General features: G+C 63.2%; 45 protein-coding genes, 1 tRNA gene and 13 pseudogenes (1 of these 59 running past the window's edge). 29 read left to right on the top strand and 30 right to left on the bottom strand.

Features of this window, described 5'->3' with window-relative positions; genetic code table 11:
* The 8 genes and pseudogenes from H9L14_RS07840 to H9L14_RS07810 all read left to right on the top strand — a co-directional run.
* A protein-coding gene (locus H9L14_RS07840; protein WP_343070166.1) for a TonB-dependent receptor crosses the window boundary here: on the top strand, window positions 1-561 show its final stretch. Its footprint begins 2,283 nt before the window's first position; 561 of the gene's 2,844 nt are visible here — the last part of the coding sequence; its start codon lies beyond the left edge, outside the window; its stop codon occupies window positions 559-561.
* Window positions 562-672: 111 nt separating this feature from the next.
* Window positions 673-1,014, top strand: coding sequence for a tryptophan 7-halogenase (locus tag H9L14_RS17005; protein WP_343070165.1), 342 nt, complete (start codon window positions 673-675; stop codon window positions 1,012-1,014).
* The gene (locus H9L14_RS07835; RefSeq protein WP_343070164.1) at window positions 1,011-2,234 is read left to right on the top strand and encodes a tryptophan 7-halogenase; all 1,224 of its coding nucleotides are present in this window, start codon (window positions 1,011-1,013) and stop codon (window positions 2,232-2,234) included. Before H9L14_RS17005 ends, H9L14_RS07835 begins: the two co-directional genes overlap by 4 nt.
* Window positions 2,231-2,947 (top strand): SapC family protein, encoded by a 717-nt coding sequence (locus tag H9L14_RS07830; protein ID WP_187707664.1) that lies wholly within the window; start codon window positions 2,231-2,233, stop codon window positions 2,945-2,947. The genes H9L14_RS07835 and H9L14_RS07830 overlap by 4 nt, the downstream gene beginning before the upstream one ends.
* Entirely contained in the window at window positions 2,940-3,971 is a 1,032-nt protein-coding gene (locus tag H9L14_RS07825) for a cupin-like domain-containing protein (protein WP_187707663.1), read from the top strand. Before H9L14_RS07830 ends, H9L14_RS07825 begins: the two co-directional genes overlap by 8 nt.
* Window positions 3,968-5,469, top strand: a pseudogene (locus H9L14_RS07820) (tryptophan halogenase family protein). The gene H9L14_RS07825 and the pseudogene H9L14_RS07820 overlap by 4 nt, the downstream one beginning before the upstream one ends.
* Before the next feature lie 77 nt (window positions 5,470-5,546).
* On the top strand, window positions 5,547-6,566 hold the full coding sequence (locus H9L14_RS07815) for a LacI family DNA-binding transcriptional regulator (protein ID WP_246443982.1): 1,020 nt from the start codon (window positions 5,547-5,549) through the stop codon (window positions 6,564-6,566).
* 13 nt (window positions 6,567-6,579) lie between these two features.
* Complete coding sequence (locus H9L14_RS07810) at window positions 6,580-7,749, top strand: MFS transporter (RefSeq protein WP_187707662.1); 1,170 nt, start codon at window positions 6,580-6,582, stop codon at window positions 7,747-7,749.
* 8 nt (window positions 7,750-7,757) lie between these two features.
* Here the strand turns inward: H9L14_RS07810 and H9L14_RS07805 are convergent, their stop codons facing one another.
* Entirely contained in the window at window positions 7,758-8,411 is a 654-nt protein-coding gene (locus H9L14_RS07805; RefSeq protein WP_425506876.1) for a helix-turn-helix domain-containing protein, read from the bottom strand.
* A gap of 121 nt (window positions 8,412-8,532) precedes the next feature.
* On the opposite strand from H9L14_RS07805, the gene H9L14_RS07800 reads away from it, so the two are divergent.
* The 11 genes and pseudogenes from H9L14_RS07800 to H9L14_RS15755 all read left to right on the top strand — a co-directional run bounded on the left by H9L14_RS07800 (window position 8,533) and on the right by H9L14_RS15755 (window position 20,281).
* A complete protein-coding gene (locus tag H9L14_RS07800) occupies window positions 8,533-10,551 on the top strand; it encodes a serine hydrolase domain-containing protein (protein ID WP_187707661.1) in 2,019 nt (672 codons plus the stop codon).
* On the top strand, window positions 10,551-11,327 hold the full coding sequence (locus H9L14_RS16630) for an enolase C-terminal domain-like protein (protein WP_281389359.1): 777 nt from the start codon (window positions 10,551-10,553) through the stop codon (window positions 11,325-11,327). Before H9L14_RS07800 ends, H9L14_RS16630 begins: the two co-directional genes overlap by 1 nt.
* Window positions 11,231-11,557 (top strand): enolase-like domain-containing protein, encoded by a 327-nt coding sequence (locus H9L14_RS16625; protein WP_281389358.1) that lies wholly within the window; start codon window positions 11,231-11,233, stop codon window positions 11,555-11,557. The genes H9L14_RS16630 and H9L14_RS16625 overlap by 97 nt, the downstream gene beginning before the upstream one ends.
* On the top strand, window positions 11,554-12,879 hold the full coding sequence (locus tag H9L14_RS07790) for a peptide MFS transporter (protein ID WP_187707660.1): 1,326 nt from the start codon (window positions 11,554-11,556) through the stop codon (window positions 12,877-12,879). Before H9L14_RS16625 ends, H9L14_RS07790 begins: the two co-directional genes overlap by 4 nt.
* A 165-nt stretch (window positions 12,880-13,044) precedes the next feature.
* Window positions 13,045-14,193: a TonB-dependent receptor gene (locus tag H9L14_RS07785; RefSeq protein WP_187707659.1), complete on the top strand. Its 1,149-nt coding sequence runs from the start codon at window positions 13,045-13,047 to the stop codon at window positions 14,191-14,193.
* An 8-nt stretch (window positions 14,194-14,201) separates the two neighbouring features.
* On the top strand, window positions 14,202-15,095 hold the full coding sequence (locus H9L14_RS07780) for a TonB-dependent receptor (RefSeq protein WP_187707658.1): 894 nt from the start codon (window positions 14,202-14,204) through the stop codon (window positions 15,093-15,095).
* A 102-nt stretch (window positions 15,096-15,197) separates the two neighbouring features.
* A complete protein-coding gene (locus H9L14_RS07775; protein WP_187707657.1) occupies window positions 15,198-16,265 on the top strand; it encodes an N-acetyltransferase DgcN family protein in 1,068 nt (355 codons plus the stop codon).
* 391 nt (window positions 16,266-16,656) lie between these two features.
* Window positions 16,657-17,394, top strand: coding sequence for a hypothetical protein (locus H9L14_RS07770; protein WP_343070163.1), 738 nt, complete (start codon window positions 16,657-16,659; stop codon window positions 17,392-17,394).
* 25 nt (window positions 17,395-17,419) lie between these two features.
* Window positions 17,420-17,773, top strand: a pseudogene (locus H9L14_RS16620) (serine hydrolase); the annotation flags it as partial.
* 71 nt (window positions 17,774-17,844) lie between these two features.
* The gene (locus H9L14_RS16615; RefSeq protein ID WP_281389357.1) at window positions 17,845-18,999 is read left to right on the top strand and encodes a serine hydrolase; all 1,155 of its coding nucleotides are present in this window, start codon (window positions 17,845-17,847) and stop codon (window positions 18,997-18,999) included.
* Between the two features lie 69 nt (window positions 19,000-19,068).
* Window positions 19,069-20,281 (top strand): annotated as a pseudogene (locus H9L14_RS15755) (NnrS family protein).
* On the opposite strand, the gene H9L14_RS07755 reads toward H9L14_RS15755, so the two are convergent.
* The 3 genes from H9L14_RS07755 to H9L14_RS07745 form a co-directional block, all read right to left on the bottom strand.
* On the bottom strand, window positions 20,278-21,024 hold the full coding sequence (locus H9L14_RS07755) for a molybdopterin-dependent oxidoreductase (protein WP_187707656.1): 747 nt from the start codon (window positions 21,022-21,024) through the stop codon (window positions 20,278-20,280). The pseudogene H9L14_RS15755 and the gene H9L14_RS07755 overlap by 4 nt on opposite strands.
* The gene (locus tag H9L14_RS07750) at window positions 21,021-21,764 is read right to left on the bottom strand and encodes a cytochrome b/b6 domain-containing protein (protein WP_187707655.1); all 744 of its coding nucleotides are present in this window, start codon (window positions 21,762-21,764) and stop codon (window positions 21,021-21,023) included. The genes H9L14_RS07755 and H9L14_RS07750 overlap by 4 nt, the downstream gene beginning before the upstream one ends.
* Window positions 21,765-21,829: 65 nt before the next feature.
* Complete coding sequence (locus H9L14_RS07745; RefSeq protein ID WP_187707654.1) at window positions 21,830-22,255, bottom strand: hypothetical protein; 426 nt, start codon at window positions 22,253-22,255, stop codon at window positions 21,830-21,832.
* 71 nt (window positions 22,256-22,326) lie between these two features.
* Here H9L14_RS07745 and H9L14_RS07740 point away from each other — a divergent pair, with 71 nt between their 5' ends.
* Together H9L14_RS07740 and H9L14_RS07735 are read left to right on the top strand one after the other, a co-directional pair.
* Window positions 22,327-23,100 carry a Crp/Fnr family transcriptional regulator gene (locus H9L14_RS07740; RefSeq protein WP_222949787.1) on the top strand — a complete coding sequence of 258 codons (774 nt, stop codon included), beginning with the start codon at window positions 22,327-22,329 and terminating at the stop codon, window positions 23,098-23,100.
* Window positions 23,101-23,255: 155 nt separating this feature from the next.
* The gene (locus H9L14_RS07735; protein ID WP_187707653.1) at window positions 23,256-25,955 is read left to right on the top strand and encodes a TonB-dependent receptor plug domain-containing protein; all 2,700 of its coding nucleotides are present in this window, start codon (window positions 23,256-23,258) and stop codon (window positions 25,953-25,955) included.
* Window positions 25,956-26,101: 146 nt separating this feature from the next.
* Here H9L14_RS07735 and H9L14_RS07730 read toward each other — a convergent pair.
* From H9L14_RS07730 to H9L14_RS15745, 3 genes are all read right to left on the bottom strand, one after another.
* Window positions 26,102-26,177: transfer RNA gene (locus H9L14_RS07730), tRNA-Lys, on the bottom strand.
* Window positions 26,133-26,606 (bottom strand): 2-amino-4-hydroxy-6-hydroxymethyldihydropteridine diphosphokinase, encoded by a 474-nt coding sequence (gene folK / locus H9L14_RS07725; protein ID WP_246444576.1) that lies wholly within the window; start codon window positions 26,604-26,606, stop codon window positions 26,133-26,135. Before folK ends, H9L14_RS07730 begins: the two co-directional genes overlap by 45 nt.
* A gap of 88 nt (window positions 26,607-26,694) precedes the next feature.
* Entirely contained in the window at window positions 26,695-26,880 is a 186-nt protein-coding gene (locus H9L14_RS15745; protein WP_246444766.1) for a hypothetical protein, read from the bottom strand.
* On the opposite strand from H9L14_RS15745, the pseudogene H9L14_RS07720 reads away from it, so the two are divergent.
* Window positions 26,792-27,375, top strand: a pseudogene (locus H9L14_RS07720) (uracil-DNA glycosylase). The gene H9L14_RS15745 and the pseudogene H9L14_RS07720 overlap by 89 nt on opposite strands.
* Here the strand turns inward: H9L14_RS07720 and H9L14_RS07715 are convergent.
* From H9L14_RS07715 to H9L14_RS07705, 3 genes and pseudogenes are all read right to left on the bottom strand, one after another.
* The gene (locus tag H9L14_RS07715) at window positions 27,365-27,802 is read right to left on the bottom strand and encodes a YybH family protein (RefSeq protein ID WP_187707652.1); all 438 of its coding nucleotides are present in this window, start codon (window positions 27,800-27,802) and stop codon (window positions 27,365-27,367) included. The pseudogene H9L14_RS07720 and the gene H9L14_RS07715 sit on opposite strands and share 11 nt — an antisense overlap.
* 106 nt (window positions 27,803-27,908) lie before the next feature.
* Window positions 27,909-28,759: pseudogene (aguB, locus tag H9L14_RS07710) on the bottom strand (N-carbamoylputrescine amidase).
* A pseudogene (locus H9L14_RS07705) lies at window positions 28,756-29,732 on the bottom strand (agmatine deiminase family protein). Before H9L14_RS07705 ends, aguB begins: the two co-directional pseudogenes overlap by 4 nt.
* A 121-nt stretch (window positions 29,733-29,853) precedes the next feature.
* Here H9L14_RS07705 and H9L14_RS07700 point away from each other — a divergent pair.
* Window positions 29,854-31,644, top strand: a complete 1,791-nt coding sequence (locus tag H9L14_RS07700) for a M61 family metallopeptidase (RefSeq protein ID WP_187707651.1) — start codon at window positions 29,854-29,856, stop codon at window positions 31,642-31,644.
* Between the two features lie 57 nt (window positions 31,645-31,701).
* Here the strand turns inward: H9L14_RS07700 and rpsD are convergent, their stop codons facing one another.
* The 9 genes and pseudogenes from rpsD to murI all read right to left on the bottom strand — a co-directional run bounded on the left by rpsD (window position 31,702) and on the right by murI (window position 38,774).
* Window positions 31,702-32,316, bottom strand: a complete 615-nt coding sequence (gene rpsD, locus H9L14_RS07695; RefSeq protein WP_187707650.1) for a 30S ribosomal protein S4 — start codon at window positions 32,314-32,316, stop codon at window positions 31,702-31,704.
* A gap of 133 nt (window positions 32,317-32,449) precedes the next feature.
* Window positions 32,450-33,105: pseudogene (locus H9L14_RS07690) on the bottom strand (RNA methyltransferase).
* Window positions 33,106-33,176: 71 nt separating this feature from the next.
* Window positions 33,177-33,656, bottom strand: coding sequence for a transcriptional regulator NrdR (gene nrdR, locus H9L14_RS07685; RefSeq protein ID WP_187707649.1), 480 nt, complete (start codon window positions 33,654-33,656; stop codon window positions 33,177-33,179).
* Window positions 33,656-34,959 (bottom strand): annotated as a pseudogene (glyA, locus tag H9L14_RS07680) (serine hydroxymethyltransferase). Before glyA ends, nrdR begins: the two are co-directional and overlap by 1 nt.
* Window positions 34,959-35,408, bottom strand: coding sequence for a ribose 5-phosphate isomerase B (gene rpiB, locus H9L14_RS07675; protein ID WP_187707648.1), 450 nt, complete (start codon window positions 35,406-35,408; stop codon window positions 34,959-34,961). Before rpiB ends, glyA begins: the two are co-directional and overlap by 1 nt.
* Before the next feature lie 168 nt (window positions 35,409-35,576).
* Complete coding sequence (locus H9L14_RS07670; RefSeq protein ID WP_187707647.1) at window positions 35,577-36,065, bottom strand: hypothetical protein; 489 nt, start codon at window positions 36,063-36,065, stop codon at window positions 35,577-35,579.
* Between the two features lie 200 nt (window positions 36,066-36,265).
* A complete protein-coding gene (locus H9L14_RS07665; RefSeq protein ID WP_246443980.1) occupies window positions 36,266-36,655 on the bottom strand; it encodes a GFA family protein in 390 nt (129 codons plus the stop codon).
* Window positions 36,652-37,866, bottom strand: coding sequence for a 5-aminolevulinate synthase (gene hemA / locus H9L14_RS07660; RefSeq protein WP_187707646.1), 1,215 nt, complete (start codon window positions 37,864-37,866; stop codon window positions 36,652-36,654). The genes H9L14_RS07665 and hemA overlap by 4 nt, the downstream gene beginning before the upstream one ends.
* Window positions 37,867-37,985: 119 nt before the next feature.
* A complete protein-coding gene (gene murI, locus H9L14_RS07655) occupies window positions 37,986-38,774 on the bottom strand; it encodes a glutamate racemase (protein ID WP_187707645.1) in 789 nt (262 codons plus the stop codon).
* A 74-nt stretch (window positions 38,775-38,848) separates the two neighbouring features.
* On the opposite strand from murI, the gene plsY reads away from it, so the two are divergent.
* The 3 genes and pseudogenes from plsY (at window position 38,849) to topA (ending at window position 42,624) form a co-directional block, all read left to right on the top strand.
* Entirely contained in the window at window positions 38,849-39,439 is a 591-nt protein-coding gene (gene plsY, locus H9L14_RS07650) for a glycerol-3-phosphate 1-O-acyltransferase PlsY (protein WP_187707644.1), read from the top strand.
* A 73-nt stretch (window positions 39,440-39,512) separates the two neighbouring features.
* A pseudogene (locus H9L14_RS07645) lies at window positions 39,513-40,098 on the top strand (DNA-processing protein DprA); the annotation flags it as partial.
* Window positions 40,099-40,149: 51 nt separating this feature from the next.
* Window positions 40,150-42,624 (top strand): type I DNA topoisomerase, encoded by a 2,475-nt coding sequence (gene topA, locus H9L14_RS07640; RefSeq protein ID WP_187707643.1) that lies wholly within the window; start codon window positions 40,150-40,152, stop codon window positions 42,622-42,624.
* Here the strand turns inward: topA and H9L14_RS07635 are convergent.
* The 7 genes and pseudogenes from H9L14_RS07635 to H9L14_RS07605 all read right to left on the bottom strand — a co-directional run bounded on the left by H9L14_RS07635 (window position 42,621) and on the right by H9L14_RS07605 (window position 50,206).
* A pseudogene (locus H9L14_RS07635) lies at window positions 42,621-43,378 on the bottom strand (HesA/MoeB/ThiF family protein). The gene topA and the pseudogene H9L14_RS07635 overlap by 4 nt on opposite strands.
* Window positions 43,375-43,811 (bottom strand): annotated as a pseudogene (gene dut, locus H9L14_RS07630) (dUTP diphosphatase). The pseudogenes H9L14_RS07635 and dut overlap by 4 nt, the downstream one beginning before the upstream one ends.
* Window positions 43,808-44,984 (bottom strand): annotated as a pseudogene (gene coaBC, locus H9L14_RS07625) (bifunctional phosphopantothenoylcysteine decarboxylase/phosphopantothenate--cysteine ligase CoaBC). Before coaBC ends, dut begins: the two co-directional pseudogenes overlap by 4 nt.
* A gap of 44 nt (window positions 44,985-45,028) precedes the next feature.
* Complete coding sequence (locus H9L14_RS07620; protein WP_187707642.1) at window positions 45,029-46,696, bottom strand: DUF885 family protein; 1,668 nt, start codon at window positions 46,694-46,696, stop codon at window positions 45,029-45,031.
* A gap of 117 nt (window positions 46,697-46,813) precedes the next feature.
* Window positions 46,814-47,767 (bottom strand): hypothetical protein, encoded by a 954-nt coding sequence (locus H9L14_RS07615; RefSeq protein WP_187707641.1) that lies wholly within the window; start codon window positions 47,765-47,767, stop codon window positions 46,814-46,816.
* Between the two features lie 170 nt (window positions 47,768-47,937).
* Window positions 47,938-49,469, bottom strand: a pseudogene (ubiB, locus tag H9L14_RS07610) (2-polyprenylphenol 6-hydroxylase).
* Window positions 49,466-50,206, bottom strand: a complete 741-nt coding sequence (locus tag H9L14_RS07605) for a class I SAM-dependent methyltransferase (RefSeq protein ID WP_187707640.1) — start codon at window positions 50,204-50,206, stop codon at window positions 49,466-49,468. Before H9L14_RS07605 ends, ubiB begins: the two are co-directional and overlap by 4 nt.
* 48 nt (window positions 50,207-50,254) lie before the next feature.
* Between H9L14_RS07605 and mutM the strand changes: the two genes are divergently transcribed.
* From mutM to dnaA, 3 genes are all read left to right on the top strand, one after another.
* Window positions 50,255-51,061: a bifunctional DNA-formamidopyrimidine glycosylase/DNA-(apurinic or apyrimidinic site) lyase gene (gene mutM, locus H9L14_RS07600; protein WP_187707639.1), complete on the top strand. Its 807-nt coding sequence runs from the start codon at window positions 50,255-50,257 to the stop codon at window positions 51,059-51,061.
* Window positions 51,062-51,168: 107 nt separating this feature from the next.
* Window positions 51,169-51,432 carry a 30S ribosomal protein S20 gene (rpsT, locus tag H9L14_RS07595; RefSeq protein WP_187707638.1) on the top strand — a complete coding sequence of 88 codons (264 nt, stop codon included), beginning with the start codon at window positions 51,169-51,171 and terminating at the stop codon, window positions 51,430-51,432.
* A 371-nt stretch (window positions 51,433-51,803) separates the two neighbouring features.
* Window positions 51,804-53,204: a chromosomal replication initiator protein DnaA gene (dnaA, locus tag H9L14_RS07590; RefSeq protein ID WP_187707637.1), complete on the top strand. Its 1,401-nt coding sequence runs from the start codon at window positions 51,804-51,806 to the stop codon at window positions 53,202-53,204.
* A 77-nt stretch (window positions 53,205-53,281) separates the two neighbouring features.
* Here dnaA and H9L14_RS07585 read toward each other — a convergent pair whose 3' ends face one another.
* From H9L14_RS07585 to secB, 4 genes are all read right to left on the bottom strand, one after another.
* A complete protein-coding gene (locus H9L14_RS07585; RefSeq protein ID WP_187707636.1) occupies window positions 53,282-54,004 on the bottom strand; it encodes a DUF4136 domain-containing protein in 723 nt (240 codons plus the stop codon).
* Window positions 54,005-54,086: 82 nt separating this feature from the next.
* The gene (gene trpS / locus H9L14_RS07580; RefSeq protein ID WP_187707635.1) at window positions 54,087-55,082 is read right to left on the bottom strand and encodes a tryptophan--tRNA ligase; all 996 of its coding nucleotides are present in this window, start codon (window positions 55,080-55,082) and stop codon (window positions 54,087-54,089) included.
* Between the two features lie 7 nt (window positions 55,083-55,089).
* Entirely contained in the window at window positions 55,090-56,649 is a 1,560-nt protein-coding gene (gene murJ, locus H9L14_RS07575; protein ID WP_187707634.1) for a murein biosynthesis integral membrane protein MurJ, read from the bottom strand.
* 29 nt (window positions 56,650-56,678) lie between these two features.
* Window positions 56,679-57,227 carry a protein-export chaperone SecB gene (gene secB, locus H9L14_RS07570; protein ID WP_187707633.1) on the bottom strand — a complete coding sequence of 183 codons (549 nt, stop codon included), beginning with the start codon at window positions 57,225-57,227 and terminating at the stop codon, window positions 56,679-56,681.
* Between the last annotated feature and the right edge of the window lie 66 nt (window positions 57,228-57,293).

The following is a 57,293-nucleotide window of genomic DNA, read 5'->3' as shown; positions in this document are numbered from 1 at the left end:
AATTACCCGGGCACGGTCCAGATTCAGCCCAACGGACAGATCTTCGTGCTGTCACTGCCGGAGGACCCGCTCCTCAACTTCCAGATCACGACGCCGTTCAACAGCGACCAGAAGGCACGGCTCTACGGGTTCGAGTTCGCCGTACAGCACAACTTTTGGGACACCGGCTTCGGCACGATCCTGAACTACACGATCGTCCGGGGCGACGCGGAGTACGACAATTCGCTTCCCTGGAACGTGTCGCAATTCGCGTTGACCGGGCTGAGCGACAGCGCGAACGCGGTATTGTTCTACGACAAGAACGGAATTCAGGCCCGCGTGGCCTACAACTGGCGTGACCAGTATCTCGCCGGAACGGGGCCGAACCCATATTACATCGAGGCCTATGGGCAGGTGGACGCCAGCGCGAGCTGGGAGTTCCGGAAGGGGTTCCAAGTCTTCGGCGAGGTGATCAACCTGACTGGCGAAAGCCGGCGGGGGCACCGCCGGTCGGACCGCAACGTGACCTTCGCGTCGCCGGGTTATGCAAGGTACGCGGCAGGCTTTAGGTTCACCTTCTGAACCTGACACGGCAGCGGTAGCGACCTTGCGGTCGAACCGACCGCCTGCAAGGATGGACCGGCCTCGGACTTGCGAGGCCGGGAAAGCTGGCCCAGCGACTGGATTGGAAGCTTGAGGACCTCAGTTGCCAGGATCGTTGTCGTCGGCGGCGGAACCGCCGGTTGGCTCGCAGCGTGCAGGCTCGCCGCGGCGTCCAATCCGGCCGCGGAGCACCCGGTCGAGGTTACCCTCATCGAATCTCCCGATATCCCGACGATCGGGGTCGGCGAAGGGACTTGGCCGACAATCCGCAAGACGCTCGAGCGCATCGGCATTTCGGAGAGCGACTTTCTCGTCAGCTGCGATGCCTCCTTCAAGCAAGGGTCGCGCTTCGACGGCTGGGCGACGGGTGAGGCGGGGACGGCTATTATCACCCCTTCGTCCCGCCGATCGGCGGCGATCCGCGGGAGATGATCGCTGCATGGCGTGCTTCCGGCATGTCGTTCGCCGAGGCCGTCTGCGCTCAACCCAAAGTCTGCGCTCTGGATCTCGCGCCGCGGCAAAAGGCGATGCCCGATTATGCTGGCGCCTTGAACTACGCCTACCATCTCGACGCGGCGAAGCTCGCCGCACTGCTGACCCGACACGCCACGCAGCGCCTTGGAGTCAGGCACGTTCGCGATCACGTTACCGCCGTAACGATGGCCGACAATGGAGACATCGCCTCGGTCACCGCGCGTGCCAATGGCGAGATCCAGGGTGATCTGTTCCTCGATTGCACGGGACACGCCGCTCTCCTGATCGGCGGACAGTATGGTGTTCCGTTTGTCGACCGGTCGGCCCAACTCTTCAACGATCGCGCGCTCGCCGTTCAGGTGCCGGTCGATGCGGAAAGCGCCATCGCTTCCCAGACTATCGGGACCGCGCACAGAGCGGGTTGGATGTGGGACATCGGCTTGCCGACCCGGCGCGGCGTGGGATGCGTCTATTCCTCCGCCCACTTGAGTGACGAGGAGGCGTCCGACGAGTTGGAGGCCTACCTCCGCCGAACGGCGCCGGAGGTTGCAGTTGCGGACCTTTCGCCGCGAAGGCTTACGTTCCGTTCCGGACATCGCGAAATTTTCTGGTCCCACAATTGCGTGGCGATCGGTTTGTCGGCCGGCTTCCTAGAGCCGCTGGAAGCGTCCGCGATTGTCTCGATCGAGCTGTCGCTTGATGCTCTGATCGACTACTTTCCGGCCTCTCGCGACGCGATGGAATTGCACGCGAGCAGGTTCAACCGACTTTTCTCGTATCGGTGGGACAGGGTCATCGACTTCCTGAAACTTCACTATGCGATCAGCCGGCGCGACGAGCCATACTGGAAGGAGCATCGGGAACCCGGTGCGACGCCGGATCGCCTGCGCGACCTGCTGCGGATCTGGAGGGACCAGCCGCCGTCCAGCTTCGACTTTCCTGAAGTCGACGAAGTATTCCCTGCCGCGAGCTATCAGTATGTCCTGTACGGCATGGGATTTTCCGCGCCTCGACAAGGCGCGCTCGGGCAAGCCCCCGCGGACCAAGCTGCGGCGGTACGGCAGGTTCGCGAACGCGCCAGGGCACTTGCTTCCGCGCTTCCAACCAATCGCGAATATCTGAACGCGCTTCGGTCCACAGCCGCGCTACCGATCGCAGAGGGGATCTCGGTTCAATGAGTTCGCACGAGATCCTCACTGCGGAAGCGCATCGCGACCTTCGCATTCGCACCGACCGGGGCGCGGAGCTTGGGGACGCGGTGATGTCCTGCGTCGTCGTTCCGAATGAATTCAGGCGGGTCCAGAACGAATATCCGATCCTTTTCCGGCTCAATCCTGAACGCGATAGCTTCACGGCGCTTGCGATCTTCGGATTTGAGGCAGGCGAGAACCTGTTTCTCGAGAACGGGGGATGGGACGCTCGCTATCGGCCTTTGGCGATGGACATTCAGCCGTTCCTGATCGGGGGCACGCCCGACGCGGACGGTGAAAAGCAGGTCCACGTCGATGTTTCGAGCAGCCGGATCGGCAAGGGTGAGGGCATCCGCGTGTTCGATGAGCACGGCAGTCCGACGCCGTTCCTCGAGACGATTGCGGAGCAGCTTGGTGAGCTCGATGCCGGGTATCGGTCGTCAGCGGATTTCTTTGCTGCATTGCGCAGGCACGACTTGCTCGAACCCATGTCCCTCGAGGTCACGCTCGACGATGGTTCGACGCATCGACTGGTCGAGTTTCACGTGATCAATGAGGGGCGGCTGGCCTCGCTCGACGAAGCATCGCTCGGCGAACTTCATTCGGACGGTCACTTGTTGCCGATCTTCATGGCGGTCGCATCGCTCGGCAATCTCACCGCGCTGATCGCGCGCAAGAACCAGCGGCTTCGGAATGGCTGAGGCGGATCCCGCATCGGTCGGCAAGCTGCGGCCCGTTGCGGAGGCGAAGGCCGCAACAACCGCCGAGCTCGACGCGCTGCTTCGGGAGAACAAGCAGCCGTTCGTGGTGCGTGGACTGGTTTCCGATTGGCCTTTGGTTGAGGCGGGACGCCGCTCGGGCCGTGAAGCCCGTGATTATCTGCTCCGCTTTCGGCGAAACGCGTTGTTCACGGCATCGATCGGGCAGGCGGGCGCGGGCGAACGCCTGTTCTACGACGAAGCCATGCAGATGAATTTCCGCACGGTGCGAGCGAAGCTTCCGGATTTGTTCGCGGCGATCGAAGCGGTTGAGTCGGACGCGAACGCGCCTGCGGTCTACCTCGCGTCGATCGACGTTCACGATTTCTTCGATGGCCTTCACGAGGCCAACCATGTCGACCTCGGCGACCGCTCATGCCTGGCCAGCATCTGGATGGGGACGAGAACGCGCATAGCGGCGCACAACGACTTTCCGGACAATCTGGCCTGTGTTGCAGTCGGACGCCGGCGGTTCACGCTCTTTCCGCCGGATCAGTTCAGGAACCTCTATCTCGGCCCGATCGACAACACGCCCGCAGGTCGAGCCGTCAGCATGGTCGATCTGCACGCGCCCGATTTCGCGGCGCATCCGCGTTTCCGTGAGGCGCTTCATCACGCCATGGTTGCCGATTTGGAGCCAGGCGACGCGATCCACATTCCATCGATGTGGTATCACCATGTCGAGGGCCTCGATCCCTTCAACGTGCTGGTGAATTACTGGTGGCGCGACACGCCGCGTTGGCTGGGCCAGCCGCAGGACGCGCTAAATCTTGCGATCATGGCGATCCGCGACCTGCCAGAGGATGAGAAGGCGCATTGGCGCGATCTCTTCGAGTATTACGTGTTCAGCAATGGCGACGAGGTCGTAGCGCATATCCCGGAAGAAGCGCGCAGCGTCCTTGCGCCGCTCACTCCGGAAAGCGCAGCGCGCATTCGCGCCTACCTCTTGCGGCAACTCAGCAGATGAACGGCGAAAAGCGGATGCGGCGGATCGTGATCGCGGGCGGCGGGACCGCAGGGTGGATGGCCGCGGCAGCAATCGCACGCACTCTCGGCAGGACCGTCGATGTGACCCTGGTTGAGTCCGATGCAATCGGAACGATTGGCGTGGGCGAATCCACCATTCCTCCGCTCGTCACATACAATCGCCTTCTCAACATCAATGAGGCCGAGTTCATGCGCGCCACGCAGGCGACATTTAAACTCGGCATCATGTTCGATAATTGGAAGGAGCAGGGTCACAACTACTTCCACTCATTTGGGCTGACCGGAAAGGATCATTGGTCCGCCGGCTTCTGGCATTTCTGGCTGTACGGACGCGAGAAGGGTCACGAGCAATCTTACGACGATTATTGCCTGGAGCTGATCGCGGCCCGCGAAGGCAAATTCGCGCACCTGCCCGACGACCGCATGAACTATGCGTACCAGCTCGACTCCGGGCTCTACGCGAAATTCCTGCGCGGCATGGCCGAGGGGATGGGACCAGACGCGTCGAGGGCAAGATCTCAACCGTCAATCTTGACGGGGAGACGGGCGAGATTGCCGCACTCGTTCTTGACAGCGGTGAGCGGATCGAGGGCGATCTCTTTCTCGACTGCACCGGATTTCGCGCAGTCCTGATCGGTCAGACGCTCGGCGTCGGACATGAGGACTGGACGCACTGGTTGCCGTGCGATTCTGCGATTGCGCTACAGACCGAAAGCGTCGGTCCTGCAGTGCCTTACACGCGGGCGATAGCCCACGATGCCGGCTGGCAATGGCGAATCCCGCTTCAAAGTCGTGTGGGCAACGGCATCGTCTACTGCAGCCGCTATCTCGATCAGGACACCGCGATGGAGCGGCTCCTCGGCAACATCGAAGGGGAGGTCCTGACCAAGCCCAATATCCTGCGCTTCGGCGCGGGCATGCGGAAGAAGCAATGGCATCGCAATTGCGTCGCGATCGGCTTGTCCGGCGGGTTCATGGAGCCGCTGGAATCGACCAGCATCCATCTGATCCAGAGGGCAGTGCTGCGGCTTATCCGAATGCTCCCGCTCGGCAAGACCAGCGAACGGGACGTCGCGGAGTTCAACGATCAGCAGATCACCGACATGCTTCAGATCCGCGACTTCCTGATCCTGCATTACAAGGCGACCGAACGAACCGACAGCGAGTTCTGGCGCTACTGCAAATCGATGCCGATCCCGGACACGCTGGAGCAGAAGATCGAGCTGTTCCGTGAAGCCGGGCTGGTGTTCCGGAAGAACGAAGAACTGTTCGTGGAAAACAGCTGGGTGCAGGTGATGATGGGGCAGGGCATCATGCCGCAGACCCATCATCCGATCGCCGAGAAACTGACCAACGAAGAGCTCGCGCGTTTTCTTGCAACGATCCGAGACACGGTCGCGAAGACCGTAAAGTCGCTGCCCGAACATGCGGCTTATGTGTCGCGCTATTGCGGGATCGCCCGCGCGGCAGCGGCCTGAGGCGGGGGAGGGCAGCCGCCATTTCCGTAATCCAACGAAATCCAGGCGCGCGTCCGCGTCCCGTCACGATCAAGGACGTGGCGGCCGAGGCGGACGTGTCGCTTCAAACTGTGTCGCGTGTCATCAACGACGGTCCGAATGTCCGGCCGGCGATCAAGGAACGCGTTCTCAAGGCGATCGAGAAGCTCGGATATGTGCCGAGCCTCGCCGCTCGACGCATGGCGGGGAAGAAGTCGTACCTTCTGCTGGCGCTGAACGACCGCGACCGTACAATCGAGGACTGGCGGTCTGGCGATGGCACAGACTGGGTCGATCAGATGCTGCTTGGCGGAATGCTTAAATGCGCGGAGCATGGCTATCGGATGATCTTCGAGCTGGTCGACACGCACAGCTCGAACGTCGAGCGCGAACTGACCTCGGCCCTGGGGGCGCTACATCCCGACGGGGTCATCTTGACGCCGCCGCACGGCGACAATCCGACCATCACCAATCTGCTCAACGAACGCCGAATTCCGTTCGCGCGGATCGGTTCGACCAGAAAAGGCGCGGGTTTCGGAATTGCGATGGATGATGCAACGGCCGCCGCTGCTGCGACCGCGGAGCTCGCCCGTCTCGGTCATCGCCGAATTGGCTTCATCACCGGCAGCCTCGAATATGCGCTGAGCACCGATCGCCGCGAGGGCTACCAGCGTGCCGTCCGCGCTGCCGGAATCGAAGATGATCCGCGACTGATTGCGCAGGGCGATTTCACCTTCGAGTCCGGCGAGGCCGCGACACGAGAACTGCTTTCACTTCCGAACCCGCCGACCGCGATCCTGGCGAGCAGCGGCCATATGTCGCTGGCCGCGCTCGAAGTCGCGAAGTCGATGGGTTTCAGGGTTCCCGACGATCTTTCGATCATCAGCTTCGACGATACGCCGATCGTCAAGTTCAGCGCGCCTCCGCTGACCGCCATCCGGCAGCCGATTGCAGAGATGACGGCCCGCGCAGCCGAGCTGCTGATCAAGGTCAACATCGGGGAGCCAGGGCCGACCAAAACCCAAATCGTGCCCTTCTCGTTGATCGTTCGTAGTTCCACTGGACCGCTAAAAGGTTAGACAATCGGCCTTGATGGCTGACTCGCGCCGGCGCTTTCTCATCCTTTTCGGACTTGCGAACGCGGGCGGCGTCGTTGCCTACGCGCCGCTCCTTACGCTTCTTCTGCCAGACAAGATCTCGGGGCTCGCGGGTGATGCGAAGATCGAATGGCTTGGCGCCATCACCCTTTTCGGAGCGATCGCCGCGAGCGTCGGGAATATCGCATTCGGTTGGGCGAGCGACGTTGTCGGCAGCCGCCGCGGCTGGGCGGGGGCGGGGCTTGTCCTCACCCTCGGCAGTTACCTGCTGCTCCATTTCGCGCAATCTGAAGCTGCGATCATTGCGGCGATCATTGCCTATCAGCTCGTACTGAACATGCTCCTTTCGCCGCTGACCGCATGGGCCGCGGACACGGTGCCTGACAGTGAGAAGGGTTTGCTTGGCGGACTGCTCGCCGCAGGCCCACCCATTGGCGCTGTGGCGGGCGTCCTCGTAACGCTGCCGGGCGTGTCGTCGCAAAGCCTGCAGCTTGGCCTGGTCTGCATTCTGATCCTGGGCCTGGTGATGCCGCTCCTTTTCGTGCGGGCGCCATCCGAGCTCAAAACAATCCCGAACCAGCCGCGGCGGACTGGCAAGCTTCGGATCGATTTCGGCTTGCTCTGGCTGGCGCGATTGCTGGTGCAAATCGCTGGGGCCATGCTGTTCGCATTCCTGCTCTATTATTTCCAAAGTCTCGCCGTTCCGGAGACGCAGGCGCAGGTTGCGCTGATCAGCGCGGTCACCCTCGCTTGCGCTTTTCCAATCACCCTGGCGTTCGGCCGGTTGTCGGACCGTCTTGGGCCGCGAAAGCCGTTCCTGATCGCCGCGGCCCTCGTAGCGGCCGTCGGCCTTGGATTGATGGCGATGGACGGCGGAACGACCCAATCGATCATCGGATACGGAACGTTCGGCTGCGCGACCGCGGTCTACCTGTCCCTGCATTCGGCCTATTCGATGCAGCTGCTTCCCTCGCCGGGCCGGAGAGGCCGCGACATGGGCATCCTCAACCTGACGAACACGCTGCCGTCTATCATTGCGCCGCTGCTGGCGATCTGGCTGGTGCCGGGACGCGGCTTCAGCCTCCTACTGACGGTCCTCGCAGGAATGCTGGTGCTGTCCGGCCTTTGCGTGGCGCTCGTCCGCACCGACCAACAATCGGCCTGATCAGGACGTCAGGCGGCGGGTCGCGCCTTACGTTCTGACTCCGCCTCGTCGTCGGGACCGTGGATGTTCATGAGCGAGTTTATCAAGCCCTCGTCCGCACTCGAGCAGACACCGAGAACGACTGCTTCCTCACAATCCTCGCCCGCCACGTACGCGTGGCCCATGTTGGAATCGATGTAGATTCCCTCGCCGGCCTTCAGCGCGACCGGATCGTAGAATTCCGTATGTACGATGATGCTGCCCTCAAGCACATGAATGTATTCCTCGCCCGAGTGCCGGACGAGATCGCCGAACTCGTTGAGGGACTTGGCCGCGATCCGGGTCACGATCGGGATCATGCGCTTCCGCCGAAGCTCCGGGCACAGATAGTAATAGTCGTAGTTCGGCGTCGTCACGCGGACAGCGTCATCGATCCGGCCAATACTCCGGCGAGCGGTGATGCTTTCAACCTGCGGGTCCACCTCGGCAAAAAGGTCGGACATTCGGATCTTGAGTCGAGCGCTCATCTGCTGGAGCTTGTCGTAAGTCAGCGTGAGCCGACCGTTCTCGACCTTCGATAGGGTCGAGACCGGAATCCCACTCTGCTCGCTCATCTCCTTGAGCGTCCAGCCCTTTCTCGCCCGCAGGTCGCGGATGATCTGGCCAAGCGTCGGCCCGCTCACAGCGCTTGCCGCCGCGCGTTTGACAATTTTCCAATCAGGCTCATTATGTCCTCATCCGACACTTGTTGGCATGATAAGTCGATTTGGCCCGTTTGAGCAAATCGCTGTCAGGGGAGAGAAAATGCGGAAAGCGGCTGCATTGGTTTCGGTCATCATTGGCGCTGCGTTTCTGTCTGGCGCATACGCCCAGGCGGTTCAACCGACGCTGGTTCCAAAGCCCGCGCCGATCGCCAGCCAACTCCAGCCGCCACTCGTAAAACCGGCGCTCCCGACTGGCAGCGCGCAACCGCTGACGGCGGAGAACGTGGATGCCTGGCTCGATGGCTACATGCCGATTTCGATCGGCCGTGCGGACATTCCCGGCGCAGTGGTGGTCGTCGTCAAGGACGGCCAGATCCTGACCAGCCGCGGCTATGGCTTCTCGGACGTCGAGAAGCGCAAGCCGGTCGACCCGCACACCACGCTTTTCCGTCCAGGCTCGACCTCGAAGCTCTTCACCTGGACGGCGGTCATGCAGCAGGTCGAGCAGGGCAAGCTCAACCTCGACGAGGACGTCAACAAGTACCTCGATTTCAAGATTCCGCCGCGCAACGGCAAGCCGATCACCCTTCGCAACATCATGACGCACACGTCGGGGTTCGAAGAGCAGGTGATGGACCTGATCGCAGTCGATCAGAAGAAGTACGTTCCCTACGACACGATCCTGAAGCGCTGGGTGCCGAAGCGGGTCTATGATCCGGGCACGACGCCGGCCTATTCCAACTGGGCGACGGCGTTGGCGGGCTACATCGTCAGCCGTGTCTCGGGCGAGCCGTTCGAGGCTTACATAGAGCGCCATATCTTCGCGCCGACGGGCATGAAGTATGCGACCTTCCGGCAGCCGCTTCCAGCAAACCTGAAGCCCTTCATGGGCGAGGGCTACCAGCCGGGTAACGACAAGCCCTACGGGTATGAATTTGTCGGTGTCGCGCCGGCCGGCAGCCTGTCGGCGAGCGGCGACGACATGGGCCGCTTCATGATCGCGCATCTCGCGAACGGCGGGCCGTTGCTGAAGCCGGCCACGGCGCAGCTGATGCATTCCACCGCCAACGATCCGATTCCGGGCCTGCAGAAGATGTCGCTCGGCTTCTACCAGTCGAACATCAACGGTCATCCGGTGATTTCGCACGGCGGCGACACGGTCGCCTTCCACAGCGACCTTCATCTCTTTCTGAATGACGACGTCGGCCTGTTCGTCTCGTTCAACAGCCCCGGCAAGGAAGGCGCAGCGCATGCGCTTCGCAACACGTTGTTGGAGGAGTTCGCCGATCGTTACTTCCCGGCGCCCGCCGACACCCGGAAGCTCGCTGCGAAGGAAGCAAAGGCGAATGCCGAAAAGCTCGCCGGTACCTGGTCGACCTCGCGCCGGTCCTTCTCCAGCTTTATCAGCATCACCGACTTCATCAGCCAGACGAAGGTCGGCGTCGGCAAGGACGGCGAACCTGTCCTGACCGACGGCCTGTTCCTTGGACTGAACGGCCAGCCTCGCAAGTGGGTTGCCGTCGGTCCGATGCTCTGGCGCGACGCAAACAGCCACGAGATGCTCGGCGCCAAGGTCGTCGACGGCCAGGCGGTTCGCTTCAGCCTTGGCAGCGTTGCCCCGATCATCGTCTGGGACCGGACGCCCTGGTACCAGAACTCATCCTGGCTGCTCCCCCTGACCTATCTCAGTCTCGCAGTCCTCTTCCTGACCATGCTCTTCTGGCCGGTCAGGGCGATCGTTCGCCGCCGCTACGGTGCGGCGCTCGGACTCGAGGGTCGTGAGTTGAAGGCGTATCGGGCCAGCCGCATCGCCGCCACCGCCATCTTCCTGACCTTGATCGGTTGGGTGGTCATGATCTCGGTGATGTTCGACGACCTAAACTATCTCAGCGTCAGCTTCCTGCCGGTGGTCCTGACGGTCCAGGTGATCAGCTTCATCGCCTTCATCGGAGGCGCCGCGGCGATCCTTTGGTACGCGGCGACGGTCTGGCGCCGGAAAGGCGGCTGGAAGGCGACCTGGAAAGCCAAGGCCTGGAGCGCTCTGTTGGTCGTCTCCGCACTGACCGTCCTCTGGGTTGCGCTCACCTATCATCTCATCGGCTTCGCGACGAACTACTGATGGGCCTGGCGCTCGCCTACCGGATTGAGACCCACCGTCTCGCCGCCCGTTCCGGATCTCCGGCTACGTGTTCGAGGCTTCGGAGTTGGTCGTCGTCGAGCTCACAGACGGGCAGCATCGGGGCGGGGGAGGCGGGCGGCGTCTATTATCTCGGCGACCAAGCGCCGCAGATCGTCGAGGCGCTGGAAGCGAACCGTTCGGCGATCGAAGCCTGCGAGAGCCGCGAGGAGCTTCGGCAAATCCTTCCTATCGGTGGAGCCCGCAACGCGGTGGACTGCGCCCTGTGGGAGCTGGAAGCGAACCGTTCCGGAATTGCCGCGTATCGGCTGGCAGGTATCGAAGTTCCGCGCCCGCTGATCACCACGTTCACTCTGGGTGCGGACGATCCGGCGAAGATGGCCGAAGGAGCGCGGCGCTACGCCGATGCTCGCGCAATCAAGCTCAAGCTTACCGGCGAACTGTCTCTCGACATCAATCGCGTAGCGGCAGTCCGTGACGCCCGGCCGGACGTCTGGCTCGGGGTCGATGCCAACCAAGGCTTTGGTGTCGGCCAGCTCGACGCGCTCGTAGCGGCGATGGGCGAACAGCGCGTGTCCCTCATCGAGCAACCGATTGCGCGGGGCGCGAAGCCGATCTGGAGGGCTTCGAGAGCCCGATTCCGATCGCCGCGGACGAGAGCGTGCTCGGCCTCGCGGACGTTCTGGGCCTCGTCGGCCGCTTCCAGGTGGTCAACATCAAGCTCGACAAGTGCGGGGGCCTTACCGAGGCGCTGCTGATGGCCGAGGAAGCCCGTCGGCTGGGCCTCGGCGTGATGGTCGGCAACATGGTCGGAACGAGCCTTGCGATGGCTCCGGCGTTCATCCTCGGACAGCTGTGCGATTACGTCGACCTCGACGGACCGACCTTCCTCAAGGAAGATCGCGTTCCGGGCGTTCATTACAGCGACGGCCAGATCTGGTGCCCCGATGAGGTCTGGGGAACTCCGGCCGCGGTACTGGCCGCATGAGTGAGAAGTCGAACTGGTTCGGTCAGCCGCGCGGACTGACGATCCTATTCCTCACGAACATGTGGGAGCAATTCTCCTACTTCGGAATGCGGGCGCTGCTCGTCTATTACATGACGACGACGATGCTGTTCGGGCAGGAGAAGGCCTCCAGCATCTACGGCTTCTACACGGCCTTCGCCTACTTCACGCCGATCATCGGCGGGACGATCGCGGACCGTTGGCTCGGCAAGCGTCGCGCGGTGATCATCGGCGCGGCGATCATGGCGGCGGGCCATTTCATGATGGCGTTCCAGCCCGCCTTTTACTTCGCGCTGGCGACCATTGCGCTCGGCAACGGCTTGTTCCTTCCGACCCTGCCGAGCCAGATCAACGACCTCTACAAGGCCGACGATCCGCGGCGTCCGTGGGCGTACAACGTCTATTATGTCGGCGTGAACCTCGGCGCGTTCCTCGCGCCTTTGATTTGTGGATTCCTCGGCGAATCCTACGGTTGGCACTGGGGCTTCGGAGCCGCCGGCGTCGGAATGCTCGCGGGACTCGTCATCTACGTCTGGGGCCAGCCCTACCTGCCGGTTGAACGCAACGAGGCGGAGCCGGTGCTTCCCGCCAGCAAGCAGACGCACAGGGGCCGCGACACTGTCCTGCTGCTGCTCGGAATCGGCTTGGCTGTGACGATTTTCCGCGGTGCTTACGAGCAGATCGGCAACACGTTCGCGCTGTGGATGCGCGATGATGTCGATCGGGTGATCGGCGGTGTCGAGATCGGCGCTGCAATGTTCTTCTCGCTGAACCCGCTTCTTGTCATGGTCATGACCCCGCTGCTGCTGGCCCGCTGGAAAAAGCAGGCGGAGCAAGGACGCGAATTGTCGCCGACGCAAAAGATGGCGTGCGGCGCGCTGATAGTCGCCGCGTCATATCTCCTGATCGCTGGCGCCGAGGCATTCAGCGGTGGTGGCCGCGCGCACTGGCTTTGGCTGCTGACCTATTTCGTGATCTTCACGCTGGGCGAGCTCTACATCTTGCCCAACGGCCTCGGCGTGTTCGCCCGGCTCGCGCCTCCGAAGCTCGGCGCAACCACGGTTGCCTCCTGGTATCTCGCCATCTTCAGTGGAAGCCTACTGGCGGGACAGGTCGGGCGGCTTTGGAGCCACCTCGGGCACATCCAGTTCTTCGTACTGCTCGCGGCAATCGCGAGCGCTGCGGCGGTCATGCTTTACCTGCTCGACCGGCCGACCAGGCGGATACTCGCTCAGGCGCAGCAGTCAGGCGTCGTCGATCTGACCGACGTCCCGGAGGGAATTGCGAGGCCTCAAAATGCCTGAGGTCCGACGAATTCAAATTCTGAGCAGATTTTCGGCGCCTGTTCCGCGCCATCAAGGCCTGACGCGGAGACGCAGGCCATCGATCAAGGGGAGTTGAAAATGACTAGGCTCGGAAACGCATCGCGAATTGCACTCTTGGGCTCAGCAGCCGCCTTCTGTCTTGGCTTGCCATCGGGGGCGCTCGCCCAAAACGCGCCGGCGGCTTCGCAAGCACAGCAACCTGAAGGCGATGAAATCATCGTCACCGCCCAGAAGCGTGAGCAGGCGCTGCTCGACGTTCCACAGTCGATTTCGGTTGTCACCGCCGAGACGCTCGAGAACCTGCATGCGACACGGTTTTCGGATTACCTGACCCGGCTTCCGAGCGCGAACATCGTCGAAACCCAGGCTGGCAATTCCCGGATCGTGCTGCGCGGTGTCAACACCGGCGGCGTCGGTGCTACCGTCGCGACGTACGTGGATGAAACGCCGTTCGGTTCGGCAACCGCGCTTGCGAACGGTGCAATTCTCACGCCGGATATCGATCCGTTCGACCTTGCACGGGTCGAGGTCCTGCGTGGGCCGCAAGGCACTCTGTACGGCGCTAACTCGCTCGGCGGTCTCGTCAAATTCGTGACGGTGGAACCGGGGACGAGTTCATTCGGGGGCGCCGCCGAACTCGGTGTTGAGGGCGTCTCTCACGGTGACACGGCCTGGTGGGGTCGTGCTGCGGTCAACGTGCCGCTCTCGGATAACGCAGCCTTCCGGGCGAGCGGCTTTTATCGCCAGGACCCGGGTTACATCGACGACCCGAGCCTCGGAAAAGACATCAACGACGGGAAGACCTACGGCGGACGCGTGTCGTTCCTCGTACGGCCAACGGACAGGCTGACGGTGCGGGCGTCAGTCCATCTCCAGAACATCCGCAGCAATGGGACGAACGAGGTCGATCTCGATCCCGTCACGTTCAAGCCGGCCTACGGAAGACTGACCCAGTCGCGCGTTCTGCAACAGCCCAACAACATCGACTATCGGATCTACAACGGGACGATCGATTACGACTTCGGGTCTGTCGGGCTGGTGTCATCGACAAGTTACGGCACGCTCGATCAGACGGCCGTCGTCGATGCAAGCAGTGTCTACGGGCCGCTGCTGACCTTCTTCTTCGGTGTGCCGCTGGGCGCCGCGGTCGACCAGGGGATGACCCAGCGTCGCTTTACGCAGGAGGTACGGCTGGCCTCTACGGGAAAGCAGACGATCGAGTGGACGGTCGGCGGCTTCTACACGCGCGAGAAGAATGAGTTGACGCAGAACCTGTACGGGTCGATGCGCTGACCGGTGACTTGTTCCCGGGCCTGGATGGTCTCGTCATTGTCGCCCTGCCGTCGCGCTACCGGGAATATGCAGGCTTCGCGAATGCGACTTGGCACATTTCTCCGAAATTGGATCTGACCGCGGGCGGCCGCTACAGCCACAACAGTCAGTCGGTAGTGCAGAAAACGGACGGCCTCCTGGCTGGTGGTGCGAGCAGCTTCGACGGAAAGTCGTCGGACAACGTCTTCACCTATTCGGTCGCCCCCACGTTCAAGCCCAACAAGAACACGCGGATCTATGCTCGTGTCGCCAAGGGCTATCGTCCGGGCGGGCCGAATGCGGTCTCGCCGCTCGCTCCGGAAGGCGTGCCTCGGCAGTTCGGTCCCGATACGACGACAAACTACGAACTTGGCGTGAAGACCGAGACGAACGACCGCCTGCTGACCTTCGAAGCCAGCGCGTTCCTGATCGACTGGAAGGACATTCAGCTCCTCGCACAGGTCGAAGGGTTCGGCGTCAACACCAACGGCGGAAGCGCACGAAGCAAGGGCGTCGAGGTGACGGTCGGCGTCAATCCCAACCGAAACCTGTCCCTTTTCGCCAATGGGTCATACGTCGATGCATATTTGACGAAGGACGCGCCAATCATCGTCGGCGGCGTCAAGGGCGATCCCTTGCCTTACAATCCCAAATGGCAGTGGACGCTTGGCGGCGAGTATGAGCATCCGCTGAGCGACTCATTGACGGCCCGCGGAGGGATCAGCTGGCACTACACTGGCCGGAGGTTCAGCGATTTCGACGCCACAAACGGGCAGCGGAAGCTGGACTCATTCGGGCAGGTCGACGCCCATGCTGGCCTGGAATTTGGCCGTTACCGTCTCGACGCCTTCGTGCGAAACCTGACCGATGCTCGGGGATCGTGAATCTCGGGTTCTTCGGCGATCTCAACGGGAACCTCGCTGCATCCGTCATCCGGCCACGCACGGTCGGTCTGTCCTTCAGCGTTCGCCAATAGGGATCGCTAAATGGCGCAGGGCGTGGAGGAACGAGCGCGGACAGCGGACAGGTCGGACGCGCGGGTGGGGCAGCTGCCGCGCCCGTACCTCCTGTTTCTCGGCGACACCGTTGAAGCGGGCTTTGCGAAGACTGCGTTCGGGTTGCGTGACTGGGCGCCCGAACTGTGCATCGGCGAGTATGCACTTCCGAGCGCCCGGATCAGCCTCGGACTGCCGAAGCTGTCGCCGTCGGAAGCGTACGACCGGGGCGCTCGCGCGCTTGTAATCGGCGTTGCCAATTCGGGCGGCTTCATTGCCGAGGCCTGGGTTCCTGCGCTGGTCGATGCGCTTGAAGCGGGGCTCGACATCGTAAGTGGAATGCACGCGAAGCTCGGGCAAATCGCGGAGCTCCGCTATACAGCGGAGCGTCTCGGGCGGCGCCTGATCGACATTCGAACGCCGCCCGCGAACATTCCAATCGCCACCGGCCTCAAGCGCAGCGGCAAGAGGCTGCTTACCGTCGGGACCGATTGCGCGCTCGGCAAGAAATATACTGCTCTGTCGATCGCTCGCGCCTTTGCCGCGCGTGGGGTCGCTACCGATTTCCGGGCGACGGGTCAGACCGGAATCATGATTTCCGGCGGCGGCATTCCAATGGATGCGGTCGTTTCCGATTTCGCGGCCGGGGCGGCTGAATTGCTGAGCCCTGCGGCCGCACCTGACCACTGGGACGTGATCGAAGGGCAGGGCTCGATCCTTCACCCGGCCTATGCCGGCGTGTCGCTAGCTCTGTTGCACGGCAGCCAGCCCGACGTGTTCGTCGTGTGCCACGATCCAAGCCGAACGCGCTTGCTCGGCGATGAAGACTTCGCGGTTCCGCCGGTTGAGGAGATCATCGATCTCACGATTTCGCTTGGACGACGGACCAATCCCGCAATCCGTTGCGGCGGGATTTCTCTGAACACGTCTTCGTTGAGCGATGCGGATGCGACCTCCCAATGCGACGCGGAGTCTGCTCGATTGGGGCTTCCAGTTGCCGATCCGGTTCGCGGCGGACCGGCTTTCGACGCGCTAATTACGGATTGCCTGAAGGCGTGACCGACGCAGCGAACGCCGAGCACACTTGGTTCAAGCGCATCCTGCTGCCCGGCCTTGCGCTCAAGGCGTTCGTGATCGGCGGGGGCTACGCGACCGGCCGCGAGCTCGCCGAATTCTTCCTGCCGTCCGGGCCGCGCGGTGGACTGATGGCCATCGGCCTCGCGACCGTGATCATGAGCCTTCTTTCGGTGATCACCTTCGTAATTGCACGGCGGCTACAAACTTTCGACTACCGCAACTTTTTCAGAGAGATTGTCGGTCCCGGCTGGATTCTGTTTGAACTGGCCTACCTGCTTCTCGTGGTGCTGATCCTCGCCGTTTACGGTGCGGCGGCGGGAGCGATCGCGGGGCGGTGTTCGGGGCGCCGGAATGGGTCGGAACGGTTGCGCTCATGTTCGGGATCGCGGGCGTCGTTGCGTTCGGGAACAGGGCCGTCGAACGCCTTTTCCGCGACGTCTCCTATCTCCTTTACGGGGTGTACGCGCTCTTCATCGTCTTCGCGCTCTATTCGTTCGGCCATTTGATCGCGCCGTCATTCGCGGCCCACCCCGAAACTGCCGGGTGGGCGATGGGAGGCCTGACGTACGCCAGCTACAATACGGTCGGCGCAGTAATCATTCTGCCCGTGCTTCGGCACCTCGTCAGCGATCGCGACGCAGTGATCTCTGGCGTGCTCGCTGGGCCGCTTACAATGCTACCGGCGCTTATGTTCTTCATTCCGATGGTGGCTTTCTATCCTGCCATCAAGGACGCGCAGCTTCCGTCAGATGTCCTGCTGCAGCGCATGGGACTGCCGTGGTTCCACTTGCTGTTTCAAGCTATGATCTTCTCGGCGCTTCTCGAAAGCGGGACGAGCGCCGTCCACGCGATCAACGAGCGCATCGACATTGCTTGGGAATCTCGGGGCCGAGCTCCCTTGTCACACCGCGCGCGCCTGACCATCGGCCTGGTATTGCTTGCATTGTGCATGTTCGCAGCGGGCCGCTTTGGCCTCGTTGCCCTGATCGCCAACGGCTACCGGGCTCTGGCCTACATCTTCCTCGCAGTATTTGTCCTGCCGCTGCTGACCATCGGCGTCTGGAAGATCTTCCGAAACGAACGGGCGCCGGAGCATGCGCTCGAGACTTAAGCAAAGGGGGATGCAATGAAGCCTCGTGTCGCGTTGCGCACAATGTTTGCGGCAGTCTCGCTCGCCGCGCTCAGCGGCACCTCTAGCGCCGCCCGCCGGCCGGGTTCGAGCGGCGGGTCGAGCAGCTTCGGAGAGACATCGGCGTCCCCGGAGTCAGCATTGCCATCGTCGAGGGCGGCAAGGTCACCCTCGCGCACGGCTGGGCGTTCGAGACGTCACCACGAACAAGGCGGTCGATGCCGATACGATCTTCTTCACCGGATCGACGGGCAAGGCTTTCACCAACGCGGCGCTCGCGACTTTGGTCGATGAAGGCAAGCTCGGCTGGGACGACAAGGTCATCGATTACATGCCCGACTTCCGCATGTGGGATCCGTGGGTCACGCGCGAGATGACGATCCGTGATTTGCTGGTCCACCGCAGCGGCCTCGGCCTTGGCCAGGGGACTTATTGTTCCTCCCAAACAGCACTTTGTCGCGCAAGGAAACGGTGCGGCGTATCCGCTACCTCAAGCCCACGAGCAGTTTCCGCAGCGGCTATGCCTACGACAATATCCTCTACATGGCGGCTGGCCAGCTGATCGAGGAAGTCAGCGGCAAGACGTGGGAGCAGTATATCCACGACCATGTCTTCGGCCCGCTCGGGATGAAGAGTTCGACCAACACCGACAAGGAATTCCAGGCAAATCCCAATCATGCGCGGCCGCACAGCCGCAACGACGGCCCAGTTCACGGAATGGGAACGCAGGCTCCGCTCGATGAGAATGCGACAATTGCCCAAAACGCTGCGCCGGCCGGCGGGCTGGCAATCAGCGCCAACGACATGAGCCAATGGCTGCTGACGCAGCTTGGGCGGGGCAAGATCCCGGGCAGCGAGAAAAGGCTGTTCTCAAAAGAACAGTCCGAGCAAATGTGGACTGGGGCGGTCATCACGCCAGTCCCGCAATATCCGCCCGAGTTCGCTGCGGCGCAGCCCCATTACGATCTCTATGCCCTTGGCTGGGACCTGTCCGATTATCGCGGCGCTCAGGTCGTCGGGCACGATGGCGCCGTGCTCGGGTCGCAGGCGACTGTCGCTCTCCTGCCGGAAAAGAACGTCGGCATTTTCATCGCGTCGAACAGCGAGGACGGCGAGATCATCCGCGGCCTGCTGTACGAGCTGCTGGACCATTATCTCGGCCATCCGCAAGCCCATTGGCCGGAGAAGTGGCACGCCTTCAAGGTCGCTCGCCTGAACGCGGCGGCGAAGGCGGTTCGGACCGCGGAAGCGAAGCCCACCAAGATCGGTCCGTCGCTTCCACTAGCCAACTACGTCGGCGACTACACCGACCCTTGGTACGGCACGATCAAGGTGCGTCAGGCCGGGCATAATCTCGCGATCGAATTCCCGCACTCGACGGGAATGGAGGGGCCGCTGACGCACTATCAGTACGACACGTTCAGGATGAATCCGTCACTCGACTGGGTCGAGCCGGCCTATGTTACATTTTCGATCGGCGCCGACGGCAAGGTCAACCGGATAACGATGAAACCCGTCTCGCCGAGAGCGGACTTCAGCTGGGACTATCAGGACCTGCTGTTCACTCCCGCAGCCGCGAGCAAGTAAACTTGCGTTAGCCGATCCTAGGGAAGTTACTTATCCTTCCCGTGCGAGGAGCGCGTTACTCGCTCGAGCATGATAACGCGCGGTGAACAGATGCTTGCGCTCCGCAGAAGCCGGATGGCGGCAACCCATCCATTCCTGCGTGGCGGATTTCGGCCATTCTTTTTCGGGGGAGCGGCGTGGGGGCTGATCGCACTCGCGCTCTGGATTTGGACTCTCGCCGGAGAGGTCTCGTTGCCAACGGCGTTCGAGCCGCTCAGCTGGCACCGGCACGAAATGCTGTTCGGCTTCGTGGGTGCAATCGTCGCCGGGTTCCTGCTCACGGCCATTCCGAACTGGACAGGGCGATTGCCGATCGCCGGTCCGCCGCTCGCTTCGCTGTTCGGCCTGTGGCTTGCAGCGCGAATTGCCGTCCTTTTCTCCGGCGAGATTGGCCGCTTGATTCCTGCGGTGCTGGACGTCGGCTTCTATCTAACGCTTGCGTTAGTTGGAGCCCGCGAGGTCCTCCAGTCGAAAAACCGAAACCTGCCCATTGTCGGGATGGTGCTCCTCTTCGGATTTGCCAATGCGCTCGATCACGCAGGCGCGGCTGGCCTGATTGGCAACAGCGATCTCGGCTGGATGTTTGCCTTGTCGCTCGTCGTCCTGATGATCTCATTGATCGGGGACGGATAACCCCGTCCTTCACCCGTAACTGGCTCATGAAGCAGGGTGTCAAATTGAGATTGCCGTCGCAGCCTGGCCGCTTCGACATCTTTGTCATCGGAGCGACGGCTCTGGCCTTGCTGGGCTGGGTCACAGCTCCGGCAGGTTATCTCTCAGGGGGCCTGTTGCTAGCCGCAGCCGCCCTTCAGTTCGTCCGGCTCGCACGCTGGAGCGGGGTTCGCACCGTCTCCGATCCGCTCGTCCTCATTCTCCATGTCGGTTACGCCTGGGTTCCGATTGGCCTGGCCCTGCTGGGTGCCAGCCAAATTGGCGTGCCGATCCCCGTAGCGCCGCCATCCATGCGCTCACCGCAGGCGCGATGACGACGATGATCCTTGCCGTCATGACCCGCGCGAGCCTCGGTCACACCGGCCGCGACCTGAAGGCAAATGGCGCGACGGTCGCCATCTACGGACTGATTACGGTTGGCGCGTTGCTGCGCGTTTCAGCACCGTTGCAGCTTCTCGACTATCGCCCTGCGATCGAGGTTGCTGGCCTGGCCTGGGGCGGCGCATTGCTATTGTTCCTGATCGCCTACGCGCCAGTCCTCTGGCGCCCGAGATTGGGTGAAAGCGCCTAGATGCCCGCGTACCACTCGTAATCGTTGGTATCTTCCCAGTAGCCGCCACGGCCGCCGTAGACCCCGGCAAGGCTCTCAACCGCTTCGATGCGCTGGATGTACTTCGCCTGCTTGTAGCCGAGTTGCCGTTCCACCCTCAGCCGGAGTGGCGCGCCGTTCGGAACCGGGAGCAGCCGGTCGTTCATTGCCCAGGCGAGAATGGTCTGCGGGTGGAATGCATCGATGAGGTCGATGCTCTCGTAATATTGCCGGTCGCCGAACCGGTCCGCGCAATGGAACACGATATACTTGGCGCGCGTGCTCAGCTCCGCGGCTCCCAGGATCGTCGCCAAGGGGACGCCGTGCCATTTTCCGATCGCGCTCCAGCCTTCGACGCAGTCGTGCCGGGTGATCTGGGTCCGATGCGGTAGTGAGCGCAGCTTCTGGATCGGGATGGATAGCGGGCGCGCCACAAGGCCATCCACGTTGATGCGCCAGTTGGCGAAGTTCTCGTTCAGGTGCCGGGCGTATTCGTTCGTATTCGGAAGCCGGGTCCCGTTCGATCGGAAGATGGGCGACATGTCCGCTGCGCGATATTCGGGCGCGAGTGCGTCGCGAGATGTGATCAGCCGCTGCGCCTTCATCGTCAGGCCTTCGGATGAGCGCAGGATCCCACGGAAGGTCTCGCTCCGATCGAGCCTGTCGCAGCCTGCGACCAGCAATCCACTGGTACCGGCGGCGATGAACTTGCGGCGGCTTATCATTGTTGACCGGCCTCCGTGCGAAGCCTGAAGCGGCCGGTGACCATCGACCCGATCTCGTTCACCGGGCCGGCGAGCGCCACCATGATCAGGTGGATGATGATGAACAGGCCGACTCCGGCTGCGCAAAGGAAGTGGATTGACCTCGCCGACTGACGGCCCCCGAACGCTTCTACCAGCCACGGCCATGCCGCGCTCATTGCCGGCGCCATTGCAAGGCCGGTGAGTACGAGGAGAGGCAGCAGCACGAAGATCACCGCGCCGTAGCTCAGCTTCTGCAGCGTGTTGTAGCGCGCCGCCGCCTCACCGGTCGGGAAGCTCAGCCGGGCATGCTCCTTGATGTCGTGCCAGATGTGGCGAGGCCGAAGCTCATCGCGCGTCGGAGCAAGATCGCGTTGAACGTGCCGGTTCCACAGGCTGACGAGCAGGAAGATCACCAGCCCGGCGGCGAATAGCCACGCGAAGGCCAGGTGCCATCGGCGGGCACCGGACAGGCTGTAGTAGGACGGGATCGTCAGCCATCCGGGGAAGCGCGGGAGCTGGAGCCAGGCGTGATCGAAGTTCGCGCCGTAATTGCCCCAGTAGAGTCGCGGATGAGCGTTGGAGATCATAAGCCCGGACATCAGCATGACGAACACGGTCACCGCATTCACCCAGTGCCAGATGCGCGTGCCGAGCCTGTGTCTGACGACGACTTGAGAGGCCTCGGCGGGTGCGGGCTCGTCGATCTCGATGCGATTCATCGCTCACCGCATTCTGTAGCGGAAGCCTGGGAGCAGCGGTAGCCTCGGAGCAGCGGAGCTGGCTTCTATTCTACTCTACGAGAGGCCTCGCGGCATTGCTCCGCGCCCGCCGGTCCGGCTGGATGCTCGACGACTGTGCCGTCGAGCATCGTGATACGCACGGAATCGCAGTCGAAAAGCCGCGCGAAGCCGAGCAGCGCGTCGCAAAGCGCCTGCCGAACCGGCGCCCTTCGGCTCAACTCGAAGGCCACCATGATTTCGACATTAAGTACTCGGCCGGAGTTTCCTTTCGTGATTGGCTCGTACGTCGCGATCCCGTGCAGGCAGCCGTCTTCCGCCGAGACGGCTATGATTCCGCCGCTTCGTTCGAACAGGTCGTGCGCGAACCGATTCCAGCCGGACAGAGAAGAAAGGCGCGATTTGCTCCTCACCAGCGGCCATGCACGGGCTACGTCCTCACGATCGAGTTGTCGGATCCTCAAATCGGGCATCGCGCAGACCTCCCACCTTCGCGACTACGGGAAGATGCGTATGTCCGGTTTGAGGCAGGTCACTCTATCGAATGATCCAGATCATCAAACGCAAGAGGCCGCCCGTGCTCGCACCTTCTGTCCGCCACCAAAGCACCCTACCTGCAGGACATCCGTGCATGGGCTGCGCGGTCCGCACGGCGGCCGTTTGCGGAGTGCTCGACTGCGACAAGCTCTCGAAGCTTCGGGGCATGGGCAACCAACTTCGGCTGGGTGCCGGGCAACCTTTATTCCACGAAGGCGATCCCGCCATGAGCGTGTTCACCCTCACCAGCGGAGCGATCAAGCTCTACAAGCTCCTTCCCGACGGGCGCCGCCAGGTGACCGGGTTCATGCAGCCTGGCGATTTCCTCGGCATCAGCGTCGACGACGAGCATGCCTTCACAGCGGAGGCGCTCGAGCATTCCCAGCTTTGCTCTTTCCCGCGCTCGCGCTTCGACAATTTCGTCGAGGAGAATGTCGAGGTTGAGCGTGAGCTCTATCGTCTCGCTGCGCACGAGCTTGCCGCCGCCCAGCAGCAGATGGTCCTGCTCGGCCGCAAGACGGCGACGGAGCGCCTTGCCAGTTTCTTCCTTGCGCTCGCGGAGCGCGCCGAGCGTGCGATCGATGGCGAAATCCGCTTCATCCGCCTGCCGATGAGCCGCTCGGACATTGCCGATTATCTTGGCCTGACCAAAGAGACTGTGAGCAGGGTACTCGCTCTCCTGAAGCGGCAGCGGCTGATCCGGCTGGATGCAATCGACCGCATCGAGATCCTCGATCGCGCGTCTCTTGAGCAGGTCGCGGCGGGCGATCTCGACGCCTAGTCAGGCCCTCCAATGCAGCGGTAACTATGTTGCTGCACTGCAACAGCAGTGCGACAGAATCGAGACGGCCAGGGCGCACTGCTTGCCATGGACGCCTTTTCAGAATTCCTTGTGCTTCAGCCAGATACGCACCGTTGTTGCATCAAGGAGCCACCATGAAACTCCATTCCCGCAGCCTGCTTCTCGCCACCCTCAGCCCTTTCGCATTCGCGACCGCCGCTGAGGCGCAGCAGACCAATCAGCCTGCAGCCCAACCCGCTCCAGCTGCGGCGACGCAGAGCACCACGCCCGACGAAGAGACGATCGTGGTCACCGGTACCCGGCGTTCCGACCGAACCGTGGCCGACAGCCCCGTTCCGGTGGACGTGATCGGTTCGGAAGCGATCGCGAATACTGGCCAGACGGAGACGAACCGGATCCTCAACCAGCTAGTACCGTCTTTCAATTTTCCGTCGCCATCCATTGCCGACGGTTCGGACGCGCTTCGCCCGGCGACATTGCGCGGCCTCAGCCCCGACCAGACCTTGGTCCTCGTCAACGGCAAGCGCCGGCACGTGTCCGCGCTGCTCAACATCAACGGCACGGTCGGTCGCGGCAGCGCCGCAGTCGATATGAACCTCATTCCCAGCCTTGCCATCGGCCGGGTCGAGGTGTTGCGCGACGGTGCGGCCGCGCAATACGGCTCGGACGCCATCGCCGGCGTCATCAACATCCAGATCAAGAACGCCAACCACGGCGGTCGGGTCAGCCTGACCTACGGACAATATTACACGACGATCAATGACGTGGCTCGGGTTACCGGCCTGCAACTCGACGCCAACGGCCAGCCGCAGCTCGATCCCACCGACAGCCGCTACTTCCTCGCCAATATGGACGGGGAGCGGAAGGCACATGACGGGACCCAGGTGACGCTCGCCGCGAACCTCGGCCTGCCGATCGGCCCTAACGGCTACATCAATCTCACCGGCGAGTTTCACAACCGCGACCGTACCAACCGTGCCGGATATGACCTGCGACCGAACTTCATTCGGCCGACGTCTGCGTTCGACCCACGGGAAGTCAGCTTCAACCGGCTTCAGTTCCGCTTCGGCGACCCGGATTCGAAGGATTACAATTTCTTCCTCAACGCCGGCCTGGAGGTCAGCCCCGGCTGGGAAGCCTACGCGTTCGGCTCGTACGGGCACCGCAACGCGGAGAGCGCCGCCAACTGGCGCCAGCAAAGCAATTCGGCGAACCGGGACTGGAGCGCGCTAGCGCCCAACGTCTCGCCGACCGCAGCAAATTTCGTGCCGCTGACGGACATCGGCTTTCTCCCCCTGATCGAGACCGAACTCGAGGATTATGCCGGGACCGTCGGCGTCCGCGGCGAGATCAAGGGTTGGAAGGCAGACTTCTCCGTCGGTCGAGGCCACGACAGCTTCGATTATCAAGTCCACGATACGCTGAACTCATCTTTTGGACCGGACAGCCCCAGCGACTTCGACGCGGGTGGCCTGCGCTATGGACAGACGATCTTCAACCTCGACTTCTCGAACCAGTTCGACATTGGATTCGCGAAGCCGCTCTCGGTCGCCGTGGGCGCCGAGCATCGTCGAGAGCAGTTCAAGATCCGGCCGGGCGACACCTTCTCCTGGGCGATCGGTCCTCTCTTCCGCGCGTCCTTTGCGACCACCTCAGCGAACTGCGCGACCGAGCAGGGCGTTTACAACGTCTCGACCGGCATCTGCAGCTTCCCGGGCCGCCAGGCTCCGGTCGGTGCGCAGGGCTTCCCCGGCATTCCGGAGAACAGCAGGACGGACGAGAGCCGCCACAGCTGGGCCGCTTATGCCGAGCTCGATACCGATCCGTTCGAGGGCTTCACGACGACTCTCGCCGGTCGTTTCGAGGATTATTCCGACTTCGGCTCGACCTGGAACGGCAAGTTTGCCGCTCGCTACGAGCCGATTGAGGGATATGCGATCCGCGGTTCCGTCTCGAACGGCTTCCGTGCACCGTCGCTTCACCAGCAATTCTTCACCACGACATCGACCAATTTCATCGGAGGCTTGCCAGTCGACATCTCGACCGTCGCGGTGGACAGCCCAGTAGCCCAGGCGCTCGGCTCGACGCCGCTCAAGCCCGAGAAGTCGGTCAACCTCAGCCTTGGTGCTACGGCAAACCCGTTCCGCGGCCTGACGCTCACCGCCGATCTATACAAGATCAAGATCAAGGACCGCATCGTCCTGACCGAGAACCTGGGTGCCGCGGGTAGCGGAACCTCGGCGCAGAACGCCGCGGTGAAGGCCATCCTCGATGCCAACGGATTCCCGAGCGTCGGCGCGGCTCGCTTCTTCATCAACGGTCTCGACACTACCACCAAGGGCATCGACCTTGTCGGCGCCTACAACTTCCGCGCCGGCGACCTCGGCCGCTGGACGCTGACTGCCGCCTACAATTACAACAAGACGAAGATCGACAAGCGGTTGAACGCACTTGGCCCGCTCGCGCAAATTCCCGGGCTTGTCCTGTTCGGCCGAGTCGAAGGCCTTCGGTTCACGAAGGGCCAGCCGAGAGACAAGATCGTCCTCAGCGCCGATGGCGATTTCGGCAAGCTGGGCTTGACCGCCCGGACCACCCGTTACGGCAAGGTCGTGTCTCCGGGTGCCGCGGCGCCAATCTCCGATCCGACGAGCCTGACCGCATACGGCCCCGATGATATCTTCCTCGGCGCGAAGTGGATCACCGACGCCGAGCTTCGCTGGAAGCCCGGTGGCGGCACCGAGTTTGCGCTGGGTGCGGACAATTTGTTCGACGTGTATCCTGACCGCTCGCCGTTCGGGCCGCGACCAACGTCGGTCGGTGGCGTCTACCCGTGAACCAGATCTACATCCCGTACTCGATCTTCTCGCCGTTCGGCTTCAATGGCCGCTACGTTTACGGCCGGGTTTCGGTGACGTTCTGAGAGGTGGCGGGCGGGCTTCAATCCGCCCTGTTTCCAACGGGTGTCGGGCGAGTTCGGTGCTGGTGAGCCCTGCTGGATTCGAACCAGCGACCTACTGATTAAAAGTCAGTTGCTCTACCGACTGAGCTAAGGGCCCGACCAGCCGTGCCCCGTTACCTGCGAGGCGGCGGCGGGCAAGGCGATGGGCGAAATGATGTGCAGTCTGGTGGCCGTCGATCCGCCAGCTAGGAGCAATCGTTGCCAGAGGGCCGATCACAAAGCTGCGCTCGGTCGCGGATTTATGCGGGATGGAGAGCCCGCGTTCGCTCCAGTTTCCGCCGCTCCAGACGATGATGTCGAGGTCGAGCACCCGCGAGCCCCAGCGACGGCCGGGCCGACGGCCGAACTCCCGCTCGATCGTTTTCAGCTGCCGCAGCACTTCGGGCGGCTCCAGCGCGCTCTCGATCAGGGCAACGGAATTGGCAAAATCGCGGCCTGCGCCGCCGTGCGCCGGGTTGAGGATTATCGGAGCTGCGTCGAACAGGCCGAACTGCTGATCGAGCCTGGCAATAGCGGCCTCGATCACCTGCGGCGGCCGGCCATGACGGCCGTGCGGCCGGTTCGAGCCGATGGCGATGGCATAGAGTTGCGTTGCGCCTGACACAGCGGGTCGCCTACGGCACGATCATGCAGTTCGCCAGCCCCGCCGACCTGTCGCCGGTCCCCAATGCCGAGGCTCCGCGCGACTGCCCGCTCTGCCCGCGGCTGGTCATCTTCCGCCACGAATGCCGCGACGAGCATCCCGACTGGTGGAATGCGCCGGTTCCGGCTTTCGGCGATCCCGAGGCGTGGCTGGCCATTGTCGGCCTTGCTCCTGGAAAGCATGGCGCGAACCGCACAGGCCGTCCCTTTACCGGCGATTATGCCGGCGAGCTGCTGTACGAGACGCTGCTCAAGTTTGGGTTGGCGGAGGGTGAGTATGGCGCTGACCCGACCGACGGGTTGAAGCTAAAGGGCGCGGTGATACTCAACGCGGTGAAATGTCTTCCGCCGGCCAACAAACCGGAGCCGGGCGAGATCAGGACGTGTCGCAATTACTTCGAAGCCGCGCTGGCTTCCCTTCCCAAGGTTCGCGTGCTTCTCGCTCTAGGCCAGATTGCCCACGTCGCCGCCGCGCGGGCACTGGGTCTGCCCCGACTACCACGAAGTTCGGCCATGCCGCGGAGGCGAAAGCGGCCGATGGCCGCCTGCTGCTCTCCAGCTATCATTGCTCCCGCTACAACCAGAACACCGGGCGGCTCGACCGCCCGATGTTCGAGGCTGTGTTCGAGCGGGCTCTTTCCCTTATCCGGTAGGGCCGGCGGGATTGCTGTCGGCGACCAGCTTCCAGCTTCCGTCCTGCTGCTTCTTCCAGACGCTGAGGTTCGTTCCCTTTATGTTGACGAGCTTCTTCGTCGCGGAATCGGTGTAGGTCTCCGTATATTCTGCGGTCGAGTAGGCCATGTCGCCGCTCTCGCTGAAGACCTTCGCGCCTGGCTTGTAATCGACCTTGATCGCCGGATCGCTCAGGAAGCTCTTGAACCCGGCTACGATGGCCTCCTTGCCACGGCTCGTTTCGCCGCGATCACCGATAAACACCGCGTCGTCGGCGTAGAGCGAAGTAGCGCTCGCCGGGTCCCGCGCCGTGATTGCCGCGATCTGGCCTGCTCCAGCTTCTCGATCGCCGCGGTCTCGGCGGCTGTGTCGGGCTTTGCCGACGGAGAGGGCGCATTCTGGGTGCACGCGGCACAGGCCATAAGGACGGCACAAGTCAGTATCGTGCGCATGATTCGTCCCCCATCATTGAGGGGCGGAACAAGCGCCTCTAACGTTTTTGAGTCAATGAGGATCAGCGATCCTCGACGAGCCGTCCGTAAAGCTCCGGCCGTCGGTCGCGGAAGAACCCGAAGGCTGCGCGGTGCTTCTTCGCCTGCGCAAGGTCGAGCGTCGCAACCAGCACCCCGGTTTCGTCCGCTCCGAACTCGGCGAGCATGTCCCCGCGCTCGTCGCAGATGAAGCTGTGGCCGTAGAAGCGCTGCCCGTGCTCGGTGCCGATCCGGTTGGCGGCGACGACGGGAACCACATTCGAGACGGCGTGACCGATCATCGCCCTCCGCCACAGGCGCGACGTGTCGAGGTCGGGGTCGTGCGGCTCGGTGCCGATGGCGGTCGGGTAGAAGAGGATGTCCGCGCCCATCAGCATCATCGCTCGCGCCGTTTCGGGGTACCACTGGTCCCAGCAGACTCCGACGCCGAGCGTCGACATGTGCGGTCCGTTCCAAACCTTGAAACCGGTATTTCCGGGCCGAAAGTAGAACTTCTCTTCGTATCCGGGCCCGTCGGAATGTGGCTCTTACGGTAGACGCCGGCGATTTTCCCGTCCGGGCCGATCATCGCGAGCGAATTGTAATGATGCGGGCCGTCCAGCTCGAAGTAGCTGGTCGGGATCCAGATCTTGAGCTCCTTCGCTAGCTCCTGCATCGCAAGGACCGAGGGATGCTCGGCAGTCGGGCGCGCGTTCGCGAACAGGCTCTCGTCCTCGACGCGGCAGAAATAAGGGCCTTCGAACAGTTCCGGCGGAAGGACGACCTCCGCGCCTTTCGAAGCCGCTTCGCGCACGAGGTCGGCGACCGCCTTGATGTTGGCGACCGTGTCTTCGGTGAAAGCGAGCTGAAGCGCGGCGACGGTAAGCTTGGTCATGCGGGAACCTGCTGGGAAATACAGTGGAAGCTTCCGCCTCCGGTCAGCACATGGTCAGCGCGCAACCCGATTGCAACGCGGCCAGGGAACAGCGCCTGGACGACGTCCACGGCAGCGCGATCGTTCGGAGCGCCATACTGCGGGACAATGACTGCGGCATTGCCGATGTAGAAGTTCATGTAGCTCGCCGGGATGACGTCTCCGTCCTCACTCTCGATGCGGCCGGGCGAGGGCAGAGTGACAACATCGAGCCTTGCTGCCCTCAGTCGCTTGGCAGCATCGCGGTAGACGGTCTCGTTAGGGTCGTCCTTCGCCGCCGTGGGGATCGCAACGCGGCCGGGGCCACGAACCTCGCGAGATTGTCGACGTGACCGTCGGTATGGTCGTTGAGCAGACCTTCGCCGAGCCAGACGACGCGTTCGAAACCGAGATCATGCTCCAGCCGGCCCTCAATGTCCTCGTGGGTCGCGCCGGGATTGCGATTGGGATTCAGAAGGCATTGCTCGGTCGTAATAACCGTGCCCGACCCATCTCCGTCGATCGCTCCGCCTTCGAGCACCCAATCGGCCTGCGCGTATGGCAGGGACGCGGCCTTCGCGATGCGCTCGCCCACGTCCTGGTCGCCTTCGAGATCGTATTTGTTGCCCCAGCCGTTGAAGCGGAAACCCTGCGCCCGGCGCTGTTTGCCCGAGCCCATGACGATTGGCCCGCTGTCGCGAAGCCAGATGTCGCCGAACTTCTCGACGATCACGGTCGCGAACGGCGCGAGCTGGCGAGCCTTCGTCGCGGCGTCCTCGTGAGCGGCAACGAGCCAGACCTGCTCACCCTTGCCGCCGGCGTGCACGGCCTTTGCGAAGGCCGCCACCTCCTTCTCGGCTTCTTTCAAGTCCGAAAGCCATAGCTCTGGATCTGACGGAAAGCCGATCCAGACGGCTTCGTGAGGCGCCCATTCGGGAAGAGGAGGCAAAGTCATCGCGCGCGCCTAAAGCGTTGTGAAACGAAGAGCAAAGATTGCCGCGCACCGTTCGTCGATCCGGCATGTGCCTTTCGCTCGCTGCTGCTAACAGTTGCGGATCTACGGCGGGGAGTGACGGATGTTGAGATTGGCGGTTGCCGCATTTGCGTTGGCGTTCACCAGTACGGCGGAAGCGACCGTCCATTACGCGATCGACCTGACATCGCCTGAGCATCACAGCGGCAAGGTCAGGATCACCTTCCCGGCAACTACCGGCAACACTCTCGATTTGAAGATGCCGGCGTGGCGTACAGGGCGATACCAGATCCTGAACCTCGCGAACGGCGTGAGCCAGTTCTCCGCAAGCGAGGGTAATGGCCATTCCCTGCCGTGGCAGAAGATCGACAAGTCCACGTGGCGGATACAGCGGGCCGGCACTGGTCCGGTCACCGTCGAATATGATCTCTACGCGAACGAGCTTGGCCTCCGGTCGCGCCACATCGACGACAGCCACGCATATCTCGATGCCTCTGCGGTGTTCATGTACTCCGACGCGTCCCGCGCGGACGATGTCACCGTCTCGCTCAAGGTGCCTGCCGGATGGCGCAGCTTCTCGGGCCTGCAATCCGATGGCGCGGACCGGTTCAAGGGCGCTAATTGGGACATCCTCGTCGACTCCCCGATCGAGACGGGAATCAACCGCTCGTTCCAGTTCAAGGAAGGCAACCGCGACTATGAGGTCGTGTTCTGGGGCGATGGGAATTACGACACAACTCAAACTGTTGGCGACCTGAAGAAGATTGTCGCGCAGGCTCCCAGCATCTGGAGCTCCTATCCCTTCCAGCGCTACGTTTTCATGATCCACGCGACGGACGGCGTTGGCGGGGCAACGGAACACCGCAACTCGACGGTCATCCAGATCCCGCGTAATTCATTTCAGCCGCGCGAGAAGTACCTGAAATTCCTCAGCACGGCCTCGCACGAGTTCATCCACACTTGGAACGTGAAGGCCTACCGGGCGAGCGCGATGGTCCCGTATCGCTACCAGGAGGAGAACTACACAGACCTCCTCTGGCTGGAGGAAGGCTCGACCGACTATTTCGCCGACCAATTCCTGGTTCGCGCCGGTATCATGAAGCCGGACGAATATTTCGCTGCTCTGGCCGATGCGGTCGACCATTATCGACGGACGCCCGGAGCCTCGGCGCAGTCGGTGGCGTCGACGTCATTCGACGAGTGGATTGCACCCGGCGGTGACCGCGCGACAAACGCCTGGGCGGATATTTACGCGGAGGGATCGCTGGTCTCCTGGCTGCTCGACATCAAGCTCCTGCAGGAAAGCGGTGGGAAGCTTTCGTACCGGAATGTCCATGAGGCGCTGTACCGACGATTCCCGTCGGAGCAGGGCAAAGGTTTTAATGCGACAGACGTGAAAGCGATCCTTGCCGAACTGACGGGTCATTCCTGGGAAGATTGGTGGACGCGGAACGTCGACGCTCCAGCGCCGGTGGATTTTGCTCGCCTGCTCGCCGCCGTCGGCCTTCGCATTTCCTATGAGGACAGCGACAAGACGGTGCCGACCAATCCATGGGCGGGCTGGAAAGCTGATCAGGCCGAGGGCGGCATGAAGCTGACGGGCGTGGAGCGGGGTAGTCCCGCCTGGGATGCCGGATTCGTTCCGGACGATATCATCACGGCATTCGATGGCAGGCGCGTCACGAAGGACCGCTTCGAGGATGCGCTGATGGAACGGAAGGCCGGAGAGGTCGTCACGGTCAGCTACTTCCGGCGCGATCAGTTGCTTCAGAAGAAGCTGACGCTTGGCTCAATCCCGAAGAACAAGCCGAAGGTGGTGAAGGTCGCTCGTCCGACCGCGGCTCAGAAGGCGCTTTACCAGCGCTGGCTGCTGGCGCCGTACCCGACCAACTGATCAAACAAAAAGGGCGGCCCCGAAGGACCGACCCGCTTGTTCGAACCGATCGAGAGATCAGCGCGAATAGAATTCGATGACCAAGTTCGGTTCCATGCGGACCGGGTACGGAACCTCGTCCAGCGTCGGAACGCGGGTGTAGGTCACCTTCGAGGTGCCGTCCGGCGAGACGTAATCGGGAACGTCACGCTCGGCGAGGCTCTGCGCCTCAATCACGAGAGCCATTTCCTGGGCCTTCGGGCCGAGCTCGATCACGTCGCCGACGTTCACGCGGCGGCTGGCGATGTTGCACTTCACGCCGTTGACGCGGATGTGGCCGTGGCTGACCAGCTGGCGGGCCGCCCAGATCGTCGGCGCGAACTTGGCACGGTAGACGATCATGTCGAGACGGCGCTCGAGCAGGCCGATCAGGTTCTGCGAAGCGTCGCCCTTCATGGCGCTCGCTTCCTGGTACGTCCGCTTGAACTGCTTCTCGGTGACGTCGCCGTAATAGCCCTTCAGCTTCTGCTTGGCGCGGAGCTGGATGCCGAAGTCCGACACCTTGCTCTTGCGGCGCTGGCCGTGCTGACCGGGACCATATTCGCGGCGATTGACCGGGCTCTTGGGGCGTCCGAAGACGTTCTCACCCATGCGGCGGTCGAGTTTATACTTGGCGCTAGAGCGCTTGCTCACGTCAATTCTCCAACTTGCGTTATCGTTGCGCCCGGGACCGCACCGCAGAGCATTGCGCTCTACGCGATCACCGCTTCACCGGGCATGCGGGATCAATTGCGAGCGGCGCACCTAGGGGAGAGGGCGCCAGAGGTCAAGTTTCAGAGCGGTTTCGGCTCGGGCCCACGAGGGCACGGATGATTCCGCGGATGGCCTTCACCTCGCGCGACGACCAGCCGGTTTTAGTGAAGATAGTGCGGATGGTGTTCTTGGTCGCCTGGGTCCGCGACGGCGGGTGGTAATAGCCCTTGGCGTCGAGCTCTTCTTCCAGCTGGGCGATCATACCTTCGACTTCGCCGTGCGGGCGGGCTCTTCCAGCTCCTTGGCCGTCGGCGACGCCAGCTCCGACCGCTTCGACCATTCGTAGGCGAGCAGGATCACAGCCTGAGCAAGGTTGAGCGAGCCGAACTCGGGGTTGATGGGCACCGTGACGATGGCGTTCGATAGAGCGACGTCTTCGGTCTCGAGGCCCGAGCGTTCGGGTCCGAAGAGGATTGCAGTCCTGCCAGCCGAAGCGACAATGTTGTCGGCCATCTTCTCGGGCGTGACTACCGGCATCACGAGATCGCGGCGGCGGACGGTGGAGGCGAACACGGTCGAGCAGTCCCCGATCGCTTCCTGGACGGTGTCAAAGACCTGCGCCTGCTCCAGAACGATGTCGGCGCCGCTCGCCGACGGTCCGGCATCCGGATTGGGCCAGCCGTCGCGAGGGGCGACCAGCCGCATATCGGTGAGGCCGAAGTTGAGCATCGCGCGCGCCGCCTTGCCGATGTTCTGGCCAAGCTGCGGACGGACGAGGACGATGACGGGCTTGCTGGCGCTCACAGCAACTTGTCGTGGCCGGGCGGGACGGATTCCTTCTCCACCCGCTCGGCGATCTCGGCGAACTCGCTCGGGTCGCTGAAGTCCTTGTAGATGCTGGCGAAGCGAATGTAGGCGACGTGGTCGATCGTCCGCAGGCCGAACATGACGGCCTCGCCGATCTTCACGGATGTGACCTCATCCCCCTGCGTTTCCATCTGCCGCTGAACGCCGCTGACGAGGCGGTCGATCTTGGCCGGGTCCACGTCGCGCTTGCGGCAGGCGTGGCCGATGGCGCGCTCCAGCTTGGCGCGGTCGAACGGCTCGCGCTTGCCGTCTTTCTTGACGACGGTGAGATCGCGGAGCTGGACGCGCTCGAAGGTCGTGAAGCGCGCGCCGCAGGCTTCACATTGGCGCCGGCGGCGGATCGCCGCCCCATCCTCGGACGGGCGGCTGTCCTTCACCTGGCTGTCTTCATGGGCGCAAAAAGGGCAACGCATCAGCTATAGATGGGGAAGCGCGCGCAAAGTTCACGCACGCGTCCGTTCACCTCGCGCTCGACCTCGCCATTATTCTCCGGTCCGTTCTTGACCAGACCGTCGAGGACGTCGGCAACCATGTCCCCGATATCGCGGAATTCCGCCTTGCCGAAGCCGCGGGTCGTGCCGGCCGGCGAGCCTACGCGAATGCCGCTGGTCTTCACCGGTGGAAGCGGGTCGAAAGGAACGCCGTTCTTGTTGCAGGTGATGCCGGCATGCTCGAGGCTCTCGTCGGCGTCTTTGCCGGTAAGGCCGAGCGGACGGAGGTCAACTAGTGCCAGGTGCGTGTCGGTGCCGCCGGCAACGAGGTCAGCGCCACGCTCCTTGAGGCGGTTGGCGAGTGTCTGGGCGTTGGCGATCACGGCCTTGGCGTAAGTCTTGAATTCCGGCTGCAGCGCCTCGCCGAAGGCGACCGCCTTGGCGGCAATGACGTGCATCAGGGGACCGCCCTGAAGGCCCGGGAAAACGGCCGAATTGACCTTCTTGGCTATGGCCTCGTCGTCTGTCAGCACCATGCCGCCACGCGGGCCGCGGAGGGTCTTGTGCGTGGTCGTCGTGACGACGTGAGCGTGACCGAACGGTGAAGGGTGCTCGCCCGCTGCGACCAGCCCGCGAAGTGCGCCATGTCGACGAACAGATAGGCTCCGACCTCATCCGCGATCGCGCGGAAGCGCGCGAAATCGAGATGGCGTGGATAGGCCGAGCCGCCAGCGATGATCATCTTCGGCTTGTTCTCTTTCGCCAGCCGCTCAACCTCGTCGAAGTCGACGAGATGGTCGTCCTGCCGAACCCCGTACTGGACCGCGTTGAACCATTTCCCCGACTGGGCCGGAGGAGCGCCGTGGGTGAGGTGACCGCCGGCGGCGAGGCTCATGCCCATGATCGTGTCGCCGGGTTGCAGCAGAGCCATCATCACCGCGCCGTTGGCTTGCGCGCCTGAGTGCGGCTGGACGTTGGCAAAGCCACATCCGAACAACTGCTTGGCGCGCTCGATAGCGAGGGTCTCGACCGTGTCGGACGGCGCGCAGCCCTGGTAGTAGCGGCGGCCCGGATAGCCTTCCGCATATTTGTTCGTCAGGACAGAGCCCTGCGCCTCTAGCACCGCGCGGCTGACGATGTTTTCCGACGCAATCAGCTCGATCTGCGTTTGCTCGCGGACGAGTTCGGCCTTGATGCCCTCGAAGACCGCCGGATCGGCGTCGGCGAGCGTGCGGGTGAAGAAGCCGTCGGGCTGGACGTCGTTCAAATTGGCGGCGGAGGCCATCAGGCGGGTTCCTGTTCCGAGGGGTTGGCCAGCTGGTCGACGCGCCGTTGGTGGCGGCCGCCGAGGAAATCGCTGGTAAGGAAGGCAGTGACGCAGGCTTTGGCCATCTCGATCCCGATCAGCCGGGCGCCGAGGGCGATGGCGTTGGCGTCATTGTGTTGGCGGGCGAGCGATGCCGAAAGCGGCTCCGCGACCTGGGCGCAGCGGCAGGCGGAGTTGCGATTGGCGGCGATCGCAACGCCGATTCCCGACCCGCAAACGGTGATTCCGCGATCGGCTCGCCCATCAGCGAGCGCTTCGGCTAGCATGGCTCCGTAGCGGGGGTAATCGACGCTTTCGGGACCATTGGTTCCGAGATCCTCGACTTCATGACCCTGCTCGACCAGCCAGCTCGCGAGTTGGTCCTTCAGAACGTATCCGGCATGGTCAGCGGAAAGGGCAATGCGCATGCCAGTTTCCTAGCGTGCAAGTTCTCGACGCGCCACCGTCACCGCATCGCAAGGCTCCGAGGATCAATCTCGGTCGCGAGGGTGACTGACTTGACTGAGCCGCACAATCGGCTGGCGGGCCATGTAGCTAGGCCCAGCGATCAAGTGCTGAATCCGGAGCTGGACGTCTCACTGACCTGGAGCACTGCGGAACTGCAGCGCGTTATCGGCCTTCTTCGTGATCTTGTCGTCACTCACCGAGAAATAAGTGTACTTGCTGTACGGGTCCCTGAGATTGGCTCGCGTCCCCCGCAGATCGTAGACACAGACCAGTCCGTCCTGGTTCTTGTCGAAGGCGTCGCTGAGGACTTGCAGGTTGTAATCCCGCGCAGCGCCCAGCGTCGTGAACTGCTGGCCGAACACGCCGCTCAAGTATTGTATCTTTGCCGCTTCGTCGTCTCCGAATGCGGATTGCAGACCAGCCTCGATAAGGTTCCAATATGTGCCAGGGCCGTCCCCGAAGACTTCCGTCGGTCCGCCATTGAGGAGCTTCGAGTCGCTTGTGCACGTGGCATCCGTCTGCACCTCGGCAACGGCCCGTTGCGGCCCAATTGACACCAAAATAGACAAGCCGATTGCCCCTGAACGGAGGACGAGTGAGGGGAATGAAGTCTTCATGCCTTGTCTCCTTCGGTACCCTCGTGGCCCGAGACTTAATCGAGCAGCGCACCTCGCAACCTCTTGAATAATCTCGATCGGAAGACTGGTGAGCTTGTCTTTAGTTAGCTGGGAACCCAAGCGGCTGAGGCAACAGCCGACCGTTGAGTAAACCATAATGGCAGCTTTGGGTCGAAAGCGGACTTTAGCGCCGAACCCGATCACCCGGCATTGTCGACTTTCCTGACCTCGACGGCGCTTTCATCGAAATCGTCGAGCAAGCGTGCATTGATGCCCATCTTGCCGAAATCTTCGCCAAGAGACTCCCAGTGTGTGCCGCAGCCGCAGACCGGACAGTGGTGAATGCCGATCATTCGATCGCCCCAGACATAGGCTGTCGTCTCACCGGAAATGCGTACCTGGTCCGGTGGGAAATAGGCAGTACGCCATGCAAGCCGGCGACAGAGGGAGCAGTTACAGTCTGCGACCCACTCGGGTTTGCTTGGCAGCTCGATCCGCACGTTGCCGCAGTGGCAGCTTCCCTGAACACCCATGACGACATGTAATCGCCGGGCAGGAAGGTCCGCAATGCACGAAAGTGGAAGGCTCAAGCGGCCAGTTTCAGCTCCAGCCGGTCCCAGATCTCGATTAGCGCCGATGTCAGCTCGTCCATCATCTCGGCGGTGTGGGACGGGCCCGGCGTGAATCGCAGCCTCTCCGTGCCGCGTGGGACGGTCGGGAAATTGATCGGCTGTACGTAGAGTCCGTACTCGGCGAGCAAAATGTCGCTGATCCGCTTCGCCTTGACTGGGCAACCTACCAGCAGCGGGACGATGTGCGTCACGCTCGGCATCACCGGCAGCCCGAACTCTGTGAACTTCGCCTTCAGGAGGGCTGCTTTCGCCTGCTGCGCGTCGCGCTCTACTGACGAAGCCTTGAGGTGGCGGACGCTCGCGAGCGCGCCGGCAACGAGCACCGGCGAGAGCGAGGTCGTGAAGATGAAGCCCGGCGCGTAGCTGCGAATGCAATCGACGATCGTCTTGGAAGCGGTGATGTAGCCGCCCATCACTCCGAACGCCTTGCCAAGCGTTCCCTCGATCAGGGTCAGCCGGTCCGCGACACCGTCGCGTTCCGAAATACCGCCGCCCTGGGCGCCGTACATGCCGACGGCATGGACTTCGTCGAGATAGGTCAGCGCTCCATATTTGTCCGCGAGGTCGCAGATTTCCACGATCGGAGCGATGTCGCCATCCATCGAATAGACACTCTCGAACGCGATCAGCTTCGGCGTCTCCGGGTCTTCGGCCGCCAGCAGCTCTTCGAGATGTTCGAGGTCATTGTGGCGGAAGACTCGCTTCTCGCAGCCCGAATTCTTGATCCCCGCGATCATTGAGGCATGATTGAGCTCGTCCGAGAAGATCACGCAGCCCGGAAGTAGCTTGCCGAGCGTGGACAAGGTGGCTTCGTTCGAAATGTAGCCGGACGTGAAGACCAGGCCGGCTTCCTTGCCGTGAAGGCCCGCGAGCTCGGCCTCCAGCTCGATGTGGTAGTGGGTATTGCCGCTGATGTTGCGGGTCCCGCCGGCGCCTGCTCCGACTTCGTGAAGAGCGCGTTCCATTGCTTCGACGACGGTCGGATGCTGGCCCATCGATAGATAATCGTTCGAGCACCACACCGTGATCGGCTTAGGGCCGTTGTGACCGGCGAAGCACTGCGCGTTGGGGTAATTGCCCTTTGTGCGCAGGATATCGATGAAGACGCGGTAGCGCCCTTCCTCGTGAAGCCGGTCGATCGCGGCCCTGAAGATGCTGTCGTAGTCCATTATGTTCTGTCTATCCGACGCCGGCACCAAACTTGACTAGGGAAATTCCCCTAGGCTTGCCCTGTATCCCGCGCCATTACCGTTCGGTCCACCGGATTTCCATTGCGAACGACTCGCAACTAGAGCGTTTGGACTTCCCCGATTCCGTAGTGGGCGAGGGTGCTCAACAATGTCGATCTAGGTTCGGCAGTGAAGACCATGACGCCTTCCGATGGCTCGGTTGGCCACGGCTGTTCGCGGGTCAGGTAGGCGATGCGACGAGCGATGCCCGGTCCGCCGTCAATCCATTGAACGCCGGGAAATGCCTGGCTCAGTTCCGTCCGAAGGAGCGGGAAATGGGTGCAGGCGAGGACACCCACGTCGATCCGGTCACCGCCCGGCGCATCGAACATGGGCTGCGCTGCCGAGCGAACTGCGTCGACGGTGATTTCTTCTCCAGCGAGCTTGGCCTCGGCGAGATCGACGAGTTCCGGCGAGCCATGGCGGATGATCGTGCAATCGGCCGCGAATTCGGCGGCGAGGTTGTCGACATAGGGCTGGCGGACGGTCGCTTCCGTTCCGAGGACGCCGATCGCCCGGGTCTTCGACATCTCCGCGGCCGGCTTGATCGCCGGGACCGTTCCAACGACCGGCAGGTCGAGCGCCGAGCGGACGTGATCGAGCGCGATGGTCGAAGCCGTGTTGCAGGCGATCACGGCAAGGCGCGGATGGAAGCGCTCGACCAGCCGGCCAAGCAATGCAGGCACCCGGCTGGCGATCTCCGCCTCGCTTCGCTTGCCGTACGGATAGCCGGCGTTGTCAGCGACGTAGACGATCGGAGCGTTGGGAAGCAGCTTTCGCGTCGGCTCCAGGACCGACAGGCCACCGACACCGGAATCGAAGAACAAGAGGGGCGAGTTCGCGTCCATGGCTGCGCGGCTTTGCACGCGAATTGGGCGCACGCAATTGCAGGCGTTCGTCCTTGTGCTACCAACCGCGTTTCATGCGAAGCGAACTGCTCCTTGCGCTTGCGCTCGGCTATCTCCTCGGATCGATCCCGTTCGGGCTGGTACTGACGCGCCTCGCGGGCAAAGGCGACGTGCGTGATATCGGGTCGGGCAACATAGGCGCGACCAATGTTCTTCGGACCGGAAGCAAGCTGCTCGCCGCTGCAACGCTCATTCTCGACTGCCTGAAAGCGACTGCAGCGATCCTGCTAGTCCGCCAGCTCTGGCCGGGCACTGAGAATTTCGCGGCGGCAGGGGCGCTGATCGGGCACCTCTACCCGGTCTGGCTCAGGTTCAAGGGCGGCAAGGGGGTTGCCACATTGCTCGGTGTCCTGATCCCGCTGCTGCCGGTTGGGGCCCTCATTTACGCGGTCGTTTGGATCGGCCTTCTGCTTACCCTTCGGATTTCGTCGGTGGCCGGCATGATTGCGGCCCTCAGCGCTCCGGTCAGCGCGGCCATTCTGGGCGATCAACTCCTGTTTCCGATGCTCCTGGCGTTCGCGCTTCTCGTCGTCTGGAAGCACAAGGCCAACATCGCGCGCCTGCGGGCGGGCACCGAACCGAAGGTAGGAAAAAAGACCGAGTGAGTAATGATTTGGTCGACCGGCTCCGGCTGGTCCGTTCGCCCGGCATCGGGCCGTTACCTACCGCCAGCTGAGGATCGACGTCTTCTATCCGCCGGAAAATCAGACGCGGCAGGAAGCGATGTTCGAGTGCGGGTTGGTGATCGCGGAGATGCTGCCGGGGACAGAGCCGCGCGCACGCCACTTCCCCTTATCGCAACCGGATCATCGCCGGCCTCAGCCTCGGCACAGTCGTTGTCGAAGCCGCTCCGAAGTCTGGCTCATTGATCACCGCGCGGCTTGCCGCGGAAGCGGGCAGGGAGGTCATGGCCGTCCCCGGACCGCCCCTCGATCCGGGAGCCCAGCTGAAACCAGCTGATCCGGTAGGGCGCAACTCTCGTCCAGAACGCGGCGGACGTGCTGGAGGCGGTTCGGCCGATCCAGCCTGGCTTCGCATCGCCCCGCGCCACCTACGAGCCCGCTGAGCCGCGATGGATGGACGGCGATGCCGGCGCGCTCGGGCTTGTCGAGGAACTGCTCGGCCCTGCGCCCGTACCGGTCGACGAGATCATCCGCCTGTCCGTGCTCCGACTGGCGCGGTGCAGATGGCCCTCCGTGAGCTGGACCTCGCCGGGTGCCTCGACCGACATGCGGGTGGAAAGGTCAGTCTTCGACCCGCTTGACGAGCCGAATCCGTCGACCCCACGTTATACGCGTATGCGTGAGGGCAAATTTTGAAGCTGGTAGTCGTTGAATCGCCCGCGAAGGCGAAAACCATCGAGAAGTATCTGGGCGGAGGGCATCGAGTGCTCGCCAGCTACGGGCACGTGCGCGATCTTCCGCCGAAGGATGGCTCGGTCGATCCCGAACAAAACTTCGACATGCAGTGGCAGGTCTCGCCGGACCGGTCGAAGCAGCTGAAGCTGATCACTGACGAGGCCAAGAAGGCCGATACCTTGATCCTCGCCACCGACCCCGATCGTGAGGGCGAGGCGATCAGCTGGCACGTGCAGGAGGTGCTTCGGCAGAAGAAGGCGCTTCCCGCGAGCGTGCAGCGCGTCACCTTTAATGCGATCACGAATGCCGCAGTCACCGAGGCGATGCGCAATCCGCGGGAGCTCGATGAGGATCTGATCGACGCCTACAGGGCGCGTCGGGCGCTCGACTATCTCGTCGGCTTCACGCTTTCGCCGATCCTGTGGCGCAAGTTGCCCGGTGCCAAATCGGCCGGTCGTGTCCAGTCCGTTGCTCTACGCCTCATCGTCGACCGAGAACGCGAGATAGAGGTCTTCAAGACCCAGGAATATTGGCTGGTCAGCGCGACGTTCGAAGCGGACGGCCAGCAGTTCACGGGTCGTCTCGTTCAGCTCGACGGCAAGAAGCTCGACCGCCTGTCGATCGGCAGCAAGGGTGAGGCCGACGCCGCCAAGGCGATGGTCGAAGCCGGACGCTTCACCGTCTCGTCGGTAGAGACAAAACCTTTCGCCAAGAACCCACCTCCGCCGTTCACCACTTCGACGCTGCAGCAGGAGGCCGCGCGCAAGCTCGGCTTCTCGGCCAGCCACACCATGCGGGTCGCCCAGTCGCTCTACGAGGACGGGCTGATCACCTACATGAGGACCGACGGCGTCGACATGGCGGAGGAGGCGATCAGCGCCGCCCGCAAGGCGATCGCGAACCGCTATGACGGCGGCTACGTGCCCGACAAGCCGCGCCGCTACACGAGCAAGGCGAAAAACGCGCAGGAGGCCCACGAGGCAGTCCGTCCGACCGACTTCAGCAAGTCGCGCGCTGCATCCGGCGATCATGCGCGCCTCTACGAGCTGGTCTACAACCGCGCGCTCGCAAGCCAGATGGCGTCTGCTCGCCTGGAACGCACCACCGTGGAGCTGACCGACGGAGCAGGCAGGGCAGTCCTCCGCGCGACCGGCCAGGTCGTCCTCTTCCCGGGCTTTCTCGCGCTCTACGAAGAGGGTCGCGACGAGAAGGCGGAGGACGAAGAGGGCGCCCGTATGCCCGCGCTTCGCGAAGGCGATGCTCCAGCGAAGACCGGCGTCGAGGCGACCCAGCATTTCACCCAGCCGCCGCCGCGCTATTCCGAGGCGAGCCTTGTAAAGCGCCTGGAGGAACTGGGGATCGGTCGGCCGTCAACATACGCGTCGATCCTCCAGACGCTGAAGGACCGCGAATATGTGCGCGTCGACAAGGCGCGCTTCATCCCGGAAGAGAGCGGCCGGCTCGTCACCGCGTTCCTCGAGCGCTTCTTCGAGCGCTATGTCAGCTATGATTACACGGCCGAGCTTGAGGAAGAGCTCGACGACGTCTCAGGTGGCCGACTCGACTGGCAGAAATTGCTGGAAGAATTCTGGCATGATTTCAGGCCCAAGGCGGGCGAGGTGATGGAGCAGAAGCCGTCCGAGGTCACAGCGGCGCTCGACGAGTTCCTCGCACCATGGCTTTATCCGCCGCGCGAGGACGGTTCGGACCCGCGCGTCTGCCCGGCTTGCGGCAACGGACGGCTGTCGCTCCGTGGCGGCAAGTTCGGTGCTTTCGTCGCCTGCTCCAACTATCCCGAGTGTCGCTACACGCAGAAGTTCGGCCAGGGCGGTGCGGAAGGCCAGGCGAGCGAAGGCCCGCAGGACCTCGGCAACGGCATTGAGCTCAAGTCCGGCCGCTTCGGCCCGTATCTGGAGCGCGAAGGCAAGCGTGCATCGATCCCGAAGGACGTGCCGGTTGCGGACGTCGATGCGGAAATGGCCGAGCGCCTGCTGTCTTTGCCTCGCGAGATTGGTCCGCATCCGGAGACGGGCAAGACGATCAAGGCCTCGATCGGGCGCTACGGCCCGTATCTCGAGCATGACGGCAAATATGCGCGCCTGGCCTCGACCGCCGAAGTCTTCGAGACCGGCATGAACGCCGCTGTCGTGAAACTCGCGGACGCCGCTTCAGGTGCTGGCCGCCGGGAAGGCGCATCGCGTGAGCCCATTGCCGTGCTCGGCGCGCACCCTAGCAGCGGCAAGGAAATCAAGGTGATGGCTGGCCGCTACGGTCCGTACGTCAGCGACGGCACGACCCATGCGACCTTGCCGAAAAGCTCGGATCCGAAGTCGGTGACGCTGGAGCAGGCGCTCGAATGGATCGATGCAAAGGCGGCGAAGGGGCCGTCGGCGAAGGGCAAAAGGAAGCCGGCCCGGAAGAAAAAAGCCTAGGCCGAGCAGGTCCGGCAATTCGGGTCTTTCGGCAGGCAAATCTTCCGCCAGTCGAGCGCGGCTCCGTCGAACAGGAACAGGCTTCCGGCGACGTCCTCGCCGATGCCGACCGTCGCGCGGATCGCCATCAGCGCCGCGAAACCGCCGACGGTCGCCGTAAGCGCTCCGAGCACGCCCTGTTCGGCGCAGGTGTCGCAATCGTTGCTGTCGAAAGCGTCCCCGACGAAGCAGCGATAGCAGGGCCTGTCGGCCTCCCAACCCGGAAGAGCCCAACCTGGCCCTGGAACTGGACCGCGGCCGCCGAAACGAGCGGGATGTGGAGGCGCGTGAGCGTGTCACCAACGACCAGCCGCGTCGCAAAATTGTCGCAGCCGTCGAGAACGAGGTCGTAGCCGCTGAGGAGTGTCTCGGCATTTTCGGCCGTCAGCCGTTGCTGCACTGCTTCGACTTCCACGTACGGGTTCAGGTTGCGGACGAACTCGGATGCCAGAACGGCTTTCGGTTGGCCGATCTGATCGTCGCGGAAGATCGGCTGTCGCTGCAAATTGGTTCGATCGATAATATCATCGTCGATGATCGTCAGCCGGCCCACGCCAGCGCCGGCCATTGCCGGCAACACCGCGCTGCCGATGCCTCCGGCACCGACCACCACAATGCTCGCGGCCTTCAGCTTGCGCTGACCGACGCCGCCAACCTGGGGAAGAACGATGTGCCTGGCGTAGCGTTCGAGTTCGTCCTCGCTGAGGTCGGTCACCGCCCGGTGCTTCCGAACCCCCGCTGCCGCGCGCCGTCTCCTCAAGCTCGTGCACCTCGGTGAAATGGGCGCGCAGGACGGGCGCCGGCACAAGCTGGGCGATGCGCTCGCCGCGGCGGACTTCGAAAGGCTCATCGCCGAGATTCGCGAGGATGACCTTCACTTCGCCGCGATAGTCGCTGTCGATCGTGCCGGGCGTGTTGAGGCAGGTGATGCCGTTCTTGAGTGCGAGGCCCGAGCGTGGGCGTACCTGCACCTCATGGCCGTGCGGAATCTCGATCGCGAAGCCGGTTGCAACGGCGTGGCGCTTGCCCGGCTGCAAGGTCAGGTCCTCGGCAGCGACCACGTCCAGGCCAGCGGCATGTTCGGTTGCGTATTTCGGCAAGGGCAGCCCGGCGCCGTGCGACAACCGGGTAAGCTTGATTTCAATCATGCAAACTCCTGTGCGACGCGGCGGATCAGGTGCCGCGCGACTTCTTCTTTGGAATCCTCGGGCCAGTCCTCGACCGAATCGCCGGTGACGAGGTGCACCCGGTTCCTGTGTCCGCCATGACATCGCCCGACACGTCGTTGGCGACGATCCAGTCGGCGCCCTTGCCAACCTGCTTGGCGATTGCGTTCTCGACGACCCGGTCCGTCTCCGCAGCGAAGCCCACAACGAGGTGAGGCCGCTGCTCGTGACTGGAGATCTCGGCGAGAATGTCGCGGGTCGGAATGAACTGGAGTTTCGGCGGCCCTTCGCCCTTCTTCAGCTTTGTCGCCGAGGGTTCGACCCGCCAGTCCGCCACTGCAGCAACGAAGATGGCAACGTCTGCGGGAAGAGCGGCCATGACCGCATCGGCCATTTGCTCTGCGGTCTCCACGTTCACGCGCTTCACGTCCCGTGGCGTCTCGAGGCAAACGGGACCTGCGATCAGGGTCACGTGCGCTCCAAGCTCCTCGGCCGCCGCGGCGATTGCGAAGCCCTGTCGCCCTGAGGAACGATTGGCGATCACCCGCACGGGATCGATCGGCTCGTGCGTCGGCCCGGCAGTGACCAGAACATGCTTGCCGATGAGACTCACTTGGTGCCGAGGAACCCGTTCTTGGTAAGGAAATCGACGATCGCGTCAGGCTGGGGCAGGCGGCCGGGGCCGAACTCGCCGCAAGCCATCTCGCCCTCGTCCGGATCGATGACGGTCACGCCGTCGATCTTCAGTTGGGCGACACTCCGCTCTGTCGCCGGATGCTGCCACATGCGGACGTTCATGGCCGGGGCGACGACGACCTTCTTGTCGGTCGCAAGGAGCAGGGTCGTTGCGAGATCGTCGGCGATGCCCGCCGCCATCTTCGCGAGAAGGTCCGCGGTCGCCGGGCAGACGAGGATGAAATCGGCCGAACGGCTAAGCTGGATATGGCCCATCTCCACTTCGTCCTTGAGCTCCCAGAGCGACGTGTGGACTTCGCTCTGCGCAAGGGCGCCGAGCGCCATCGGCGTGACGAAATGCTCGCCGCCTCGGGTCAGCACGGGCGTGACCTCGTGACCCGCCTTCTTGAAGAGCCGAACAAGCTCGAGCGACTTGTAGGCGGCGATTCCCCCGCCAACGATCAGCAGCACCTTGGCCATTGCGCGCGGCTTAGCCCTGTGTGCGGTGGAGAGTCGAGTTCCGCCTACTTTGCCGGCTGAAGGAACTCGTCCTCGATGATCGATGGCGGAACGATCCCCGACGCCCAGATGGCCGCGAATGTATCGCCGGCGGAGAAGGGCTTGCCGTCGAGCTCTGCCTGATGCGATGCCTTCGCCAGCAGGCGGTCGAACTGGGTCTTGCCGATGATGTAGCTGGGCCCGTAGCCGGGTTGGCGGAGGTACAGCAGCTGCTCGAAACCGACCAGCCGGCTGTTGGCGTCGGACCAGCCGCGCGGAGTCCAGCTCGCGTGATATTTCCCGGCCTCGTCGAGCCCGATCTCATTCGCCTGGACCCGCAGCGACGCCAGACCGCGTGCGGCGCGATTGGCGAGCATGATCCAGACCAGCTCGCGGCCATGCGGCTCGTCATCGTAGAGCCCGGCCTGCATCAGCACCTCTTCCATCGCCGTCGCTAAACCTTCCGAGCGATCCGCGTAGATGTTGAACAAGGGCGGGACTTGGCGGATCGGGCTCGGGTGCGGCTCGTGCCGAAGACGTGCAAGCTCGATCCAGTGGAATTGGTGGCTGGACAAAGGCAGCGGGTCGAGCGCCGTGACATGGGTGAAGAAGTTGCGCTGGTCGGGTGGTGTGTAGTCGCCCAGCTGTCCGAACAGTGCCGAGCGATAATAAGGCTTGTCAGTGATGAACCCGCCGTCGACGAGCAGCCGGTAGAGGCGCTCCTCCCGCGCCAGCGCCATCTTCTTGTAGGCGGCCGGGTCCTTGATCTCGGCAATCGGGGGCGCCTCGCGGTTGCGCACCTCCTCGAGCCTGAGCGACGCAAGCGAACGGTCTAGCTCGCGCCGGAGCAACGTGACCTGCTGGTCGAAGTCGTAGGGGCTGAGCAGTACGTTCTTCAGGTACCAATTGTAATTGTCCTTGCCGACGCCGGACGGCCCGTTGCGCTTCGGCGTCTCGGACTTGATCCAGTCGGCGAAGGAGAGGGTTGCCTCGCGCGCCCGCGCTACTGCCGATTTAAGTTCCGGCGAGGCTCCCTTGAGAGAAGCGGTTCGGCGGCCGTCGAGATCATTGAGGCTGAGTGTCCCCGCTTCGAGCGCGGCGAGGGCCTCGGCCTGCTCGCGAAAGGCGCGGTCGCCATAGGCCCACAAATCGTGCGCATTGCTTCCGGCAAGATTGGCGCGCGCATCGGTCAGGAGCGGCGGGATGGTCGCCAGCTGCTTCGCAAGGCTCTTCTGGTCAGCGGCATTCAATGGCCAGCGATATACGAACAGGTCGATGACCGGCTCGGCATAGGTGCCTTCATGCGCCGGCACGTCGCTCATCTCGGGAAAGACGGTCTGGTAAAAGCCGGGATCGCGAGCCCAGGGCTTGAGCACCCGGAAGTAGAAATCGAGACCGTTCATCTCGGCCTGGAGGAGCCGGTAGTCGCCTTTTTGGGAGCCAGTCCAACCCTCGGTCCCGATGCCCGACATCTGCAGCATAAGGTCGGCGAGGTTCCGGGCCTTCCGGTTCATGGCAGCCGGCCCGTAGTCGGGGCGCCCATTCACCAGCTCGGCCCGGTTGAGTGTCCGCCAATCGGCGAACAGGCTCACCAGTTTCTGATGGGTTGAGGCGGGCGCATCTGCCGCCTTCGTGGGCGAAGCGGGCAGCGCGGCAATGGCCGAGATGGCAAGCGCCAAGGCAAATCGAAGCATCGACCGGTCCCCCAATGTTTGGCGCCGGAGGTTATAGCTCCGCGTGCGTCGCGCAAGCCGACACAGAAAAGGCGGGGCCCTTGCGGACCCCGCCTCCTCGCGTGATGAATTGTTCGCCTAGCTGCGCGAACGTGAGCTCGAGCGGCCAGTCCCGGCGTCCGCGGTTTCGGTCGAGCCGGTCGTATCGGACTGGATCGACCCGCCCGTGCCAGTCGCGCTTCCGATCGCGGAGCCGCTTCCGGCGGTCCCGGTCATCGATGCGGTCGTGGTCCCGACGCCTGCGTTCGAGCTTGTGCCGAGATCGGCATTCGATTGGCTCTGGCTCGAGCGATTGCGGCGCCAGCTGTCGAAGTCCTGGTTGAACTGCTGCTCGCGCTCGCGGCAGTAGTCGTCATAATCCCTGTCCAGCTTCGCCATCTCGCGATCTCGCCAGTTCCGATAGTGGTCGTGCTCGCTGGATCCGAAGGTCTGATTGCCGAAGCCTCCGAGTGTTCCGCTGAAATCGCCGTAACCTAGATGCGAGTCACCGAGGTTGCGCTCACGATCGCGATCCCAGTTGCTCTGGCCACGGTTGGCTTCGCCCCAGCTTTGGGGGTGGCTGCGCTGTTGGCTGCGGAAGTTTCTTTCGTCGCGGAAGCCACCGGAGCCCCTTTCCGACGACCCGAACCGGTCGCGTTCGCGGCTGAAGCTGCCGCTCGGGCCGCTGTAGCCGCTTTGCGCCATTCCGCCGAAGCTGCTGAGATCCTCGCGTCCGAAGTTCCGGCTCCTGCCCGGTTCCGGGAACGAGCTGCGGTCCATGTTCCGGTCCCAGGACGGGCTGCGCGGCGCGCCGCTTCGGCTGAACTCGCGATCGCGATCCCAGCTCGAACTGGAGCCTCTCAGATTACGGTCACGATTATCATCGTCGCTGAACCAGGACCGGACCTCGTCGCCGGCTTTCTCGAAAAATCCGCGGCTGTCGTCACGGTCACGCCAGTTGGACCGTTCGCGGTCACTGTCGAGCCATCGATCGCGGTTGTTGTCGTCAGCGCCATATTCGTTGCCGACGGGTTCGCTATATCCTCTCGCCATTACAGGCCTCCTTTTCCGTGGGAATCGGGGCATTGGGCCACGGCGATCCAACGGGCGGGAATCATGGCCGTTCCGGTCCGGGCATGTCGCTTGGCGTGCCGCCGCATCCGACTAGCGCATGGCGAGGAGAATTCTCACGAAGCGCCTGATTCGACGTGGAAAAGGACCGGTTAGCCGATCAGCAGAACGGCGGCCGCGCCGGCCGCTGCAGCCAGCGCTGCAATCACACCGTAGCCCAGCCAGTGACGGTGCTCGATCACCGCGATCTCCGGCAGCGGGGCGGCGGAGGAGCAGCACCGAACGGCGGATAATATTGGTCGATCCGCTTGATGAGTTCGGGAACGAGCTTGGCCGCGCGGACCAGCTCGATGATGCGATCGGCGTAATAGGCCTCGGGGCCGAGCTCGGCGCGCAGCCAGTCGCGGAGGAAGGGCTCGGCGGTTTCCCACATATTGATGTCGGGATCGAGCGCGGTTGCGACGCCCTCGTTCATCACCATCGACTTCTGAAGAAGCAGGAGGTGCGGCTGCGTCGGCATGTCGAAGTCCCGAGTGATGGAGAACAGGCTCTCGAGCATTCGGCCGACGGAAATTTCCTTCACCGGCAGGCCGCGGATCGGTTCACCTGCCGCGCGGAGCGCAGTCGCGAACTCCTCGACGCTGTGGTGTGGAGGGACGTACTGCGCCTCGAAGTGGATCTCGGCCACGCGGCGATAGTCGCCGGTAATAAGACCATAGAGGATCTCGGCCAGCCACATGCGGGCGCGGCGGTCGATGCGGCCCATGATGCCGAAGTCGATTGCTGCGATCCGCCCGTCTTTCAGCGCGAACAGGTTCCCGTGGTGCAGGTCGGCGTGGAAGAAGCCGTCGACCACGGCCTGCCGAAGGAATGCCCGGACCAGTGTCGAAGCGAGCGCGTTGCAATCCTGGCCAGCGGCGATCAGCGCGTCGCGGTCGTTGAGCTTGATCCCATCAAGCCATTCGAGCGTGAGCACGCGCCGCGCAGTGCGCCGCCAGTCGATTTCAGGGACATAGTAACCCGGCTCGGCGACCATGTTCTCGCGAAGCTCGGACGCGGATGCCGCCTCGCGCTGCAGGTCCAGCTCGCGCGCGGTCCATTGCTTGAATTGAGCAACGACTTGCCGAGGTCTCAGGCGAGCCGGTTCACCGCCTATCGCTTCGACGTGCACCGCCGCCCATTCATAGGTCTCGATTGCTCTTGCGATCTCTTCCTCGATGCCGGGGCGGAGGACCTTGACCGCGACGACGCGGCCTTCGCTGGTCACGGCCTTGTGGACCTGCGCGATGGAAGCGGCGCCGATCGGTTCCGGGTCGAAACTCTCGTAGAGCTCTTCGAGCTTCGCTCCGAACGATGCCTCGACGACCCTGCGGATTGCGTCGAAGGGGGCAGGGGGCAGGTTATCCTGGAGCCGCGAAAGGTTCTCGGCCGCCTTGGCACCCACCAGGTCGGGACGGGTCGACAAGGCCTGTCCCAGCTTGATCGCTGCCGGTCCGATCTCCTGAAGCGCTGCCGCGTAATCCGGCGTCGGCGGGATCCGCGCTCCAAAGCGAGCGATCTTCGCCAATCTTCTCACCTGCGGCGGCGTGAGCGGGTCGCTTTCGATCCCGCGCAAAGCGCCGTGGCGAGCCAGCGTCCGGCCCCACTTCAACAGACGCCACAGGTGGGTGACGGTTGTTGTCAAATCTTCCACCCGCTGTGGATCGTCACGAGGCCGCCCAGCATCGGTTCGGCCGCGGTCCGGACGAACCCGGCTTCCGTCACCATGGCCCGGAAGTTCTCGGGGCGCGGGAAGCGCTGGATAGATTCGACGAGGTATTTGTAGCTCGCCTCGTCGTCCGCGATCGCCTTACCGAGCTTTGGAATGACGTTCTTCGACCAAGCGTCGTACAGCTCGGAAAAGCCGGGCCAGTCGCTGCGCGAGAATTCCATGCAGAAGAAGCGCCCGCCGCGCTTCAGGACGCGATGCGCTTCCTTCAAAGCAAGAGGGATGTGGGTGACGTTCCGGATGCCGAAAACGATCGTGTAGGCATCGAAGCTATTGTCGGCGAATGATAGCTTCTCGGCATTTTGAACCTGCCAGGTCAGCCCCTTGAGACCGCGCTTCCCCGCGCGCTGCTCGCCGACCGCGAGCATGTCGGCATTGATGTCGGAGACGGTCACCTCGGCGCCGCGCTGCACCATCCTAAAAGCAATGTCGCCGGTGCCGCCGGCCATATCGAGGATGTGCTCGCCCGGCCGCGGCTTCACCCTGGCGACGAACCTGTCCTTCCACAGCCGGTGCAAGCCGCCTGACATCAGGTCGTTCATCACGTCATAACGGCGGGCGACGGAGCTGAAGACCTCGCCTACACGACGCGTCTTCTCTTCGGGGCTGACAAGCTCTTCGCCGAAACTGACTTTTGCACTTCTGTCGGACATGGGGCGGGCCTCTAGCGGGGTTGGGGCCGGTCCGCCATATCGCCAGCCATGCCTGAACTTCCCGAAGTAGAAACCACTGTCCGCGGTCTCGCGCGTGTTCTCGAGGGCAGGCGGATAACCAGCGTCGAAGCGCGGCGTGCCGATCTCCGGCGGTCATTTCCGAAGGATCTCGGCCAGCGGCTGACCGGCGCTAAGGTCACCGGCCTTGGCCGACGCGCGAAATACGGCCTCATCCACACTGACCGCGACGACACGATGATCTTCCATCTCGGGATGTCGGGAAGCTGGCGGATCAACCGCTCCGAACTGGAGAAGCACGATCACCTGCTGCTCGAGACGGAGGAGGGGACGCGTCTCGCACTCAACGATCCGAGGCGATTCGGGTCGGTGGACCTGGTTCCGACCGGCGAGCTGGATGAATGGCCCGCCTTCGCGGCGCTCGGCCCGGAGCCGCTCGAACTCGAGGCTCGCGACGTCAAGCGGCGGCTGGCCGGTCGGAGCGCGGCCATCAAATTGCTCCTCCTCGACCAGGGCATCGTGGCCGGCCTCGGCAATATCTACGTCTGCGAGGCGCTGTATCGCGCGGGCATCCACCCGAAGCGGGCAGGCGGATCCGTGTCGCTGGCCCGGCTCGAGCGGCTCGTCGCCGCCATCAGGGAAGTGATCGACGAGGCAATCGAGGCGGGCGGATCGACGCTGCGTGATTTTGCCAGCCCCGATGGCGAACTGGGCTATTTCTCGAAGACCTTTGCCGTCTATGACCGTGAGGGACAGCCCTGCGGTTGCGGGGGAACCGTCAAGCGATTCGTGCAGGGCGGCCGCTCGACGTTCTATTGTCCTGCCTGCCAGAGGTGACAGGTTGACGATTCGGACCTCTCCCGTTAGGGGATCGCTCGCATCGGCGCGGCCTCTTGGCTACGCGCCGCTTTTTCATTGAGCCACAGGGTTTTAGAGGAACATTCATGGCGAACACGCCGCAAGCCAAGAAGCGCATCCGCCGCAATGATCGGCGCGCAGCCATCAACCACAGCCGCGTCAGCCGCATCCGGTCCTTCATCAAGGCCGTCGAGTCGGCGCTGGACGCGGGCAAGAAGGATGAGGCTGCAAAGGCACTTCGTGAGGCTCAGCCAGAGATGGCGCGCGGCGTCGCTCGCGGCGTTCTTCACAAGAACACGGCTTCCAGGAAGTTCTCGCGGCTGGCCAAGCGAGTCGCCGCTCTCGGCTGATTTCGAGGGCTGCAGTCCCGCAACGATACGGGCCGTCGGCATTGCCGGCGGCCCTTCGTTTTTCTGCCTGTAAAAAAAATGCAGCAATTACCGCGATTCGCGCTCCGGTTAACGGGAAAGTAAACAGGGAATCCCCAGAAATCCGCCAATTCCTGCCAAAATCCCCGCGTTTGCGCTGTCAAGGCTGATTATTTCGTTCTTGTGAAAAATCGCGCTTGAATGACTCGCCGCACGCTTCCAAAACCATTCTTCCAGACGCGAATCCGCGTCGGGGGGCTAGAGAGAAAAGCAACCTTGGGCGCCCGACTCGGTCGGTCGCGACGGTCCCTTTTTGTCTCTGGCTCTTGAGGAATGTGAGGAGGCGCCACTCAGTGCAGGCAGAACGTTCGGACTCGTGCCAGGAGCGGACTGAAGGGCAGGTCGCCGCACCGCTCGAGGCCGCCTGGGACTCGATCCGGGCCGGACTACGCCGTGACCTCGGCGCCCGCACTTTCGACGGTTGGCTCAAGCCGGCAGCGCTCGGCAATTTTGATCCGGAAATGGGCGCGCTCGACGTCGTCATGCCGAGCCAGTTCATGGCCGATTGGGTGCGGTCGCATTTCGGTGATCGACTCGCGCTCGCGTGGAAAACGACGCTTCCGCTGGTCCGTGAAGTCCGGGTTGTCGCGAGCTCCGACGGTCCCCGTCCGACGCCGCTCCTGATTCTTGAAGAAGCTCCGGAGCCAGCAGCCCGCGGCCGTGATCCTTCGATCCCGAATTTCGATCCGCGCTATCGGTTCGAGACCTTCGTGATCGGCAAGGCGAATGAAGTCGCCGCGACCGCCGCCAAGACGCTCGCCACTGCCAAATCGGTCAGCTTCAACCCGCTGTTCATCCATGGTGGAACCGGCCGCGGCAAGACCCATCTGCTGCACGCGATCGGCCACGCTTTCCTGGCGCAGAACCGCTCGGCGAAGGTCGTGTCGATGTCGGCCGAGAAGTTCATGGTCGAGTTCATCCGCGCCCTGAAGGAAAACGACACGATCGGGTTCAAGCAGCGGCTGCGGAGCGCTGACCTCCTGCTGATCGATGACGTTCAATTCATCGCCGGCAAGGATTCGACGCAGGAAGAATTCTTCCACACGATGAACGAGATCATTACGGCCGGCCGCCGGCTGGTGATCACGTCGGACCGCGCTCCGCAGGATCTGGACGGCATTGCGCCGCGCATTCTGTCGCGCCTGTCGTGGGGTCTGGTCGCCGACATCAACGCGGCCGACTTCGAGCTTCGCTTCAATATCATCGAGACCAAGCTGGCGGCTCTTCCGGCCGTCGATATGCCGCGCAACGTCGTCGAGTTCCTTGCGCGCCGCGTCACGTCGAGCATCCGCGAACTCGAAGGTGCGCTCAACCGCATCGCCGCCTACGCGATGATGACTGGCCGCGCGATCGACGTTGCTTTCGTCGAGGAGGTTCTCGCCAATGTGCTCCGCGCCAACCAGCGGCGGATCACGATCGACGAGATCCAGGCTCAGGTCGCCGAGCACTATCGCATCCGCAAGGCGGAGATGACTTCGGCTCGCCGCGCTCGTGAAGTGGCTCGTCCGCGCCAGGTCGCGATGTACCTTTCGAAGCAGCTGACTCCGAAGTCGCTTCCCGACATCGGCCGGCGCTTCGGTGGCCGCGACCATACGACCGTGATCCATGCCGTCCGGCAGATTGAAAAGCTTCGCGCGAGCGATGCGGAGCTCGACGCCGACATCCGCCTGCTGACGAGGCAACTCGAAGGCTGATTCCGGGAGGGGGTACTCGGTCGCCCCAACGGCCGAAGAACTGGCCCGGCTGGCGAAAACCAGCCGGGCCTTTCTTTTTAGCGTGTCGCGGTGGCGGGGCGCTTTCGGCCCGGAACCGTGATCTTCACGGTCTTCCCGTTCTCGCCCGGGAAATTGGTGAACATCGCTTCGATCAGGTTCGGAACGAGCGTTCCAAGCTCATCGGTCTGCGAACGGGCAACCGCCTTGCCATCGAACAACGGCGCGTTGTCGACGCGCCGAACGATGTCGAGGTCGAGTTCGCTCTTGTAGACCGTGTACTCCCGGATCGGATCGGCGCCGAAGCCGGAGTAGGGCGAGTTATACCAGAACGGATCGTCCCAGCCCCAGTAGAAGGGCGAGCGGTAACCGTAATAACCGTAGCGCGACCAGTATGGCCGGCCGAAATAGCCGCCGTAGAACGGGTCATAGAAGCCGCGATAGAACGGGTCGTAGTAACGGGACCGCGCGAACGGATCGACTGAGATTTCCTTGGTGCCGTTGTCGACGCCGTAGCCGACCTTGACCAGCATATCGGCCGCAGCGGTGCTTGCAGCCTGCTGATAACCGCGCGCGGCCATCTGCTCGGCGACGAGCGCCGCATAGCGGTTGAACTCAAGGCCGGACTGGACGCCCTGGCCCGGGACTACGTAGAAGCTCTGCCCCTGCGGAATGGCAACAGAATAGCGAGTGACCTTCGTCGGAAGGCTGGTGGCGCAGCCAGATACGCCAAGTGCCGCCACGCCAATGAAGGCGGCGGCCACAAGATTGCGAATACGCATGTTACACCTCGATTCCCGAAAACCCGTTTGGGTTCGGGCCCTTATATCACCGGCAGTGCTGAACTGTCGATGAAGCGAGGTGTCAGCGCGGCAGGCCGACCGCGCTGTAAGCCTGCTTCAGAACGGGCTGGCCGAGCGAGGCCGCGCGCGCGGAGCCGTCAGCAAGCAGCCGATCCAGCTCAGCCGGATCGTTGCGCAGTTCTTCGAGCCGCGAGCGCAGCGGGTGCAGCAGGGCCACGAGCGCGTCGGCAAGCGCCGGCTTGAACGCGCCGAAGCCCTGGCCGGCAAATCGCGACAGGACTTGTTCGACGGACTCACCGGTCACTGCGCTGTAAATTCCAACGAGGTTCTTCGCTTCGGGCCGTCCATCCAGCAGAGCTGGATCGTCGGGAAGCGGCTCCGGATCGGTCTTGGCCTTGCGGATCTTCTGCGAAATCTGGTCGTCGCTGTCGGTCAGGTTGATGCGGCTCATGTCCGACGGGTCGGATTTGGACATCTTCGCCGATCCGTCACGAAGGCTCATGATGCGAGCCGCGGCCCCGGCCGGGATGTACGGTTCGGGCGGCACGAACAGCTCCACATCGTAATCGGTGTTGAACTTGATCGCGATGTCGCGGGCCAGCTCCAGATGCTGCTTCTGGTCCTCGCCGACCGGCACGTGCGTGGCGCGATAGAGCAGCACGTCCGCGGCTTGCAGGACCGGATAGGTGTAGAGACCGACGCTGGCGCCTTCTCGCGACTTGCCGGACTTCTCCTTGAACTGCGTCATTCGATTCAGCCAGCCGACACGAGCGGTGCACTGGAGGATCCAGGCTAGCTCCGCATGGGCCGGGATCGCGCTTTGCTGGAAAAGGATCGACTTCTTTGGATCGATCCCGCTGGCGATCAACGCTGCCGCCATCTCGCGGATGTTCGAACGAAGCTCCTGCGGATCGACGTCGATCGTCAGCGCGTGAAGATCGGCGAGGAAGAACAGGCACTCGGCCTCTTCCTGCATCCGGACCCAGCGCAGAATGGCGCCCAGCAGGTTGCCGAGGTGAAGCCCGCCAGTCGGCTGGATACCCGAAACGACCCGCATGCTGGGGTTAGCCGACATCGGTGTACGGCCTCCTGCGACGGAACAAGGACTTCAGTTCGTCGCGGTCGGTTCCGCCGAAGACCCAGACTGCCGGAAAATACACCGCCATTCCGCCGCCTACGAGAGCGGTGACACCCACGAGGCGATGGCCGACCGAACCCTCGAACCAGCTTCCGAGCAATGTACGGATTCCATAGAGTGCTGCGACCATGCACGCGCCGGCGAGGAGTTGCCGGAAGACGCGTGAAGCCAGCCAGCCCTCGATCCGGAAATGCCCGCGACGGTGCAGAATGACGTAGAGCAGCAGGCAGTTGAGCCATGATGTGATCGCGATCGCGGAAGCGAGCCCGGCAATCCCGAACGGCGGAATGAGGATGAAATTGAGAAGGACGGTCGCGACCAGCACCAGCGCCGCAATCTTCACCGGCGTTGCCGTGTCCTGTCTCGCGTAAAAGCCGGGCGTCAGCACCTTCACGAGGACATAGGCGGGCAGGCCGAGCACGACGATCGAGAGGGTCAGCGCGGTGAGGCGTGCGTCCTCGGCCGTAAAGCGGCCACCCTGAAAAAGTGCGGACACGAGCGGGAGAGCGCTAACGGCGAGGGCAAGCGCGGCTGGAAGGCACAACAACATTGCGAGCTCGGCTGCTTGGCCCTGCACCTTGGCGGCCTTGTCGGGCTCGTTGGCGCCGACATGTTTGCTGACCTGCGGGAGAATGGCCGTTCCCAGCGCCGCGCCGATGACTCCGAGCGGGAGTTGGTTGAGGCGGTCGGCATAGTTGAAATAGCTGAGCGACCCGGTGCCGAGGCGGGCAAGGAAGAACGTGTCGATGAAGGCACTGATCTGATAGACGCCCGCGCCGAGCGTTGCCGGCACGACCACCCGGATGAACTGCCGTACGCCCGGGGTCATCTTCGGCCGCTTCAGTTTCAGGACTACGCCTGCGCGCTTGCAGGCGTAGAGCAGCAATCCGAGCTGCAGAACGCCTCCCAATGTCACCGCGATCGAAAGCGCCGTCGCGGTGATCGTTCCACCGACCGGCACGAAGATCAGCGCGGTGAGCATCGCCAGGTTCAGTAGGGCCGGAGCGAACGCCGCGGCCGTGAACCGCGCGAGGCTGTTGAGAATACCCGAGAATAGCGAGACTAGGCTGATCAGCAGGAGATACGGAAAGGTGATCCGGGTCAGGAAAGTCGCAAGGCCGAGCTTGTCACCGGAGTAGCCCGAAATCGCCGCAACGAAGAGCGGCATGATGATCTCGAAGACCAAAGTGAAGACGATCAGCGTCGGGACGAAAACCGCCAGCACTTCCTCGGAGAAGCGCTTGGCCTTCGCTTCGCCATCTTCGCCTTGCAGCCGCTGACTGTAGAGCGGTACGAAGCCCGCCGAGAAGGCGCCCTCGCCGAAGAGCCGCCGGAACGTGTTGGGTAGCCGGAATGCGACGAAGAATGCGTCGGCCTGCCAGCTCGCGCCCATCACGCGCGACATGAGCATTTCGCGGCCGAAGCCCGCAATGCGGCTGACCATCGTCAGCCCACCGATCGTTCCAGTCGCCTTAAGCAGGTTCATGCGCCGATCCCGCGTTGATTAGAGCGAAATCAGGCTTGGTCTGAGCCTTCGGGCGGCGTCGCGGGCTCCGAAGCACCCTCGCTACCGTCGCCGTTCGTCTGCGATTCCTGGGCCTGCTGCTGAAGCTGCGCAAGATAGGCCGCGCCGAAGTCGATCCCGTCGAGCAGGAGCGGCGGGAAGCCGGCGTTCTGCGTCGCTTCGGAAATGATCTGCCGCGCGAACGGGAAGAGCAGACGAGGTGCCTCGATCAGGAGGAACGGGCCAAGCGCCTCTTCCGGGAAGTTACGAAGGCCGAAGAGGCCAGCATAGCTCAGCTCGATCATGAACTGGACGCCACTGTCGGAACGAGCCGAAACCTCCAGCTTGATCACGACTTCGTGAACGTCGTCGGAAACGCGGTCGACATTGATGTTGAACTGGACGTCTACGCGGGGTTGGTCAGTCCACTGGAAGACCTGAGGCGCGTTCGGATTCTCGATCGACAAATCCTTGATATATTGCGCCAAAGTCGCGGCCTGCGGGCCTGCGGCTGGGTCGCCGGAGCCGTTTCCGGGCGTGAGCATATCCTGATCGGCCATTTGTTCTTCGCCTTCGATCGATTTGGGAGTAGCGGACCCGCTTGGGCCGCGAGCGTTTCGAGTTGG

This window comes from Sphingomonas sediminicola (assembly GCF_014489515.1).
In the GTDB taxonomy this organism is placed as follows: domain Bacteria; phylum Pseudomonadota; class Alphaproteobacteria; order Sphingomonadales; family Sphingomonadaceae; genus Sphingomicrobium; species Sphingomicrobium sediminicola.
Note: the sequence above shows the minus strand (reverse complement) of the source record. Positions and strands in the feature narration are given on the sequence as shown.

Bases quoted from the DNA above. Each gene is read 5' to 3' on its own strand.
- H9L14_RS07835 (WP_343070164.1), top strand. From the start codon at position 1,011: ATGATCGCTGCATGGCGTGCTTCCGGCATGTCGTTCGCCGAGGCCGTC.
- H9L14_RS07830 (WP_187707664.1), top strand. From the start codon at position 2,231: ATGAGTTCGCACGAGATCCTCACTGCGGAAGCGCATCGCGACCTTCGC.
- H9L14_RS07825 (WP_187707663.1), top strand. From the start codon at position 2,940: ATGGCTGAGGCGGATCCCGCATCGGTCGGCAAGCTGCGGCCCGTTGCG.
- H9L14_RS07810 (WP_187707662.1), top strand. From the start codon at position 6,580: ATGGCTGACTCGCGCCGGCGCTTTCTCATCCTTTTCGGACTTGCGAAC.
- H9L14_RS07800 (WP_187707661.1), top strand. From the start codon at position 8,533: ATGCGGAAAGCGGCTGCATTGGTTTCGGTCATCATTGGCGCTGCGTTT.
- H9L14_RS16630 (WP_281389359.1), top strand. From the start codon at position 10,551: ATGGGCCTGGCGCTCGCCTACCGGATTGAGACCCACCGTCTCGCCGCC.
- H9L14_RS07790 (WP_187707660.1), top strand. From the start codon at position 11,554: ATGAGTGAGAAGTCGAACTGGTTCGGTCAGCCGCGCGGACTGACGATC.
- H9L14_RS07775 (WP_187707657.1), top strand. From the start codon at position 15,198: ATGGCGCAGGGCGTGGAGGAACGAGCGCGGACAGCGGACAGGTCGGAC.
- H9L14_RS07770 (WP_343070163.1), top strand. From the start codon at position 16,657: ATGTTCGGGATCGCGGGCGTCGTTGCGTTCGGGAACAGGGCCGTCGAA.
- H9L14_RS07755 (WP_187707656.1), bottom strand. From the start codon at position 21,024: ATGATAAGCCGCCGCAAGTTCATCGCCGCCGGTACCAGTGGATTGCTG.
- H9L14_RS07750 (WP_187707655.1), bottom strand. From the start codon at position 21,764: ATGAATCGCATCGAGATCGACGAGCCCGCACCCGCCGAGGCCTCTCAA.
- H9L14_RS07745 (WP_187707654.1), bottom strand. From the start codon at position 22,255: ATGCCCGATTTGAGGATCCGACAACTCGATCGTGAGGACGTAGCCCGT.
- H9L14_RS07740 (WP_222949787.1), top strand. From the start codon at position 22,327: ATGATCCAGATCATCAAACGCAAGAGGCCGCCCGTGCTCGCACCTTCT.
- H9L14_RS07735 (WP_187707653.1), top strand. From the start codon at position 23,256: ATGAAACTCCATTCCCGCAGCCTGCTTCTCGCCACCCTCAGCCCTTTC.
- H9L14_RS15745 (WP_246444766.1), bottom strand. From the start codon at position 26,880: ATGGCCAGCCACGCCTCGGGATCGCCGAAAGCCGGAACCGGCGCATTC.
- H9L14_RS07700 (WP_187707651.1), top strand. From the start codon at position 29,854: ATGTTGAGATTGGCGGTTGCCGCATTTGCGTTGGCGTTCACCAGTACG.
- nrdR (WP_187707649.1), bottom strand. From the start codon at position 33,656: ATGCGTTGCCCTTTTTGCGCCCATGAAGACAGCCAGGTGAAGGACAGC.
- rpiB (WP_187707648.1), bottom strand. From the start codon at position 35,408: ATGCGCATTGCCCTTTCCGCTGACCATGCCGGATACGTTCTGAAGGAC.
- H9L14_RS07670 (WP_187707647.1), bottom strand. From the start codon at position 36,065: ATGAAGACTTCATTCCCCTCACTCGTCCTCCGTTCAGGGGCAATCGGC.
- hemA (WP_187707646.1), bottom strand. From the start codon at position 37,866: ATGGACTACGACAGCATCTTCAGGGCCGCGATCGACCGGCTTCACGAG.
- murI (WP_187707645.1), bottom strand. From the start codon at position 38,774: ATGGACGCGAACTCGCCCCTCTTGTTCTTCGATTCCGGTGTCGGTGGC.
- plsY (WP_187707644.1), top strand. From the start codon at position 38,849: ATGCGAAGCGAACTGCTCCTTGCGCTTGCGCTCGGCTATCTCCTCGGA.
- H9L14_RS07620 (WP_187707642.1), bottom strand. From the start codon at position 46,696: ATGCTTCGATTTGCCTTGGCGCTTGCCATCTCGGCCATTGCCGCGCTG.
- H9L14_RS07615 (WP_187707641.1), bottom strand. From the start codon at position 47,767: ATGGCGAGAGGATATAGCGAACCCGTCGGCAACGAATATGGCGCTGAC.
- H9L14_RS07605 (WP_187707640.1), bottom strand. From the start codon at position 50,206: ATGTCCGACAGAAGTGCAAAAGTCAGTTTCGGCGAAGAGCTTGTCAGC.
- mutM (WP_187707639.1), top strand. From the start codon at position 50,255: ATGCCTGAACTTCCCGAAGTAGAAACCACTGTCCGCGGTCTCGCGCGT.
- rpsT (WP_187707638.1), top strand. From the start codon at position 51,169: ATGGCGAACACGCCGCAAGCCAAGAAGCGCATCCGCCGCAATGATCGG.
- H9L14_RS07585 (WP_187707636.1), bottom strand. From the start codon at position 54,004: ATGCGTATTCGCAATCTTGTGGCCGCCGCCTTCATTGGCGTGGCGGCA.
- trpS (WP_187707635.1), bottom strand. From the start codon at position 55,082: ATGCGGGTCGTTTCGGGTATCCAGCCGACTGGCGGGCTTCACCTCGGC.
- murJ (WP_187707634.1), bottom strand. From the start codon at position 56,649: ATGAACCTGCTTAAGGCGACTGGAACGATCGGTGGGCTGACGATGGTC.
- secB (WP_187707633.1), bottom strand. From the start codon at position 57,227: ATGGCCGATCAGGATATGCTCACGCCCGGAAACGGCTCCGGCGACCCA.